General features: G+C 64.3%; 41 protein-coding genes, 1 pseudogene and 1 riboswitch. Of the genes and pseudogenes, 25 read left to right on the top strand and 17 right to left on the bottom strand.

Going from position 1 to position 44,848, the window contains the following annotated elements:
• Positions 1–96: 96 nt before the first annotated feature.
• Positions 97–2,226 (bottom strand): MMPL family transporter, encoded by a 2,130-nt coding sequence (locus tag AB0O58_RS23945; RefSeq protein WP_167327208.1) that lies wholly within the window; start codon positions 2,224–2,226, stop codon positions 97–99.
• Positions 2,227–2,353: 127 nt separating this feature from the next.
• Here AB0O58_RS23945 and AB0O58_RS23940 point away from each other — a divergent pair, with 127 nt between their 5' ends.
• A complete protein-coding gene (locus tag AB0O58_RS23940) occupies positions 2,354–5,629 on the top strand; it encodes an error-prone DNA polymerase (protein ID WP_283542199.1) in 3,276 nt (1,091 codons plus the stop codon).
• A gap of 54 nt (positions 5,630–5,683) precedes the next feature.
• Positions 5,684–6,184, top strand: a complete 501-nt coding sequence (locus AB0O58_RS23935) for a metallophosphoesterase (RefSeq protein ID WP_283542198.1) — start codon at positions 5,684–5,686, stop codon at positions 6,182–6,184.
• A 19-nt stretch (positions 6,185–6,203) separates the two neighbouring features.
• On the opposite strand, the gene AB0O58_RS23930 is transcribed toward AB0O58_RS23935, so the two are convergent.
• The 4 genes from AB0O58_RS23930 to AB0O58_RS23915 all read right to left on the bottom strand — a co-directional run bounded on the left by AB0O58_RS23930 (position 6,204) and on the right by AB0O58_RS23915 (position 10,684).
• Complete coding sequence (locus AB0O58_RS23930) at positions 6,204–6,929, bottom strand: SDR family oxidoreductase (RefSeq protein ID WP_283550074.1); 726 nt, start codon at positions 6,927–6,929, stop codon at positions 6,204–6,206.
• A 55-nt stretch (positions 6,930–6,984) separates the two neighbouring features.
• Positions 6,985–7,938, bottom strand: a complete 954-nt coding sequence (locus tag AB0O58_RS23925) for a HAMP domain-containing protein (protein WP_032400176.1) — start codon at positions 7,936–7,938, stop codon at positions 6,985–6,987.
• Positions 7,939–8,014: 76 nt separating this feature from the next.
• On the bottom strand, positions 8,015–10,246 hold the full coding sequence (locus AB0O58_RS23920; protein ID WP_366238874.1) for a DUF222 domain-containing protein: 2,232 nt from the start codon (positions 10,244–10,246) through the stop codon (positions 8,015–8,017).
• Positions 10,247–10,360: 114 nt separating this feature from the next.
• Complete coding sequence (locus AB0O58_RS23915; protein WP_032400124.1) at positions 10,361–10,684, bottom strand: helix-turn-helix domain-containing protein; 324 nt, start codon at positions 10,682–10,684, stop codon at positions 10,361–10,363.
• Between the two features lie 71 nt (positions 10,685–10,755).
• Between AB0O58_RS23915 and AB0O58_RS23910 the strand changes: the two are divergent.
• Together AB0O58_RS23910 and AB0O58_RS23905 are read left to right on the top strand one after the other, a co-directional pair.
• Positions 10,756–10,980 (top strand): annotated as a pseudogene (locus AB0O58_RS23910) (SDR family NAD(P)-dependent oxidoreductase); the annotation flags it as partial.
• Between the two features lie 142 nt (positions 10,981–11,122).
• The gene (locus AB0O58_RS23905) at positions 11,123–11,509 is read left to right on the top strand and encodes an SDR family oxidoreductase (RefSeq protein WP_329955356.1); all 387 of its coding nucleotides are present in this window, start codon (positions 11,123–11,125) and stop codon (positions 11,507–11,509) included.
• Positions 11,510–11,535: 26 nt separating this feature from the next.
• Here AB0O58_RS23905 and AB0O58_RS23900 read toward each other — a convergent pair whose 3' ends face one another.
• Entirely contained in the window at positions 11,536–12,090 is a 555-nt protein-coding gene (locus AB0O58_RS23900) for a DUF6764 family protein (RefSeq protein WP_176456807.1), read from the bottom strand.
• A gap of 564 nt (positions 12,091–12,654) precedes the next feature.
• The gene (locus AB0O58_RS23895; protein WP_179284834.1) at positions 12,655–13,119 is read right to left on the bottom strand and encodes a tRNA (cytidine(34)-2'-O)-methyltransferase; all 465 of its coding nucleotides are present in this window, start codon (positions 13,117–13,119) and stop codon (positions 12,655–12,657) included.
• Positions 13,120–13,152: 33 nt separating this feature from the next.
• On the opposite strand from AB0O58_RS23895, the gene AB0O58_RS23890 reads away from it, so the two are divergent.
• The 3 genes from AB0O58_RS23890 to AB0O58_RS23880 all read left to right on the top strand — a co-directional run bounded on the left by AB0O58_RS23890 (position 13,153) and on the right by AB0O58_RS23880 (position 15,003).
• Positions 13,153–13,761 carry a pentapeptide repeat-containing protein gene (locus AB0O58_RS23890; RefSeq protein ID WP_032400122.1) on the top strand — a complete coding sequence of 203 codons (609 nt, stop codon included), beginning with the start codon at positions 13,153–13,155 and terminating at the stop codon, positions 13,759–13,761.
• A 56-nt stretch (positions 13,762–13,817) separates the two neighbouring features.
• Positions 13,818–14,675 (top strand): bifunctional methylenetetrahydrofolate dehydrogenase/methenyltetrahydrofolate cyclohydrolase, encoded by an 858-nt coding sequence (locus AB0O58_RS23885; RefSeq protein ID WP_032400121.1) that lies wholly within the window; start codon positions 13,818–13,820, stop codon positions 14,673–14,675.
• An 82-nt stretch (positions 14,676–14,757) separates the two neighbouring features.
• Positions 14,758–15,003 carry a DUF3017 domain-containing protein gene (locus AB0O58_RS23880; protein ID WP_045842095.1) on the top strand — a complete coding sequence of 82 codons (246 nt, stop codon included), beginning with the start codon at positions 14,758–14,760 and terminating at the stop codon, positions 15,001–15,003.
• Between the two features lie 20 nt (positions 15,004–15,023).
• Here the strand turns inward: AB0O58_RS23880 and AB0O58_RS23875 are convergent, their stop codons facing one another.
• Both AB0O58_RS23875 and AB0O58_RS23870 read right to left on the bottom strand, forming a co-directional pair.
• Complete coding sequence (locus AB0O58_RS23875; RefSeq protein WP_230593015.1) at positions 15,024–16,106, bottom strand: homoserine O-acetyltransferase; 1,083 nt, start codon at positions 16,104–16,106, stop codon at positions 15,024–15,026.
• A 59-nt stretch (positions 16,107–16,165) separates the two neighbouring features.
• Positions 16,166–17,515 carry a bifunctional o-acetylhomoserine/o-acetylserine sulfhydrylase gene (locus AB0O58_RS23870; RefSeq protein WP_283314985.1) on the bottom strand — a complete coding sequence of 450 codons (1,350 nt, stop codon included), beginning with the start codon at positions 17,513–17,515 and terminating at the stop codon, positions 16,166–16,168.
• Positions 17,516–17,669: 154 nt separating this feature from the next.
• Positions 17,670–17,792, bottom strand: a riboswitch (SAM riboswitch).
• 371 nt (positions 17,793–18,163) lie between these two features.
• Between AB0O58_RS23870 and AB0O58_RS23865 the strand changes: the two genes are divergently transcribed.
• Positions 18,164–19,303: an MFS transporter gene (locus tag AB0O58_RS23865; RefSeq protein ID WP_032367243.1), complete on the top strand. Its 1,140-nt coding sequence runs from the start codon at positions 18,164–18,166 to the stop codon at positions 19,301–19,303.
• 3 nt (positions 19,304–19,306) lie between these two features.
• On the opposite strand, the gene AB0O58_RS23860 is transcribed toward AB0O58_RS23865, so the two are convergent.
• Complete coding sequence (locus AB0O58_RS23860; protein WP_045841986.1) at positions 19,307–20,356, bottom strand: ABC transporter substrate-binding protein; 1,050 nt, start codon at positions 20,354–20,356, stop codon at positions 19,307–19,309.
• Positions 20,357–20,491: 135 nt separating this feature from the next.
• Between AB0O58_RS23860 and AB0O58_RS23855 the strand changes: the two genes are divergently transcribed.
• The 9 genes from AB0O58_RS23855 (at position 20,492) to yhjD (ending at position 28,617) form a co-directional block, all read left to right on the top strand.
• A complete protein-coding gene (locus tag AB0O58_RS23855; protein ID WP_032371022.1) occupies positions 20,492–21,166 on the top strand; it encodes a response regulator transcription factor in 675 nt (224 codons plus the stop codon).
• Positions 21,163–22,137: an ATP-binding protein gene (locus tag AB0O58_RS23850; RefSeq protein WP_032400119.1), complete on the top strand. Its 975-nt coding sequence runs from the start codon at positions 21,163–21,165 to the stop codon at positions 22,135–22,137. Before AB0O58_RS23855 ends, AB0O58_RS23850 begins: the two co-directional genes overlap by 4 nt.
• Positions 22,138–22,235: 98 nt before the next feature.
• A complete protein-coding gene (locus AB0O58_RS23845) occupies positions 22,236–23,666 on the top strand; it encodes a DUF4173 domain-containing protein (protein ID WP_366238873.1) in 1,431 nt (476 codons plus the stop codon).
• Between the two features lie 41 nt (positions 23,667–23,707).
• Positions 23,708–23,992 carry a DUF6412 domain-containing protein gene (locus AB0O58_RS23840; protein ID WP_032366681.1) on the top strand — a complete coding sequence of 95 codons (285 nt, stop codon included), beginning with the start codon at positions 23,708–23,710 and terminating at the stop codon, positions 23,990–23,992.
• A 61-nt stretch (positions 23,993–24,053) separates the two neighbouring features.
• Positions 24,054–24,443, top strand: a complete 390-nt coding sequence (locus AB0O58_RS23835; protein ID WP_052061440.1) for a DUF6412 domain-containing protein — start codon at positions 24,054–24,056, stop codon at positions 24,441–24,443.
• A 63-nt stretch (positions 24,444–24,506) separates the two neighbouring features.
• Positions 24,507–25,409, top strand: coding sequence for a membrane protein insertase YidC (gene yidC / locus AB0O58_RS23830; RefSeq protein WP_052061439.1), 903 nt, complete (start codon positions 24,507–24,509; stop codon positions 25,407–25,409).
• A gap of 52 nt (positions 25,410–25,461) precedes the next feature.
• Positions 25,462–26,268: an exodeoxyribonuclease III gene (locus tag AB0O58_RS23825; protein ID WP_082079239.1), complete on the top strand. Its 807-nt coding sequence runs from the start codon at positions 25,462–25,464 to the stop codon at positions 26,266–26,268.
• A gap of 202 nt (positions 26,269–26,470) precedes the next feature.
• Positions 26,471–27,511: a tryptophan--tRNA ligase gene (trpS, locus tag AB0O58_RS23820; protein ID WP_032400118.1), complete on the top strand. Its 1,041-nt coding sequence runs from the start codon at positions 26,471–26,473 to the stop codon at positions 27,509–27,511.
• 86 nt (positions 27,512–27,597) lie between these two features.
• Positions 27,598–28,617, top strand: coding sequence for an inner membrane protein YhjD (gene yhjD / locus AB0O58_RS23815; RefSeq protein ID WP_027496411.1), 1,020 nt, complete (start codon positions 27,598–27,600; stop codon positions 28,615–28,617).
• A 43-nt stretch (positions 28,618–28,660) separates the two neighbouring features.
• Here the strand turns inward: yhjD and AB0O58_RS23810 are convergent, their stop codons facing one another.
• Positions 28,661–29,977: a D-alanyl-D-alanine carboxypeptidase family protein gene (locus tag AB0O58_RS23810; RefSeq protein WP_032374652.1), complete on the bottom strand. Its 1,317-nt coding sequence runs from the start codon at positions 29,975–29,977 to the stop codon at positions 28,661–28,663.
• A 260-nt stretch (positions 29,978–30,237) separates the two neighbouring features.
• Between AB0O58_RS23810 and AB0O58_RS23805 the strand changes: the two genes are divergently transcribed.
• From AB0O58_RS23805 to AB0O58_RS23790, 4 genes are all read left to right on the top strand, one after another.
• Positions 30,238–31,188 carry a substrate-binding domain-containing protein gene (locus AB0O58_RS23805; protein WP_032374683.1) on the top strand — a complete coding sequence of 317 codons (951 nt, stop codon included), beginning with the start codon at positions 30,238–30,240 and terminating at the stop codon, positions 31,186–31,188.
• A 27-nt stretch (positions 31,189–31,215) separates the two neighbouring features.
• Positions 31,216–32,274 (top strand): ABC transporter permease, encoded by a 1,059-nt coding sequence (locus AB0O58_RS23800; RefSeq protein ID WP_032366677.1) that lies wholly within the window; start codon positions 31,216–31,218, stop codon positions 32,272–32,274.
• 2 nt (positions 32,275–32,276) lie between these two features.
• On the top strand, positions 32,277–33,080 hold the full coding sequence (locus AB0O58_RS23795; protein ID WP_032371015.1) for an ATP-binding cassette domain-containing protein: 804 nt from the start codon (positions 32,277–32,279) through the stop codon (positions 33,078–33,080).
• An 84-nt stretch (positions 33,081–33,164) separates the two neighbouring features.
• Positions 33,165–34,370: an acyl-CoA dehydrogenase family protein gene (locus AB0O58_RS23790; RefSeq protein ID WP_045841985.1), complete on the top strand. Its 1,206-nt coding sequence runs from the start codon at positions 33,165–33,167 to the stop codon at positions 34,368–34,370.
• 61 nt (positions 34,371–34,431) lie between these two features.
• Here AB0O58_RS23790 and AB0O58_RS23785 read toward each other — a convergent pair whose 3' ends face one another.
• Genes AB0O58_RS23785 through sdhC form a run of 4 tightly spaced genes read right to left on the bottom strand, consistent with a single transcriptional unit; the run spans position 34,432 to position 37,846 of the window.
• Positions 34,432–35,214, bottom strand: a complete 783-nt coding sequence (locus AB0O58_RS23785) for a succinate dehydrogenase iron-sulfur subunit (RefSeq protein ID WP_027496417.1) — start codon at positions 35,212–35,214, stop codon at positions 34,432–34,434.
• Between the two features lies 1 nt (position 35,215).
• Complete coding sequence (gene sdhA / locus AB0O58_RS23780) at positions 35,216–36,967, bottom strand: succinate dehydrogenase flavoprotein subunit (RefSeq protein ID WP_027496418.1); 1,752 nt, start codon at positions 36,965–36,967, stop codon at positions 35,216–35,218.
• A gap of 16 nt (positions 36,968–36,983) precedes the next feature.
• Positions 36,984–37,436 carry a succinate dehydrogenase hydrophobic membrane anchor subunit gene (locus tag AB0O58_RS23775; protein ID WP_027496419.1) on the bottom strand — a complete coding sequence of 151 codons (453 nt, stop codon included), beginning with the start codon at positions 37,434–37,436 and terminating at the stop codon, positions 36,984–36,986.
• Positions 37,436–37,846: a succinate dehydrogenase, cytochrome b556 subunit gene (gene sdhC / locus AB0O58_RS23770; protein ID WP_072692119.1), complete on the bottom strand. Its 411-nt coding sequence runs from the start codon at positions 37,844–37,846 to the stop codon at positions 37,436–37,438. The genes AB0O58_RS23775 and sdhC overlap by 1 nt, the downstream gene beginning before the upstream one ends.
• A gap of 265 nt (positions 37,847–38,111) precedes the next feature.
• Between sdhC and AB0O58_RS23765 the strand changes: the two genes are divergently transcribed.
• Together AB0O58_RS23765 and AB0O58_RS23760 are read left to right on the top strand one after the other, a co-directional pair.
• Positions 38,112–38,525 (top strand): cytidine deaminase, encoded by a 414-nt coding sequence (locus AB0O58_RS23765; protein ID WP_027496421.1) that lies wholly within the window; start codon positions 38,112–38,114, stop codon positions 38,523–38,525.
• Complete coding sequence (locus AB0O58_RS23760) at positions 38,518–39,801, top strand: thymidine phosphorylase (RefSeq protein ID WP_032408072.1); 1,284 nt, start codon at positions 38,518–38,520, stop codon at positions 39,799–39,801. The genes AB0O58_RS23765 and AB0O58_RS23760 overlap by 8 nt, the downstream gene beginning before the upstream one ends.
• Positions 39,802–39,810: 9 nt before the next feature.
• Here AB0O58_RS23760 and AB0O58_RS23755 read toward each other — a convergent pair whose 3' ends face one another.
• Together AB0O58_RS23755 and AB0O58_RS23750 are read right to left on the bottom strand one after the other, a co-directional pair.
• A complete protein-coding gene (locus AB0O58_RS23755; protein ID WP_032374650.1) occupies positions 39,811–41,178 on the bottom strand; it encodes an aspartate aminotransferase family protein in 1,368 nt (455 codons plus the stop codon).
• The gene (locus AB0O58_RS23750; protein WP_032374649.1) at positions 41,175–41,639 is read right to left on the bottom strand and encodes an Lrp/AsnC family transcriptional regulator; all 465 of its coding nucleotides are present in this window, start codon (positions 41,637–41,639) and stop codon (positions 41,175–41,177) included. Before AB0O58_RS23750 ends, AB0O58_RS23755 begins: the two co-directional genes overlap by 4 nt.
• Before the next feature lie 142 nt (positions 41,640–41,781).
• On the opposite strand from AB0O58_RS23750, the gene AB0O58_RS23745 reads away from it, so the two are divergent.
• Both AB0O58_RS23745 and AB0O58_RS23740 read left to right on the top strand, forming a co-directional pair.
• Positions 41,782–43,284 carry a gamma-aminobutyraldehyde dehydrogenase gene (locus tag AB0O58_RS23745; RefSeq protein ID WP_032374648.1) on the top strand — a complete coding sequence of 501 codons (1,503 nt, stop codon included), beginning with the start codon at positions 41,782–41,784 and terminating at the stop codon, positions 43,282–43,284.
• Entirely contained in the window at positions 43,281–44,702 is a 1,422-nt protein-coding gene (locus AB0O58_RS23740) for an FAD-dependent oxidoreductase (protein WP_032374647.1), read from the top strand. The genes AB0O58_RS23745 and AB0O58_RS23740 overlap by 4 nt, the downstream gene beginning before the upstream one ends.
• Positions 44,703–44,848: the final 146 nt, after the last annotated feature.

The raw sequence follows: 44,848 nt of genomic DNA, 5'->3' as shown, positions 1-44,848 counted from the left end.
GATCCATCACTACAATCACCACCGACCCCACACAGGCATCGGCGGCAAGTCACCCATCGAGCGACTGACCGTCCACAACGTCCCCGAGAAGAACAGCTAGTGCCCCATACCGGCCTTTTCGTGCACCTTCTTCATCCACGCCGGGGCCCACCAGTTGGCTTCGCCCATGAGCTTGACCAAGGAGGGCACCAGCAGCATGCGGATGATGGTGGCGTCGATGATCAGCGCCAGAATCACGCCGAAGCCGAGGAACTTCATGATCGACAGGCCCGAGATCGTGAACGCACCGGTGACGACGATCAGAATCAGGGCCGCGGCAGTGACGATGCGCCCGGTGCGTTGAGCTCCGAAAACAACGGCCTCCTCGGTGGAAGCACCTGCCGAGCGAGCTTCGACCATCCGAGACATCAAGAACACTTCGTAGTCGGTCGACAGGCCGAAGATGACTGCGAGGATGAGTACGACGAAGGTCGACTCGAGCGGACCGGGCGTCACTCCCAGCAGGCTTGCACCGTGACCTTCCTGGAACACCCAGGTCAGTGCTCCGAAGGTCGCTGCCAGGCTCAGCCCGGCCATGAGAACTGCTTTGATCGGCAGCACTATCGAGCCGAAGGCCAGGAACAGCAGGACCAACGTCGAGATCACCATGATCGCGATCATCACCGGCAGCCATTTCGCTATCGCGGCATTACCGTCGTCGACGTTCGCGCGTCCGCCGCCGACGAGGATTTCGGTGCCGTCCGGTGGAGTGATCGCTCGGAGGGCAGTCACCGCATTCGATTGGGACCGAGCCTCGGTCGTTCCGTCGCTGGGTTCGCTGTAGGACGCCTGGAATGCCACCAAATCGTCCTTGGATCCGAGGAATTCGGCTCGGGCCACGCCGGGGGTGGTGTTCATCGCTGCGGTCAGTTCCGCAACGGGCGGGCCCTGAGGCTTGACGCCGTCGAGACCCCGCAGCACCACGGTGGCACCGTCGCCGGTGGACTCGAAGTCGGTGGCGAGGGTTTCGAAGGCTGCCCGTGCCGGGTCGTTCTTCGGTAGTGCGGTGTAGTCGACCTCCCCCAGGGAGACCTTCAGAATCGGGGTGGCGACAATCAACAAGCCGGCGACGATGACGGCGGCGACGATTCCTGGATTCTTCATCACTCGGGTGACGACACCACCCCAGAACTTGTGTGCGCGTGCGTCGCTGCGGTCCGAGGCGGTACGCGACCAGGTCCAGGAGTTGATGCGAGTGCCGAGAAGGGCGAGCAGGGCGGGCACCGCGGTCAGGGACAGCAGGGCGGCGCTGGCCACCGCGGCCATGGCACCGAAACCGAGGGATCGGATCACCGCCTGCGGGAAGACCAGCATGCCCGCGAACGCGCAGATCAGGAGCAGTCCGGAGAAGACGACGGTGCGCCCTGCAGTGGACACGGTACGTACGGTCGCCTCCATCGACGACGACCCAGTGCGGAGTTCCTCGCGGAATCGACTGACGATGAACAGTCCGTAATCAATGGCCAAGCCGAGGCCGAGCAGCGACGCGACGTTGATCGAGAACGAGCTCACCTCGGTGAATTCGGTGAGCACCCGCAGGATTGCCAGCGAGCTGAGCACACTGAGAATCCCGACGAATACCGGTACCGCTGCGGCGATCACGCCACCGAAGATGAAGACGAGAAGCAGAAGTGTGATGGGGACGGCGATGATCTCCGAGCGCACGAGGTCTCGCTCGAGGGTTTGGCTGAGCGAGACTCCCACGACCGATGCGCCGGCGAATTGCGACTCGATGCCGGGGACGACGAGTTGTGGAGGTAGCTCACCGAACGTGTTGAACGTAACTCCCGATTTCGCACCGAGGGAGATGGTCACCAGCGCCTTGGTTCGGTCTTTCGAGACCAGGAATTCCTTGGTCACTGGATCCGCGGTCCAGTAGGAGTTCACGTTTCCGAGGGTGTAGCGGCTGCGGAATTCGTCGAGTGTCGACTGCACCTGTGGTCCGATGTCGTCGATCGTGCGTCCATCGGGTGCGGTGTAGATCGCGACGATGTCGGGGGTCGGTTGGCCGATGCCCTGGACCAGCCGCGCGACCTGTGACGATTCGCTGCCTGCGTCAGCGTATCCGCCCTCACTCAGTTTCGAGAAGACGCCCAGTCCCAGCACGCCGCCGACGGCTACGACCGCGACGACGACGGCGAGCACCCATCGCTTGTGCGATACGACGAACGATGCCCAACGCGTCACAACTGTGCTCCGGCTCTGTGGAAGGGGTGAGTAGCGATTCGACTGTAGTTGATCGTGTCGGACCCTCGTGTTCTCATTAGAACAAGTGTTCGACGATGTGTGTGACGGTGTGAAGGAGGTGGTCTCGATGGGATGGAACGACGGGCCGCCCACCTGGTCGGAAATGGAGCGAGTCCTCTCCGGGCGCCCCAAGCCGGTCGTCGAAGGCGATGGGGGCGACAGCCCGGCGTGGTCGCGCAAACGCGACGCCTACCAGGGTCGCCGGCCCGATTCGGTGGGGCCGTCCACACCGTACGCAGAACTGCATGCGCATTCTGCGTTCAGCTTTCTCGACGGAGCATCGCAGCCGGAGGAAATGGTCGAGGAAGCGGTGCGTCTGGGACTCGAATCCATTGCGATCACCGACCACGACGGCTTCTACGGCGTCGTACGTTTCGCCGAGGCAGCACGAGCCCTCGGCATCGGAACAGTGTTCGGTGCGGAGCTGTCGCTCGACACCCACCGGTCCAGGGCCGGAGCGACCGATCCCGACGGTACGCATCTTCTGGTGCTCGCTCGTGGACAGGAAGGGTATCGGCGGCTGTCGCGTCGGATCGCGGCCGCGCATCTAGCCGGCGGAGTCAAGGGTGAGCCGCGGTACGACGTGGACGAACTCACCGAATCGGCGGGAGGGCACTGGCAGATCCTGACCGGTTGTCGCAAAGGGCATGTCCGCCAAGCGCTCTCGCGGGGTGGGCCGGAGGCGGCCGATCTCGCGCTGCGTGATCTGGTCGATCGGTTCGGGGCCGAGCGCGTCACCGTCGAGCTCACCAGGCACGGCACTGCCGACGACGACGAGCGCAACGACGCTCTCGCGGCCCTGGCTCGCCGGTACGGTCTGCCGATGATCGCCACCACGGCGGCGCACTACGCCAGTCCACGTAGCCGCAGATTGGCCATGGCGATGGCTGCGGTACGTGCCCGGAGCAGTCTGGACGAGGCGGCAGGGTGGCTGGCACCGACGGGCGGTGCACATCTGCGGTCGGGGGCGGAGATGGCGGAGCTGTTCGAGCACTATCCCGGTGCAGTGCGCGGTGCCGTCGAACTGGGTCGAGAATGCACGTTCGATCTGAAACTGATTGCGCCTCGTCTCCCACCCTTCGAGGTGCCCGACGGTTACACCGAGATCAATTACCTGCGGCGGCTCACGTTCGAGGGTGCTGCCCGGCGGTACGGCCCGCAGTCGGCGAACCCGGCTGCATATTCGCAGTTGGAGTACGAGCTCGACATCATCGAGCGGCTCGAATTTCCGGGTTACTTCCTGGTGGTGCACGACATCGTTCATTTCTGCAAGACCCACGACATCCTGTGCCAGGGGCGAGGTTCGGCGGCGAACTCGGCCGTCTGCTACGCCATCGGAATCACGAACGTCGATCCGGTTGCCAACAAGTTGCTGTTCGAGCGGTTTCTCGCACCCGAACGCGACGGACCACCCGACATCGACATCGACATCGAGTCGGATCGGCGGGAAGAGGCCATTCAGCATGTGTACGCCAAGTACGGCCGAACCCATGCCGCTCAGGTCGCCAACGTCATCACCTATCGCGGGAAGTCCTCGGTACGAGACATGGCCCGCGCTCTCGGGTTCTCCCAGGGACAACAGGACGCGTGGAGCAAGCAGATCACCCGGTGGTCCGGAATCGGCGATCAGGACGGCGACGGGATCCCCGATTCCGTTCTCGACCTCGCCCGTCAGATCGAGGGCTTTCCGCGTCACCTCGGCATCCATTCGGGAGGAATGGTGATCTGCGACCGACCGATCGCCGACGTGTGCCCGGTGGAATGGGCGACGATGGAGAATCGCAGTGTGCTGCAATGGGACAAAGACGATTGTGCCGCAGTGGGTTTGGTCAAGTTCGACATGCTCGGGCTCGGGATGCTCTCGGCTCTGCATTACATGATCGACCTGGTCGCCGAACACAAGGGCATCGAGATCGACCTCGCCTCGATCGACCTGTCCGAACATGCGGTGTACGAGATGCTGCAACGGGCCGATTCGGTCGGTGTGTTCCAGGTCGAGTCGCGGGCCCAGATGGCCACTCTTCCGCGGCTCAAGCCGCGTAATTTCTACGATCTCGTCGTCGAGGTCGCCTTGATTCGTCCCGGTCCCATCCAAGGTGGCTCGGTGCACCCGTACGTCAAGCGGCGCAACGGACTCGAACCGGTCACCTTCGATCATCCGTCGCTGAAGAAAGCTCTCGATCGAACTCTCGGCGTGCCGCTGTTCCAGGAACAGCTGATGCAGATGGCCATCGACGTCGCGGGCTTCAGCGCCGCCGATGCCGATCAGCTGCGTCGAGCCATGGGATCGAAACGGTCTCCGGAGAAGATGGAATTGCTTCGTGGACGGTTCTACGACGGAATGCGTGATCTGCACGGCATCACCGGTGCAGCCGCGGATCGAATCTACGAAAAGCTCTCGGCATTCGCCAACTTCGGCTTTCCCGAAAGCCATTCGCAGAGCTTCGCCTCGTTGGTTTTCTACTCGTCGTGGTTCAAGCTGCACCATCCGGCGGCATTCTGTGCCGGTTTGCTACGCGCTCAGCCGATGGGCTTCTACTCACCTCAGTCTCTGGTGGCCGATGCCAGACGGCACGGCGTGGTCGTGCACGGTGCCGACGTCAACGCCAGCCTCGGCCATGCAAATCTCGAGGCAGACGGTCTCGAGATCCGCATGGGTTTGGCGGACGTGAAGTTCATCGGGACGACACTTGCCCAGAAGATCGTCGATGCGCGAGACGCACACGGGCCGTACACCTCGTTTCTGGATCTGACGGGACGCGTCGAACTGTCGGTGGCGCAAGCGGAAGCACTGGCCACGGCCGGCGCGCTGGGGTGTTTCGGCATCACTCGTCGAGAGGCGTTGTGGGCTGCCGGAGCGGCCGCGGGGGAGCGGCCCGGTCTGCTCCCCGGCGTCGGCGCATCGACGAAAGCGCCTGCGCTGCCGGGTATGACGGACCTCGATCTGGCGTCGGCCGATGTCTGGGCAACGGGAGTGTCACCCAATTCCTACCCCACTCAGTTCTTCCGGGATCGGCTGGATTCCCTCGGCGTGGTGCCCGCGAATCGGCTGCTGAAGATCCCCGATGGCGACCGGGTCCTCGTCGGCGGTGCAGTGACGCATCGTCAACGTCCGGCGACCGCGGGAGGCGTCACGTTCATCAACCTCGAAGACGAAACCGGCATGGTCAACGTCGTGTGCTCGGTGGGGTTATGGGCGAAGTACCGCAAACTCGCAATCACCGCTCCGGCGTTGCTTATTCGAGGCAAAGTGCAGAATGCCGAGGGGGCGGTGACCGTGGTGGCAGACCATCTGCAATTGATGGATCTGCGAGTTGCGTCCCGATCCAGAGACTTTCGCTGATGAACTCGGCCTGCCCGCGCGTCATCGAGCAGGACGCCGGTGCAGAATCGAGGCGTGAAGCTACTGATCATTGCGGACACTCACTTGCCCACCCGAGCGAAAGTGCTGCCCGATCAGGTGTGGGCCGCCGTCGACGATGCCGATGTGGTGATCCATGCCGGCGATTGGGTGAATCTCGCGACGTTCGAGGCACTCTCGCAGCGATCTCGTTCGCTGGTCGCTTGCTGGGGAAACAACGACGGCGACGAGCTGCGTGCGGTCATGCCCGAACGTGCCGACGTGGTACTCGGCGGCGTGCGCTTCACCGTCGTCCACGAGACCGGAGCCGCCACAGGACGCGAGCGCCGGATGGCGGCCGAATACCCCGATACCGACGTCCTCGTGTTCGGACACAGTCACATTCCGTGGGATACGACGGCCGACAACGGTCTACGGCTGCTCAACCCTGGATCTCCGACGGACCGGCGTCGGCAGCCGTTCTGTACCTACCTCACCGCGGTTGCCGATGGCGGCGGGCTGACAGACGTCGAGCTGCATCGACTTCGGCCTCGCTGATCGGCATGCCGAGTGTCCGTCACATCCCGCCTGCGACTCGGACGACCGTTCCGGTGGCGTAGCGCGCATCCTCGGACAACAGCCACGACACCGCGCCGGCGATCTCGTCGGGTACTCCAGGGCGGCCGAGGGGGATGCTCGACGCCATCTTCCGTGGTCGCTCACGGTCTTTGTGAAACTCGGTCTCGATGACTCCCGGCGCGACGGCGTTGACACGAATGTTCTGCGCGGCAAGCTCTTTGGACAGACCGACCGTCAAGGTGTCGACGGCTGCCTTGGCCGCGGCGTAGTGCACGTACATACCGGGACTTCCGATGGTGGCTGCCGCGGAGGAGATGTTGACGATGGCACCGCCGTGGTCGGCCATCGCGTGTATGGCGTACTTGCAGCAGGTCAGGACGCCGAGCAGGTTGACGTCCAAGTCTGCCCTGATCGTCTCGATGTCGTTGTTCGCCAGGGTCCCTATTGCACGCGCCGATCCGGCGTTGTTCACCAATCCGGTGGCAGTGCCGATCTCGGCAGCAGCAGCGAACAGATCGATCACCGACCGCTCGTCGGTGGTGTCGGCACGTATCGCGACGACCGTTCGGTCGGCGCTCGACAGTTCGTTCACCACTGCGTCGGCGGCCGCAGAATCGGAGCGGTAGGCGATCACGACGTCGTGCCCATCGGCCACGAGACGCCGAGATACTGCGGCTCCGATTCCGCGGCTGCCGCCGGTCACGATCGTCAAAGGGGCATTCATCGTTCGACAATAGCGAGCGGCTCGGCGGCGACAGCTAACCGTCACTGCTGGGTTCTCACTGCTGGGTAGGTGCGGGCTCTCTGGCATGGTCGACCAAGTCGTGCACCAGTCCGATGATGACGTCCATCTGTTCGATGACCTCCACGCGCAGTCGGTCCTGTTGCTCGTCGGGCATGACCGGGGCATTCGGGCCGTCGAGGGACATCAACAGATCGATGTTGGTGCGCAGCGCGGTCAACGGTTCCATCAGTTCGGCACCGGCGTCGACTATCAACTGTCCCTGTCGTGCCCGCGACCGCGAAAGCGCAGCCAGCATCTCGTTGAAACTGTTGGCGAGAGACGCCAGTTCGTCGTCTCCGTTGACGTCGATGGGCTCGAAGTCACCCGTCCTGGCCACTCGTTCCGTTCCGGCGCGCAACCGTCTGACCGGACGAAGGCCGGTGCGAGCGACGGCTGCGCCGGCCACACCAGCGAGGGCGACGAGAAATGCCCCGACGAGGATCAGGGCAAGCGTGAGTTTTCCGAGCAGTGGTGAGGTACCGCTCAGGGCTTCGGCCACCATGATCGTCTCACCGGAATCGGTGCGCTCGGCGGAGATGTAGTAGCCGCGAACCTCCCGCAGTGACCGATCGGTGCGGCCCTCGGTGACCGCCTTCTCCGGATCGTCGAGCCCACCATCGGAGTTGGTGAAGGGGTAGGTGCCGTTGGACGAGGACACCAAGGTGCCATCGGTGGTCATCAACGCAACTTTGACCGCGGTTCCTTCTGTGTCTTCGATCCCGAACCCGAACAGATCGGCCGGCACTCCCGACGCTGCGCTGGCGATCAGCGCATCGCTGTTTCGGCCGACACGGTCGATGATCTGCGAGCGAAGCGACTGCTCTGCGACGAGGTAGATCGCCAGAGCGCTGACCGCAACGGCGAGCGCGGCCAGGCTCATCGTCAACACTCGAATCCGTCCGTGCAACGACAGCGCCCTCGGGCGGGTGTGCGCACGTGAATACCTCATGGATCGAGTATGCCGGTCGGCAGCGACCAGAATTCGCGAGGCCGCCATGAGTAGGCACTGCAGAGCGCACCGATACTCAGAATGGCGGCTCCTCGTCTTCTTCGTTGGTCGGTTCTGGCTCGGGGGTCGGGTTGTCGGGGTAGGCGATGACGCCTGATCGTCTGGGTTGGGTGGGGATGTACGGCCGGAGGTCGTTGCCGATGATGGGTACTGTGGTTCCGTTGGCTGGCAGGGTGATTCGGGTGGTCTTCGAGGTGGAGGTCCATAGGATGGCGCCGCCGGGGAGCATGGCTGCGGTCCAGTAGCCTGCGGTTTTGACGCTGTGGTGGTATTCGCAGAGGCATTGGAGGTTGTTGACGGTGGTCCAGCCGCCGCCGAGGGGGTTGGCGTGGTCGAACGGGTTGACGTGGTCGAGTTGGCAGCGTGCGGCGGGTCGGTGGCAGCCGGGGAAGCGGCAGTGGCGGTCGCGTAGTCGGACGGCGGCGGTGGTGAGGGCGTCGGGTCTGTAGATCAGGGCTCGGTCGGTGAGTGGGTCGCGCCCGAAAGATGTTCCGAGGGTGGGGTCGGCGGCGATGGCGGCTTCGAGTGCTGCGGCGAGGGATGCATTGCCGAGGTAGATGCCGGAGGGGGTGCGGTGTGCGGGTCCGTGGGCTGAGGGTGTGTGCGCTGCTGGGTAGATCGTCTGGTCTACGCGCTGGATTGCGGACGGCAGGTCGAGGGCAGAGCTGTGCCGTGAGCCCCGGCCGACGGGTGTGTGGGTACAGAACAGGGCCGCTGCGGAGGCAAGGGCATTCCGACGCCCTTGCCGGGTGTCGGGATCGGCGGACGGCTCGGGTGGGGCGTCTGTGGTGGTCGAATGAGGTTGTGGTGCAACCGAACCCGAACCTGAACGGAGCTGTGGGCTCGAACATGACCTGGGGTGCGGTTCTGGGTCCGGTGGCGACTGTGGTGGTGGTGCGGCTCGCTGCGCGCGACGTTGTGTGCCGGTGCCTGTGCCCGGAGTATTGGGTCGAGTGGCTGCGTCGATACCGGACTGCGAGCTGTCCGCGGGATCAGCGCCGGCACCGCCTGCGCGCTCGACATCGTCAGCAGCATTGGCATTTGCGTCGTCAGTAGTATTGGCACTGGATTCGTCAATCACGTTGCCCGCGTCTCTCGTTGGCCCAACCGCGCCGGTTCCCGCGGGTGTATCCGACGCTGCAGTACCTGTCGCGGGCGTTCCTGTGGTCGGACCCGTATCCGTCTGTGTTGCTGGCGCATTCGATTCCGCGGCGTTCGTTTCCACTGTATTCGATGCTGCCGAGTTCGGCTGTGCCGGCTCGGGGTCTGCCCTGTTCGGCTCGTCTGTGGTGTCTGTGGATTCAGCGGAGCGTCGTTCCCATTCCCCGGTCTCTGGGTTCTGCACCGCCAGTCCGAGTGTCTCGGCGAGGGTGACTGCTTCGGTGAGCAGGATCTGCCACTGACTGTTGCGCGCCAATTCCCGCGCGAGATCAGGATCGATGGAACCGTGCCCAGCCAGGTACGCAGGGTTCGCGAGCAGTCCGATCAGCGTCGCGATATCGACGGTGACCATCGTCAACGGCACCCGACGATCCGGCAATACGGTCTCGGTCTCGGTCTTCGGGCAGTCCGCGCGTTGGCACAGGCATGTCAGCCTGGGTTCTCCGTGCATTCGCGCCATGAACGCATCGCACAGTCGTTCCTGTTTGCCGCGGGGGTCTTTCGGGCAGAGCGTGTCGGCCATCTCCTCGAGGAGCTGCCATGCGGCTGCCGCTTCGGGGGCGGTCAATTCTGCTCGGATCCGCGCCAACTCCCCAGCCGGGGCGTAGGAAACATTGCGGAACCTCTTTGCGAATTCGCGTAGTGCTGCTGCTTCCTCGGGTGCGACGCGCAGCAGAATGTCCCAGATCTCGTTCTCCAGTGGACCCGGTGACGACCGTCGGGCTGCTTCGACGATGTCGCCCTCGACGGACTTGACGATGTCGTCGGAGAGGTTGTCGAGGATCCGGCACACCGTACGTACGCGGGGGAGGTCGATGTCACCGGCCTCGAATGCGGTTTTCACCAGAGGAAGCCGGGTGTGCAGTGCCACGCCGACGGACACGTACGCTTCGGCGACGGTGGCGGAGCAGCTCAACGCGAGTGCCATCTCGGTGCGTCCGTACCGGCTGTACTGCCGATGCTTCGCATCCTGCGCGATGCAGGTGAGGTGGAAGTCGTAGCAGGCAGCGATCTTTCGGGCCGCATGCCGATTCTCTTCCCGCGCGGCAGCGGTCAACGCATCCAACGACACCACTGGTGCAGCCATTTTTTTCACCCCCCGGTGACCCCCAGTTCAGAACATGCGTTCGAACTGAAGAAAGAGTATCTCGACCCACCGACAAGAATGCAAAGGTGCCCGTTGAGCACTTGCCGAGACTGGTTACGTGCGGTGATCGGTGTGGTCGCTGTCCTCGTTCCATCGCTGTGCCCATTGCCATAGCGGTTCGAGTGCAGGTCCGAGTTCGTCACCGATCTCGGTGAGACGGTAAGAGCCATCAGGGCCCTTCGCCAGCACTCGTGCGTCGACGAGAGTGCGTAGCCGGGTGGCGAGCACGCTCGAGGATATGTCGTCGGTGCGTCGCCTCAGTTCGAGGAAGCCGAGCGGTCCGCTGCGTAGCTCGAACAGGATGCGCATGTTCCAGCGCTGCCCCAGAAGGTCGAGCGCGGCCATCATGGCACGGCGCGGTTCGTTTGCCTTTTCCATCTCGACTCATCATAGTGGTTCGAAAATCGAAGCAGTTCGAAATTCGAAGCACTACGAGGAGTGGAGAACGAATGACCGGGCGGGCGGATGGAAAGACGGTGTTGATCACCGGCGCATCTCGGGGAATCGGAGCAGAAACTGCATTGCAGTTGGGTGCTCTCGGTGCTGCGGTCGCGGTGAACTACCGCGAGAAGAAGCGTCGAGCCGAGGCCGTGGTGCGCGCGATCGAGGAGGGCGGCGGCACAGCACTTCCTGTGGGTGCCGACGTCACCGACGCTGACGCGATCGACGCCATGCTGAACGTTGTCGTTGCCGAGTTCGGCGCAATCGACGTTCTGGTTCTCAATGCCTCGGGTGGCCTGGAGTTCGGTGCAGAACCCGACTACGCGATGAGTATCAATCGCGACGTTGGCTCTGGCTCGCGCGAGTATCGCCCGTATGGAGCCGGGCTCGCGGATCGTCTTCCTCACCAGCCACCAGGCGCATTTTCACGGCAAGAAACCGGTCCCCGTCGAATACGAACCCGTTGCTGCGAGCAAACGGGCGGGGGAGGATGCACTGCGTGGGATGATTCCTGAATTGGATTCTCGGGGAATCGAATTGGTCGTGGTGTCCGGGGACATGATCGAGGGCACGATCGTGGTCACCCTGCTCGAACGCCGTAATCCGGACTCAGTCGCTGCGCGAACCGCGCAGGGTGCGCTCCCGACCATTGCGGAGTTCGCGTCGGCTGTGACGGAGGCTGCAATCGGACCCATCGAGAAGTCCGGCCGGACTGTCTACGTAGGTGGAGCCGACTACCTCGACGGGTCCGTGTCGGGGTAGTCGGCTCCGCTCGATCGGATGAAGAATCAGCTACCGAGAACGCAGAACTGACCGCTCGTGAGGTTCAGTGCCAACGACAGCGGCCCGACGCAGTCGACGCCGCGTGCCTCGGATGTGGCACCGGATCCCCATCCTGCGACCGCGAGGGTCGTCTGGCCGGCATCTGCCCACGAGTGCGCGATTCCGCCGCCGAGTGCGAGCGCGTATGCCGTGCCCGCGTTCTTGCTTGCTCCGAGCGCGACACCGTAGCCGTTGGCGTAGGTGTTGGTTGCGCCCGGCCCGTCGTTGACACTGACGGCAGTTCCGCTGTCAGCGGCACCGGCGGTGGCGGTTCCGGGTCCGTTCGAGGTGGCTCCGCAGCTCGCTGTGTCACTCACCTGGATGTCGTTGGCCGAGGGCGGCGACACGCACGTGACCGGTGCCGCCGACGCGGTGGCGGTGCCGGCGAAGGCGGCCACCGTCAGGCCCGATCCGATGGCGAAAATAGCTGCGGTGCGGGCGATTCGACTACCGAACCGACTGAACGTTCGCGCGGAGGAGGAGTTGGAAGAAACCGTACGGGGCAGGGAAACAGAGAACAACAGAAAGCTCCTTCACGAGCGAAACGGGTCGGTGCGGCACACGGTACCCCGCTCCGGGGGTCCGTGACAGCAAGCAGACACAGATTGTGTAACGGTGCCGATGGCATCGGGAGATGAATCGTCGTAGAAGTCCGATTTCTCGGACCCTGCGGTATCGGTCGAGCCGGTTCGTGCCGCCTTTGTACTGCCCAGGTTCTACGTGCGCAGTCCGGTCGATTCCGTTCCGTCAGTTCATGATTGGGGCTTGTTTGTCGGCTCGGTGCCGGTGTCCGAAGCGGGTGGCGATGCTCCGAGTCGGCATGCCCGGGCGACCGCCGAACGAAAGGAAATTGTTATCGGAGGGCTGGCGAGCCGTCGGACGCGGCTCGATAGTTGGGTCTCACAGCGCAGGTGCCGTTCCGACCAGATCGATTTGTCGACGCTCACAATCGATTTGACGTGCGAGGACGCAGACGTGCCCACCGGGCCGAACGGTCCTTTCGATGCGGGCCCCACGGCGACAGAGTCCGTCGTGCCCCGGGCACCACGGAATCGTTCAGTCGAGCGCACTCGAACGCAAATCGTTCAGACGCTGCCCTGATAGTCGTGTTGGCGCCAGGCCTCGTACATCGTCACTGCTGCGGCGTTCGCCAGGTTGAGTGATCGTCGTCCGGGGATCATCGGGATGCGCAGCTGATCGGTCACATGGGGGTCGTTCAAGACGTCGTCGGGGAGTCCGGTGGGTTCCGGTCCGAACAGTAGGACGTCACCGGGTTGGTAGGCGACGTCGGCGTAGGAGCGTGTTGCGTGCGCGGTGAAGGCGAAGACCCGTTCCGGGGCCAGTGCGGACCACGCCGACGGCAGGTCCTGGTGCACGGTGACCGACGCGAGGTCGTGGTAGTCCAATCCCGCGCGTTTGAGCTTGGGTTCGGACATGTCGAACCCGAGGGGGCCAACGAGATGCAGTTCGCATCCGGTGCCGGCGACGAGGCGAATCGCATTGCCGGTGTTCTGCGGAATCCGGGGCTCGAAGAACATGAGTCGAAACACCCGGATCACTCTGCCACCACGAGCCCGGGGAGGATGGGGCAGGTGGACGACGAACAGACCATCGGCGAAGATTTCTCGGATTCTCGACTCGACGGGCGGGAGTGGTCGGGCAGGCAGTTCGTCCGGTGCACCTTCCGTGACGCGGACATGAGCAATGTGCGGACCGACTCGGTCGTCTTCACCGAATGCGACTTCACCGGTACCGACCTCACGGATTCGGTGCACACCAACTCGGCCTTTCGATCGTGCACGTTCACTCGAACCAATCTGCAGCACAGCGTCTTCCGTCACTCGACGTTGATGGGATCGGTGTTCGTGGACACTCGCATGCGTCCGGCCACCTACGACGAAGTCGATTTCACGTTGGCCTCGCTGGGTAATGCCGACCTGCGCGGCGTCGATCTGACCGGATGTCGGATGCGGGAGGCGAACCTGACCTCGACCGATCTTCGCAAAGCGGTGCTGCGGTCCGTCGATCTCGTGGGCGCACGAACCGTCGGTGCCAAAATGGAGGAGTCGGACCTGCGCGGAGCCGTCGTCGATGCGTCGCTGTGGGTCGGCGCACTGGTGCGCGGGGCCAAGATCGAACTGATGCAAGCAGTGGCCTTCGCGGCTGCGCAGGGCTTGATCGTCGAGAGCTGACCGCGGTGATCGGCCCGGCGCGCCGCCGGACGGGCAGAACCTGAAACAATGGCCCGGTGACTGCAACGATCCTCGATGGCAAAGCGACTCGTGACGAGATTTTCGTCGACCTCACCGCCCGTGTGGCACGTCTGCGGGAGCAGGGCATCACTCCCGGCCTGGCGACGGTGCTCGTCGGAGATGATCCGGGTTCTGCCGCGTACGTGCGGGGCAAGCACAACGACTGCGCGAAGGTGGGCATCACTTCCATTCGACGCGATCTTCCCGCGGATATCACTCAGTCCGAACTCGAAGCGGTCATCGACGAGCTCAACGCCAACCCCGACTGCACGGGGTACATCGTGCAGCTTCCGTTGCCCAAGCATCTGGACGAGAACGCCGCGCTCGAGCGCATCGATCCCGACAAGGATGCCGACGGTCTGCACCCGATCAACCTCGGCCGCTTGGTGCTGGGCAAGGACGCCGCATTGCCGTGCACCCCGCGGGGCATCGTCCACTTGCTGCGGCGCTACGACGTCGCACTCGACGGGGCGCGCGCTGTGGTCATCGGCCGCGGTGTGACGGTGGGCCGACCGATCGGACTGCTGCTGACCCGCCGTTCGGAGAACGCGACGGTCACGTTGTGCCACACCGGAACTCGTGATCTTGCCGCAGAGGTCTCCCGCGCCGACATCGTCATCGCGGCCGCCGGGGTTCCCGGTTTGATCACCGCAGACATGGTCAAGCCCGGGGCGGCTGTGCTCGACGTCGGGGTCACCCGCACCGAGGACGGATTGCGCGGAGACGTCGCGGACGACGTCGCCGAGGTGGCCGGTTTCCTGTCGCCCAACCCCGGTGGAGTCGGGCCGTTGACGCGCGCGTTTCTGCTGTCCAATGTCGTGGAGCGAGCCGAACGCACTGCGGCCCAGAGTTGAGCGAGCCGAGGTGAACGACGTACAGGATGCGCGAGGCGATCACGTGCCGGGTTTCCGAGCGGCGCTCGCTCGGAATCTACCGATGGTCGTGGTGTCGATCATCGTGCTCGCCGCGCTGGTCCTGGTTCTCGCCGACCGTTGGCGGCGCGGCTCGTTCATCTTCGGGTGCGCAGCGGTGGTGGCAGCGTTGCTGCGACTGTGCCTACCCGAGTCACGCGTCGGCACCCTGAAGGTGCGCAGCAGGGGATTCGACGTGTTGGCGCTGGGAGGCGTCGGCGGCGCCATCGTCTTTCTGTCGCTGTCGATCGATCCCCTGGGGACGGACTGACGTAGACCGATCGACTCGGGTCAGCGCCGTCCGAGGCGGGCGAGCTCCATTGTCTCGGCCAGCAACTTCGCCACCGAATCGGCCTCGGTGAGAAATCCGTCGTGGCCGTCTCGCGACTGGATCACTTCGAGCCCCCGGCACTGTGGGAGTTCACGCGCAATTTCTTTCTGCAGTCGAAGCGGGTAGAGGCGATCGGAATCGACGCCCCCGACGATGGTCGGAACCGGCACGGACGCAAGGGCTTCGGCGACTCCGCCGCGTCCTCGGCCCACGTCGTGGCGGTTCATCGCTTCGCTCAGAAGAACGTACGTCGCCGCGTCGAATCGATTGACCAGTTTGGCGGCCTGATGCTCGAGGTAGCTCTGCGCGGAGTACCTGCCGCCGGCCCACGGATCCTCGTCGTTCTGCGGAGAGTTTCCGAACCGAATGTCGAGTTCGCTCTCGGTTCGGTACGTCAGATGCGCGATGCGTCGAGCGATCCCGAGTCCGGCGGTCGGGGCGGTGCCGGTGTCGTGGTAATTGCCGCCGAGCCAACCCGGATCGGCCTTGATCGCAGCGATCTGGGTGGTTTGCGTTCCGATCTGGTCCGCTGTCGCGCGGGCACCGACGGCGAGCACCAGCGCGGCACCCACCCGATCCGGATGTCCCACAATCCATTCGAGGGTGCGCATGCCGCCCATCGACCCGCCCACGACGGCGGCGAACCGATCGATGCCCAGAACATCGGCCACCGCGACCTCTGCCGCCACCTGATCGCGAATCGAAATTTCCGGGAAGCGAGAACCGTACGGGGTGCCGTCGGGGGAGATGCTGCTCGGCCCGGTGGTGCCTCCGCATCCGCCGAGCACGTTGGTGGCCACGACACACCATTCGTCGGTGTCGATGGGGCTGCCCGGTCCGACCATCCCGTTCCACCAACCGGGCAGTACGTGGTCGGCATCCGGCGGTCCCGAAACGTGGGAATCACCGGTCAACGCATGTTCGACGAGCACGACGTTGCTGCGATCGGCCGCCATCTCGCCCCAACGCTGCACCGCCACGGTCACGTGCGGAATATGAGAACCGTTCTCGAGATCGAGACCACCGATGTCGATGGTTCCCAACCGCCCGTCCGGAGACGGAAGGACCGCCTCCGGACGAACGCCTGTGTTCAAACTGTGGCTCAAGACGCCGCCGCGCGGAAGCCGACCTCGAGATCGGCGATGATGTCGTCGATTCCTTCTATACCGACGGCCAGACGCACGAGGCCGGGAGTGACGCCGGAGGCCAACTGCTCTTCCGGGGTCAACTGCGAATGCGTGGTTGATGCCGGATGGATGACGAGAGAACGCACGTCTCCGATGTTAGCCACATGACTGTGCAGAGTGAGAGCGTTGACGAACTTCTTGCCCGCGTCCACTCCTCCCTTCAGTTCGAAGGCGATGATCGCGCCCTGCCCCTTCGGGAGTAGCTGCTGCCCGCGCTCGTACCAGGGCGAGGATTCGAGTCCGGCGTAGTTGATCGAGACGACGTCGTCGCGACCGGCGAGGAACTCGGCTACCTTCTGCGCGTTCGCCACGTGCCGCTCGATTCGAAGACTCAACGTCTCGAGACCTTGGCTGATGAGGAACGCATTGAAGGGTGACACCGCAGCCCCGATGTCGCGCAACAACTGCACCCTTGCCTTCAGGGCGAAGGCCGGAGCGCCGAGATCGGCGAAGACGACACCGTGGTAACTCGGGTCCGGGGTGGTGAAGTTGGGGTGACGGCCCTGCGTCCAGTCGAACGTTCCGCCGTCGACGATGACGCCTGCGATCGCCGTGCCGTGACCGCCGAGGTACTTCGTCGCCGAGTGCACCACGATGTCGGCACCGTGCTTCAGCGGCTGCAGCAGGTACGGCGTCGCGACGGTGTTGTCGACGATCAGCGGAATGCCGTTCTCGTGGGCAACGGCCGAAATGCCGGGGATATCGAGAATGTCGTTCTTCGGATTGGAGATCGTCTCACCGTAGAACGCTTTGGTCGACGGTGTGATGGCCGCGCGCCACTGCTCGAGATCGTCCGGATCATCGACGAACGAGACGGTGATCCCCAGCTTCGGAAGCGTGTAATGAAACAGGTTGTAGGTGCCGCCGTAGAGCCGCGGGCTCGAGACGATGTGATCGCCCGCCTCGGCGAGATTGAGAATGGCGAACGTTTCTGCTGCCTGGCCCGACGCGAGCAGAAGCGCTGCGACGCCCCCTTCGAGAGCGGCGATGCGCTGCTCGACGACATCCTGCGTGGGGTTGATGATGCGGGTGTAGATGTTGCCCGGTTCCGCCAGGCCGAACAGTGCGGCCGCGTGATCGGTGTTGTCGAACGTGTACGAGGTGGTCTGGTAGATGGGCAACGCACGAGCCCTGGTGGTGCCGTCCGGTGTCTGACCCGAATGGATCTGCTTGGTCTCGAAGCTCCAGTCGGCTGCGGGATCGGTGAACGGATCCTCGGTGGGTGCTCCGGTGGCGTCGACGACGTCGGGGGTCGAATCGGTCATGGCTGGTGATACTCCGTTTTCTCAGACGTGTTTTCTGTCGAATGAAGCTCGAGAACTCGAGCGTTACGGGGCGTATCGGTACAGCAACACATGAGAACCTCCTGACATGCCTCGGCCCGTGGGGACCGAAGATCAGTGGGTCCGCTTCGGAGCGGACCCGCGCTTGTCGATACGACACGGATGTGTTGCATCGGCCTGGTCGTTCACCCGGGGCACCCCACCGCGGTTGGAGGGTTGCCGGCCAGCAAGCCGGGGCTCGATGCTGGCACTCATGACCTGGCAGGAATCTTAGCGGGTACGGGTGTCTCGGGGGAACGAGGGCGCTCACGACCCTCGAGCAGATGCTCTGGTGAGGACAATCACCGCCCGACGACTCGAAAACGAGTCGCCTCGGGGAAGACAATGAACACGACGAACGTTGTGCCGTCCGGTCGGGCTGTACTGAATCGATCCACCAGGTCGTCGATTTACCAGGTCGTCGATCCACCAGCCCCTGGCCCGCTCTGTAATCCGATTGCTTACGAAGGTTGTTCTGCTGTGACTGTCACCGATTCCGCTCTCGCCAGAAACGTCAGCGCCGTACGCGGCAAGGTGTCGAGTGGGTTGAGCGTCGGCCATCGACCGCACTCGACCCGCCGCAGGCTCGCCATGCTGGCCCTGTCCATCGGCGGCTTCGGCATCGGCACCACCGAATTCGCCTCGATGGGCCTGCTCCCGGACATCGCGACGACGATGGGAATATCGGAGCCGTCGGCCGGCCACATGATCTCCGCCTACGCGCTCGGCGTCGTCGTCGGTGCGCCGACAATCGCCGCTCTTGCGGCGCGTGTTCCTCGGCGCATGTTGTTGCTGGCGCTGATGGTGGCGTTCACGCTCGGCAATCTCGGGACGGTCTTCGCGCCGAGTTTCAACGAGTTGGTGGCCTCCCGGTTCGTGGCCGGTCTGCCGCACGGCGCGTATTTCGGCGTTGCCGCACTGGTGGCGGCGCACCTCGCTGAGCCGGGCAAACGAGCCAAGGCCGTCGCGATGGTGATGATGGGTCTATCGGTGGCGAACGTCGTCGGTGTACCGGTGGCGACCTGGATCGGCCAGGCCCTCGGGTGGCGAAGCGCATTCGCCCTCGTCGCCGTGATCGGGTTGCTCACCGTCAGTGCGCTGGTCCTGTGGATGCCGCGACTCGACGCCATGCCGACCACCAGTCCGATCACCGAGCTCGGTGCCCTCCGCCGTGGCCAGGTGTGGATGACCCTGTTCGTCGGCATCGTCGGATTCGGCGGCATGTTCGCGGTGTACACCTACATCGCGTCGACCCTGACCGACGTCGCAGGCCTTGCCCGTGCACTGGTTCCGGTGGCCTTGATGATCTACGGCCTCGGCATGGTTGCCGGCAACTACGCAGGCGGTTGGTTGGCCGACAAGTACAAGCTCAAGGGCACCTTCATCGGGCTGGCCGCGACCGCAGTGTCCCTGGCCGTCTTCGTCGTCGCGGCTCACAACCCGGTGACCGCGCTGCTTCTCGTGTTCTTGATCGGCGCGTCCGGCTCGTCCGTCGTCCCCGGACTTCAGACCCGTCTGATGGACGTGGCGGAGGACGCGCAGACTCTCGCCGCTTCACTCAACCACGCGGCGTTCAACCTGGCCAATGCCATCGGAGCCGCGGTGGGCGGCGCGGTGATCGCCGCAGGTCTCGGCTACACGGCACCGGCCGCCGTCGGCTCGGGTCTCGCTGTTGCCGGCCTGGGCGTTCTGTCCGTCGCCATGTGGATGGAGAAGCGCTCGGCGGCATGAAAGTCAGGACGTGATGGTGGTGGCGGTTCCGCCGAGCGCCTCGGACATTGCCGGAGCCACCTTGTCGATCACGTACGGCAGGCTCAGCACACTCGTGAAGTAGATCGCCCCCGCCGTCACCCCATCGGTGAAGACGAGGTTGCCGTCCTTCACCGGCTGCAGAGCGTTGTACACCGGTTCCTTCTCCAACTGGCCGCGATCGCCCGGGTTCTCCGTTCCCCAGATCAGCACATCTGCAGTGTCGAGGACCGACAGGTTCTCCAGCGGGATGCTCGCCTGCGCACTGCCGTCGGCCGGCACGAACGCGTCGATGTCGTCGGGGATCACAAAACCGAGCTTCGTCAGGAAGTCGGTGCTCAAACCGTCCTGGTACGCGATGGCCTTGCCCTCGTAGAACGCGTTCTGCAGGAAGATCGCCTTCTTCCCTGCGAACTCGGGGTGAGCCGCCGCGGCATCGGCGAACTTCTGATTCACACCGTCGATGAGTCCGTCCACTTCGGCTTTCTTACCCAACGCCCGGCCGATCTTCTCCGCCTGTACGTCCCAGGGCTCGAAGTAGGCGGTCGACGCGTCGGACTGGGCGAGCGTGGGTGCGATGTTGCTCAGAGTCCGGTAGCTGTCCGCGGTGAGACCGGCGTTGGTGGCGATGATCAGATCGGGCTCGAGGGCGGCGATCTTCTCGGTCTCGAAACCGTCGCCGTTGTTGGTGAGCACCTCGGGCTGGGCATTTCCCAGCGCGGCCCGAGCCCAGGGCCAGGTCGCGTACGGCTGGTCGCCGTACCACTCCGTCACTCCGACGGGGATCACGCCGAGGGCCAACACCGTGTCCTGTTCGGTGTATCCCGCCACCACGACGCGCGTGGGTTCCTCGGGAACGACGGTCTCGCCGAACGCATGCTTTACCGAGACGGGAAAGACGCCCGAGCTGGCGGTCGTGGGGGAGTCGGGGCCGTCGGACGTGCCGTCGGAGTTCGAGCAGGCGCTCAGTAGTCCCGCCGTGGTCAGCGCGATCGCGCACACCGCCAAAGTTCTCCGAAGTGGTCGGGTACGCATCGAGTGGGCCTTTCGTCAGGTCGGGTATCGAAAGGAAGGGTAGCCCACCCTTAGTTCGACTTTCAGGTCAACCTTCACCGAACCTCCACATTTCCCGACGAAGTCCTCCATGTCCGACCTCTAGGGTCAATTCTCATGAGCCGCACAGTTCTCGTAGTCGACGATGAACCCACGATCTCCGACGCCGTGGCCGCTCGACTGCGAGGCGAGGGGTACGACGTGGTCACTGCCGCCGACGGCCCCTCCGCGGTGGAAGTGTGCGGCCGGATCGACCCCGACGTGGTGGTGCTGGATCTGATGCTTCCCGGTTTCGACGGACTCGAAGTGTGTCGACGCATCCAGGCATCCCGGCCGGTACCGGTACTGATGTTGACGGCCAAGTCCGACGAGACCGACATGCTCGTCGGGCTGGGCGTCGGTGCGGACGATTATCTGGGCAAGCCGTTCAGCATGCGTGAACTGGTCGCGCGTGTGCACGCTCTCATCAGGCGCGCCGAGCGCGTCGTCACTCCCGAGCAGTACACCACTCGAATCGGCGACGTGCACATCGATCACCGGGAGCGACGCGTCTCCACCGACGCGGGCGACATCCACGTCACCAGAACCGAATTCGACATCCTGGCGTATCTGGCCGCTCGACCTCGCACGGCGGTGTCCAGGGAGACCCTGCTGTCGGAACTGTGGGGTTGGGACGATTCGGCCAGCAGTCGTACCGTCGACAGTCATGTGAAAGCGTTGCGGCGCAAGCTCGGTGGCGACCTGATTCGTACCGTCCACGGCGTCGGATACGCCGTGGAGGCACCGCGATGAGGCCGATGCTGCCGCGTCCGCTCGATCCCTTGCGGTCGTTCAAACTCAAGGTCTCGCTCGTGGTGGGCATCGTGCTGGTGCTGGCGAGCGTCGTCTTCTGGATCGGGGCCGGCTGGCAGTTTCGCTACACACTTCTCGCCGCATTGATCGTGTCTTTGGCCGCAACACAATTCGTCGCGCACGGCATGACGTCGCCCCTGCGAGAGATGACCTCGGCAGCCAAAGCGATGGCGCGAGGCGACTATTCGACCCGGGTGCGTGCCACGTCCCGCGACGAGGTGGGCGAGCTCGCCACCGCGTTCAACACCATGGCGAGCGACTTGGAAGCCGCCGAGAAGTACCGCCGCGAGCTGATCGGAAACGTCTCCCACGAGTTGAAGACTCCCATCGCTGCCTTGCGGGCAGTGCTCGAGAACATGGTCGACGGGGTGACCGAACCCGACCCGGCCACGTTGTCTGTCGCCCTGGGCCAGACCGAGAGACTGGGAAACCTGGTGACCGAACTGCTCGATCTGTCGAGGGTCGAGGGCGGAGTGCTGAGCATCGTCCCGACGGAATTCCCGGTGCGCCCCTTCCTCGAGGAGGCGACCGGCGTTCACCGAGAACGAGTATCGATCGTCGTCTCACCCGGTGCCGGGACGGTCGTCGCCGACCGCGCTCGAATGACGCAGGTGATCACCAATCTCGTCGACAACGCCGTACGGCATTCGCCGCAGTCGGGCACGGTGAGTATCCGAGCGCATCGAACCGGGGACCGGTTCGCGTTCGATGTTCGCGACGAGGGTCCCGGCATCGCACCGGCCGACCGTCACACGGTGTTCGACCGGTTCACTCGCGGCGGATCCACCGACGGCGGAACAGGTCTCGGACTCGGAATCGCACGGTGGGCCACCGAACTGCACGGCGGGACCATCGACGTTCTCGACAGTGAGTCGGGCTGCCACATCAGAGTGGCCATCCCCGAGCGCTGACAACCCACCTTCTTTCACACACCCACTCACCTCGACTGCTCGTCCCTGGACCGCAGCCGCGGTTCGGCATGCCTCGAACACAGAAATGGATCCCAGCCATGACCACGATCGGAATACCCATGCACCCCAGAACGCGGCCTCGTCGGTCGCTGTGGAGCCCTCGAACCTGGCCGGTGCTGCGACACTCTCGGGCACCCCGCGCGGCACTTCTAGGAGCGCTTGCTGCCGGGCTCGTCGCGACAGTGATATTGGGCTACAACAACTTCGGCGTAACCATCACCGCCGCAAGCATCATGGCTGTCGTCGTAGCGGTACGGCGTGCGTCGTTGTCGCCGTGGGAGTGGGTGGGTGTGGCGGGGGTCCTCGCCTTGTCCAGCGTCGCGGCGCTACGAGAGGCGGAGTGGATCGTCGCTCTGTCCGTTGCCCTTGCGGTCGTCGTCGGGTCGGTCGTTCTCTCGCGGGCCTGGACTTGGACGGGCATCGCTCTCGGCGCCGTGCTGCCGCTGCTGCTGCCCTTGCGGGTCGTGCGGTGGACGCGACGAGGGGCGGGAACCATCGATCTCGACGGGCCCAAGCCGATCCGAATCGGCGTGGTCGCCGCCGTCACCGTCGCGCTCTGTGTGGTGTTCGCCGCGCTGTTCGGGGCGGCGGATCGACGTTTCGCGGATGCTCTGGGCTCGGTCACTCCGCAGTTCGATCTCGGATCGATCTTCGGGCGAGTGGTCGTATTCGTACTGACGGCTGCAGGTGCGCTCGCCGCCGCATACGTGGCCGTGCATCCGCCGCGCTTCGACCGCCTGGCGGCAACACCGCGTCGCACACTTCGGTTGTGGGAGTGGGCAATACCGCTCGGCGCTGTCGTCGGCCTGTTCGGCGTGTTCGTCGCCTTTCAGATTCCGAGCTTGTTCGGCGGCCAGGGACACGTTCTGAGCACCGAAGGTTTGACCAACGCCGAGTACGCACGGCAGGGCTTCTGGCAGTTGCTGACGGTGACGGTATTGACCTTGCTCGTCATCGCGGTCACCGTGACCAAGGCCGAACGAACGGACCTACGCGACCGACTTGCATTGCGGGTTCTGCTCGGCGCGCTGTGCGCACTGTCGGTGGTGATCGTGGCGTCGGCGTTGCATCGAATGTCGTTGTACGAGGAGCAGTACGGCTACACCACCCTGCGGCTGTTCGTCACCGCGGTCGAATGGTGGTTGGGTTCGGTGTTCGTACTGCTGCTCGTCGCGGGCGTACGGATGTCGGGTCGCTGGCTTCCGCGAGCAGTCGGCGTGGGAGCAGTGCTGACCGTTCTCGCGCTCGCGGCCGTGAACCCGGACGCGTACATCGCGCGGCAGAACGTCGAACGGTTCGAGGAGACGGGGCGGATCGACGTGTTCTACCTTGGCGGGTTGTCGGCAGACGCAGATCCCGAACTCGATCGCCTACCCCAACGTGTTCGTGAGTGTGTTCAGGCCCGAGGCCCGGTCTCGTGGGGAGACAGCTGGTACCAGTGCACAGACCCGACGGTATCTGTACCCTGAGCAACGACTCGACGATCGGTGACGAAGGACGGAGGTGCACGATGGGCTATCAGAACCTCGTCGTCACGTCGGTGCTGTTCTTCACGCTGCTGCTGACTACTCCGGCCGGACCGGCGGATCTCGCGCTGATCATCGTCGCTGCTCTGGCGGCGGCGGTGTTCTACGCGCATCGTGCCGGGGCGCTGAGCCTTCTGTACCGTCCGTCGAACGTCGGACCGAATGCGGAGGAGCGCCACCTTCGTGGCTCGTTCCGACGTCAACATCGCCCCGACGCACCCGGTCGCCCGCAGCCGCGAGCACCCGGTCTCCTGGTGGGAGCGCTGTAGTTCGACAGCTCTCCCACACCTCACGCGCCCCTGGTCCACGAGGTTCATCGGGAGAATCACTATGTTGTCCATCGACAACGCCACCCGCCGTGTCGGTTCGACGGCTGCATTCGACGTAATTTCCAGGCGTGCGGTGTCGCCGTGGCGAGCCGCAGTGGTCACCCTTGTCGGGGTGGCGGCAGTCCTGCTGGTCGTCTTCGCCGTCGTCGATGCCCAGCCCGCGGCCCAGATAGCGATGTTCGGTGCGTTGGTGGCTGCGGCACTGCTGGTGACGGGTGCATCGGCCGACGTCCTCGTCGTGGTGCCGCCCGCGTCCACAACCGCCGGATCCGACGGCGGCAGACTCCGCGGGGCCTACCGCAGACAAGAGCAACCCGACACGCCAGGCCGCCCTATGCCGAGAGCACCCGGATCGGTTCACGGACCGGATCGGTGGCTCCAGTTCCGCTGAGCCACTGCGAGATCCGGTCGAGACGTCATCCGACCGATTTCTCTCTCAGTGAGGCACTCCATCATGCTCGATTTCGTCTATTACCCCGTCTCCGCGGTGCTGTGGTTCTGGCACCGGGTGTTCGGTTTCGTGCTCGGCCCCGACAACGGCGTCGCCTGGGCCTTGGCCGTCGTATTTTTGGTCTTCACGCTACGAACGCTGTTGATCAAACCGTTCGTCGGTCAGATTCGTTCACAGCTCGCCATGAAGAAACTCCAACCCAGGCTCGAGGAGGTACGGAAGAAGTACTCCGGTGACCGGGCTCGACAGGCCACGGAAATCCGCACAGTGCAAAAGGAACACGGGGTGAACCCACTGATGGGTTGCCTCCCGCTGCTCGCGCAAGCACCGGTGTTCATCGGTCTGCTGCACGTGTTGCGCTCGTTCAACCGGACGGGAACCGGGTTCGGGCATCTCGGTATGTCGGCGCAGGAGAATGCGAGTACAGCCAACTACGTGTTCGGTGCGGGCGATGTGCAGTCGTTTCTCGACGCGCGGCTGTTCGGCGCACCGATCTCCGCTGCCGTCAGTAGCTCTCGAGATGTTCTCGAAGCGTTCGGTCCGTTCGGTGGGGTGCCGTCGGTGTGGAGCATCGCGGTCGTCGCGGTGCCGTTGATGATCGTTGCCGCGGTGGCTACCCACCTGAACTCCCGGGCATCGATCGCGCGTCAGGATGCGGCCGCCGCGGCGAACCCGCAGACCGCGATCATGAACAAACTCGCGCTGTGGGTCTTCCCGGCCGGGGTGCTGATCGGTGGCCCGGTGCTGCCCGTTGCGGTGCTGCTCTATTGGGTGAGCAACAACATCTGGACCTACGCCCAGCAGCACATCGTCTACCGACGGATCGACCGGGAGCCGGTCGCGGTGCCGTCGATGACTTCGGCGGTGACGGCTCCGAAGCCAAGAGCCAAACCGAAGAGAAGGTGAGCCTGCGGAGGCCACCTGCCGGTTGTCGGTGGCCTCCGCTACGGTCGTCGGCGTGCCGATCACTATTTCCACTGTCAACGTCAACGGGATCCGCGCGGCTGTTCGCAAGGGCATGCTTCCGTGGCTCGAGGCCACCGATGCCGACGTCATCTGTCTTCAGGAGACACGCGCCAACGACGGCGAGCTGACCACAGCACTGGCCCCGGCCCTCGATGCGGGATGGCATCTGGCGTCGGCGGAACCGTCGGCAAAGGGACGCAACGGTGTAGCCCTGCTGTCGAGGGCCGCGCCGGAGGCGATCAGAACCGGCATCGGCGTCGCTGAATTCGCCGACGCGGGTCGCTACATCGAAGGAGACTACGGTGACGTCACCGTGGCGAGCCTGTACCTGCCGTCGGGCGAGGTGGGGACCGACCGACAGGACGAGAAGGAACGCTTCATGGCTGCGTTCGCGAAGTATCTCGCCAAGACCGCCAAGGCAACGACGTCCGCCGAGCGCGACGTCGTGGTCTGCGGCGACTGGAACATCGCCCATACCGAAGCAGATCTGAAGTCGTGGAAGACCAACCGCAAGAAGTCGGGTTTCCTGCCCGAAGAACGTGAGTGGGTATCGCGATTGCTCGCCGAGAAGTCACCGTGGACCGACGTCGTGCGTGAGCTGCACCCCGGCGTCGAGGGGCCGTACAGCTGGTGGTCCTACCGCGGTAAGGCGTTCGACAACGACGCCGGGTGGCGCATCGACTACCAACTCGCCACCGGTGATCTGGCCGAGCGTGCGAAAGAAGCTGTCACCGAAAGAGCGGAGGCGTACGACCAGCGGTGGTCCGATCACGCGCCGGTGACGGTGCGCTACCGCTAGGAGCGGAGCCTGCGGAGTGACCGGGGTGTTAGGAGTGGAGCCTGCGGAGTGACCGGGGTGTTAGGAGCGGAGTCTGCGGAGTGACCGGGTGGTGGGAGCGGAGCCTGCGGAGTGACCGGTGTGGTGAGGAGCGGAGCCTGCGGAGCGACTGGTGTGGCAAGGCAATCGGTACGGGTCGGGGACGGCGTGAAAAGATTGCCGCATGTCTTCTCCTGACTCGATCGACACGTCGCAGGGTCCGCGTCGTCGGGTGCTCTCGGGCATCCAACCGACGGCGGATTCGTTCCATCTCGGTAACTACCTGGGTGCTGTGCGGAACTGGGTGGAGTTGCAGGAGGAGTTCGATGCGTTCTACTTCGTTCCCGATCTCCATGCGATCACGGTTCCGCAGGACCCGAAGGAATTGCGTCGGCGCACCCGGATAGCGGCCGCACAACTGTTGGCGGTGGGTATCGATCCCGAGAAGTCGACGTTGTTCGTGCAGAGCCAGGTTCCCGAGCATGCGCAGTTGGCGTGGGTTCTCAACTGCATCACCGGGTTCGGCGAAGCCGGCCGGATGACGCAGTTCAAGGACAAGTCCGCCAAGCAGGGTCGCGATCACACCAGCGTCGGGTTGTTCACCTATCCCATTCTGCAGGCCGCGGACATCCTGCTGTACCGGCCGAATCTCGTTCCGGTGGGCGAGGATCAGCGTCAGCATCTGGAGTTGACTCGCGATCTGGCGCAGAGGTTCAACTCGCGGTTCAAGAAGACCTTCGTGGTTCCCGATGCACACATCATCAAGGGCACGGCCAAGATCTTCGACCTGCAGGATCCGACGGCGAAGATGAGCAAGTCGTCGTCGAATCCGGCGGGCATCGTCAACATCCTGGACGATCCGAAGGTGTCCGCGAAGAAGATTCGTTCGGCAGTGACGGACAACGAACGCGATATCGTCTTCGATCCGGAGAACAAGGCAGGCGTCAGCAATCTTCTGGTGATTCAGTCCGCTTTGTCCGGGAAGAGCATCGATGATCTGGTCGCCGGTTACGCAGGCAAGGGCTACGGCGATCTCAAGTCCGACACTGCCGACGTGCTGACCGAGTTCGTGGTTCCGCTGCGCGAACGAATGGACGGATTCATGTCCGACGTAGCCGAATTGGATCGCCTCCTCGCTGCCGGTGCGGATCGAGCCAGGGAGGTCGCGAGCAGAACGCTGGCTCAGGTGTACGACAGGGTGGGGTTCCTTCCTCCCGGCGCATAGACCTGTCAGTACACGATATTCGCGCTACACGACATTTCGAGGACACGGCCCGAACAGCCGCCGACGACAGCGAAAAGGTGAGTGCCATGCCCGATTTCAAGGCCATGCTCGACGATCGGCGTGCTCGGTGGCCGTGGCTGGATCACACTGTTGTTGCCGCGCAGCGGTATCAGGGGCAGAAGGGCGATTACTACGCCGCTGGAATGACGTATTTCAGTGTGCTGGCGTTGTTTCCGCTGCTGATGGTTGCATTCGCCGTTGCCGGGTTCGTACTGGTGAATCAGCCCGAATGGCTTGCCGAGATTCAGTCGCAGATCGCCGAGAACGTCCCCGGTAGCTTCGGTGAGACGATCAGCTCGCTGATCGATACCGCGATCGAGTCCCGTACCGGTGTCGGTGTCATCGGCCTGCTCGGCGCGCTGTACGCGGGGCTCGGTTGGGTGGCCAATCTGCGTGAGGCCCTGACCGCGATGTGGGAGAGCCAGCACGAGTCGGGTGGATTCCTTGCGACCAAGGCCAAGGACCTCGCGGCTCTGCTCGGCCTGGGAGCAGCTCTGGTGCTTTCTCTCGGGCTGTCCGCGTTGGCCGGGGGCGGCGTCATGCGTGGCATTCTGGAATGGTTGAACCTCGATTCCGTTCCCGGCGTCGGAGTGGCGCTGCGGGTCTTCTCGATACTGCTCGCGCTTGCCGGAACGTGGGCGCTGTTCACCTGGGTGATCTCACGTCTGCCCCGCGAACCGGTGTCGTGGCGCAGTGCGGCCAAAGGTGCACTGTTGGCCGCAGTCGGTTTCGAGATCTTCAAGCAACTCGGCGCGATCTACCTCGCGTCCGTCACGAGCGGGCCCGCCGGAGTCGTGTTCGGTCCCATCATCGGTCTGTTGGTGTTCGTGTTCACGACGTCGCGGTTGGTGCTGTTCTCGACTGCGTTCGCAGCCACCACTCGGGAGAGCCTTGCTGACGCCCATGTGCCGGCGCCGGACCCCGCGGTGATCAACACCCGGGTCGAGGTGAGCGACGGCCCGGGTGTCAAGGGTGGTCTGGCCTTGGTGGGCGCGGGCGCTCTGGCCGCTCTGGGTATCGCTGGACTTCGCAATCGGCGACGCTGATCCGAGGCAACCTACCTGCGAATGTGAGAGGCGGCGGGGGAGTTCAGGGGCGGCGAGACAGTGTGCGTGCGCCCCACAGCAAACCGGCCACGACCAGTGCACCGATGACCCCGATCGCGATGCGCACGACCGTGTCGCCCTGCGCCTGCAGATCGGATTGTCGGGTACCCGATTCGGCACTCGACGCCGACGCAGGGGGTTGAGCAAGGGTTGGCACCGCGCTGGTGGCACGTGTACTCGTCACCGGCGACGTGGAATCCGGTTCGACCAGATCGCCGACGCTGCTGCTCGTATCCAGGGCGAACCCGTAGTCGAGCAGCCGAGCCGCCTGTTCCCACGGCCGGATCGGTAGTACGTCACCCTTCATGAGCGTCACGACCAGACGGCGACCGTTGCGTTCGGCACCCGCCACGAAGGTCTGCCGGGCATCGTCGGTGTAGCCGGTCTTGCCGCCGAGAGCGCCCGGATAGTTGTAGAGCAGCTGGTTGTCGTTGGACAGCGTGAAACCGGGGCGGTCTTGGTCGTCGGGGATCGTGGGATCCTTCGGATAGCCGGGAAACTGCACGTTCTCGGTCGAAATCAGTTGCGCGAAGGTCGAATTGCGCATGGCCTCCCGGTAGAACAGTGCCAGGTCGTAGGCCGAGCTCGCCATGCCGGGCCCGTCCAGGCCGGAGGGGGTCGCGGTCCGTGTGTCGAGCGCGCCCAACTCTGCTGCCTTGGCATTCATCTTCTCGACGGTCGCGGCGTCACCTCCCAGCTGAGCCGACAAGGCATGCGCGGCATCGTTTCCCGACGCCATGACCAGGCCCTGCAACAGTTGCAGATTGGTGTAGACACCGTTCTTCCCGATGCCGACGGCGCTGCCTTCTGCGTCGGCGTCCTCGGCCGTCGCGGTGATCTGTTTGCCGAGGTCCAGCTCGTCCAGAGCGACGAGGGCGAGCAGTATTTTGATCGTGCTCGCCGGTCGGTGCCGACCGTGTGGATCCTTGGCGGCTACCACCGATCCGGAATCGAGGTCTGCCACCACGAACCCGGTTGCCGAGATGTCCGCGGGCAGTGGGGGCGCGCCGTCCGGCACGATCGCGCCGCACTCGGCCAGTCGGGATCCGCCCACCGGGTCCGCCGGGATCGGAACCGGTTGTGGCGCAGTGCTACCCGGAGCCGGAACATCCGAGGAATCGATCGCCGGGGGCGGCGAGGCCGCGAACGGGCACGCGTCGGTGTTCGGCGTCGTGAACGGTGGCGTCGTCGATACGACGGGTGGCTCGACTGCCGGCTGCGCCGATGCCGGGCCGCCGCCGACGCCGGCGAGAGCGAGAGCTGTCGCCCACACGGCTACGAACTTTCGAGTCCTTTTCATCGCGAATTACCATAGGCGCTGCAGAGGTCACCGAGGCCGCGACCCACCGGGGAGCGGGCCGGTTCGAAGGCCCTGCCAAACTACGTCCATCGTCTGTGATCGGCATTACGTTGTACAGACAGTGATCCGCCGAGCTGTACTACCGACAGCTCGGTCGCCCGAGAGGAACCCGGATGACATTTCGACAGGCGGCCCGTACCGGCTCGCTCCGCTCGGTTCGACGCCGCGCCGGTGGGGCGGGTGTCGCACTCGGGTTGGTGATGGTGCTGACGCTGACGGCCTGTTCGAGCACCGGTGGGGCTCCACGATCTACCGACAACGGCAGCAATGCGGGAGTGGCGAACACGCCTGCGGCGACGGTAGCGATGATCACGCACGAGGTACCGGGCGACACGTTCTGGGATCTCATCCGAAAGGGAGCCGAGGCCGCAGCCGCCAAGGACAACATCGAGCTCCGCTACTCGGCCGATCCGGAGGCACCCAATCAAGCCAATCTCGTTCAGAGCGCGATCGACTCGAAGGTGGACGGCATCGCTCTGACACTGGCCAAGCCCGAGGCCATGGCTCCGGCTGTCGAGGCGGCAACCGCAGCGGGCATCCCGGTCGTCGCCTTCAATTCCGGCTACGACGCATGGAGCGCAATGGGGGTGCAGCAGTACTTCGGTCAGGACGAAACCATCGCGGGTAGGGCTGCCGGGGCGCGGCTCACCGACGACGGTGCGCGAAAGACCTTGTGCATCATCCAGGAGCAGGGTGCGGTAGCGCTCGAAGCACGCTGCGCAGGAGTTCGACAGGGCTTCACCGGGGGCAGCACCGAAATTCTGAACGTCAACAGCAAGGACATGCCGTCGGTCGAGGCGACGATCACCGCGAAGCTCCAGCAGGACCCGAGCATCGATCACGTGGTAGCGCTCGCGGCCCCAATCGCACTGACCGCGGTGCAATCGAAGACCAATGCCGGTAGCGACGCCACCGTCGTCACGTTCGACACCAACGCGGCTCTCGTCGACGCGATCGAGTCCGGTGACGTCGCCTGGGCCATCGATCAGCAGCCCTATCTGCAGGGTTATCTCGCCATCGACTCCCTGTGGCTCTACCTCAACAACGGCAACACCATCGGCGGCGGCACCCCGGTGCTCACCGGCCCGGCCTTCGTCGACTCGACCAACATCGAGGCCATCGCCGAGTACGCCCGCAACGGAACTCGCTGAGCGTCGTCCGGACGCGGAAGGAACATCATGCCAACACAGGCCGACCCGGCTTCGGGAACGCACGCCGTGATCCTGGACGAGCGGGTGAAGAAGCAGAAACCGTTGCAGCGCTTGCTGATTCGCCCAGAGATGGGTGCCCTGTTCGGTGCGATCGCCATCTTCGTCTTCTTCTGCATCGTCGCGCCGCCGTTTCGGTCTCCCGAAGCGCTGGCGACCGTGCTGTACGCGTCGTCGACGATCGGAATCATGGCGATCGGTGTCGCGCTGCTGATGATCGGCGGCGAGTTCGACCTGTCCACCGGGGTCGCGGTCACGTTCTCCTCGATCATGGCCTCGATGCTCGCCTACAACCTGCATCTCAACGTGTGGACCGGAGCTGTGCTGGCGCTGGGCCTGGCATCGGCGGTCGGCTTCGTCAACGGGTATCTGGTGACGAAGACGAGAATTCCGTCGTTCCTGATCACGCTGGCATCGTTCCTGATGCTCACCGGCATCAATCTGGCCGTCACCAAACTCGTCACCGGACAGGTTGCGACCCCGTCGATCTCGGACATGCAGGGCTTCGACTCGGCGAAGGCCGTGTTCTCTTCGTCGTTCTCGCTGTTCGGGGTCTCCATCCGTATCACCGTCGTGTGGTGGGTCGTGTTCACACTCGTGGCCACGTGGGTGCTCATGAGAACTCGCATCGGTAACTGGATCTTCGCCGTCGGCGGCGATCAGGAATCGGCCAGGGCCGTCGGTGTTCCGGTGACCAAGGTCAAGATCGGCCTGTTCGTGTTCGTAGGGTTCTGCGCGTGGTTCGTCGGGATGCACCTGCTGTTCGCGTTCGACACCGTGCAGTCCGGCCAAGGCGTCGGCAACGAATTCCTCTACATCATCGCGGCAGTCATCGGAGGGTGTCTGCTCACGGGTGGGTACGGCACCGCCGTCGGAGCCTTCATCGGTGCGTTCATCTTCGGAATGACCAACCAGGGCATCGTGTATGCCGGATGGAATCCCGACTGGTTCAAGTTCTTTCTCGGCGCGATGCTCCTCTTCGCCGTGATCGCCAACAACTCCTTCCGTAACTACGCGGCGAAAAGGTGAGCATGACTACCTCCTCGGACCAGCCCGTCCAGTCGCCGTCGGCGCCGCTCATCGAGCTGAAGAACGTCGGTAAGAACTACGGCAACATCGTTGCGCTGCACGGAATCGACCTACGCGTCGGTGCCGGTGAGGTCACCGGAGTTCTCGGTGACAACGGCGCAGGCAAGTCCACGTTGATCAAGATCATGGCGGGCCTGCACAAGCAGTCCGAGGGGGAGCTGTTCGTCGACGGCACACCGAGGACGTTCGACTCGCCGAGGGATGCTCTCGACCTGGGTATCGCGACGGTCTACCAGGATCTTGCCGTGGTCGCGCTGATGCCGGTGTGGCGCAACTTCTTTCTCGGCCAGGAGCTCACGAAGGGCAGATTCTTCAAGACTCTGGACACGAACGCCATGCGCGCGACGACCATCGAAGAGCTGCGCAAGATGGGCATCGATCTGCCCGACGTCGATGCCCCCATCGGGGCGCTGTCCGGCGGTCAGCGGCAATGCGTGGCAATTGCGCGCGCGATCTTCTTCGGAGCCCGTGTGCTGATTCTCGACGAGCCCACCGCGGCGCTGGGAGTCAAGCAATCCGGGATGGTGCTGCGCTACATCTCTGCCGCCAAGGAACAGGGACTGGGCGTCGTGTTCATCACCCACAATCCTCACCACGCGTACCTGGTGGGCGATCATTTCGTCCTGCTCGACCGCGGCCGCCAGAAATTGGATTGCACCTACGACGACATCTCGCTCGACGAGCTCACGACCGAAATGGCCGGGGGTCAAGAGCTCGCAACCCTTACCCACGAACTCGGTCGCTGAGACCCGCGATGGGTGAGACACGGGCACGGCGGGTAGAAGAGCAGTAGTGGTGCCCGAGGGCGGCACCGGACGAAGGAGTCGACCATGAGCAAGCACGAACCCCTCGGGCCACTGTCGCCGGATTTCCTCGAATCGGATTTCTATGGGTATCAGGGCTTGCTCGACGAAGCCGAGACCGACGTGGTCCTGCGTACCCGCCGGTTTCTCCAGGAGCAGGTTGCGCCGCGAGCCAACGAGTTCTGGGAGAAGGCCGTGTCACCGGTACACCTGATGCCGGCCATCGCCGAACTCGAAATCGCGGGTCTGGGATACACCTTTGACGACCGCAAGGCCTCCCGCAAACTACTCACCGGCTGGCTCGAAATGGAGTTCGCGCGGGTCGATCCGTCCACCGGAACGATGTTCAGCGTGCACAGTTCGCTGGCGATGAGCAGTATCTCGATTCTGGGGTCCGAAGAACAACGGCAGCGCTGGTTGCCCAGCATGCGGCGGATGGAGACGATCGGGGCGTTCGGACTCTCCGAACCGCACGGCGGATCGGACGTCGCCGGCGGGCTGGAGACCACGGCTCGCCTCGATGGAGACCATTGGATTCTCAACGGAAGCAAGCGATGGATCGGTAATGCGACCTTCGCGGACCTGACGATCGTCTTCGCCAAGGACGAGGCCGACGGCGAGGTCAAGGGCTTCGTGGTCGAGAAGGAATTCGAGGGGTTCCGGGCCGAGAAGATCGAAGGGAAGTACTCGCTTCGCGCCGTGGAGAACGCCGACGTTCATCTCGAGAACTGCCGCGTCCCGGTCGCCAACAAGCTGGCCGATGCCAACTCGTTCGCCGACACCGCCAAGGTGCTTCGGCTGACCCGCGGAGGAGTGGCGTTCCAAGCCGTCGGCGTCATGATGGGCGCGTACGAGCGAGCCGTCGCCTACGCGCGCGAACGGGAGCAGTTCGGGTCTCCGATCGCCTCGTTCCAGCTCATTGCCGATCTCATCGCGCGGATGACGGCGAACATCACCGCGTCTCTGGGGATGGCCGTTCGCGTCGCACAACTGCAGGGCAACGGAGTTCATCACGACGAGCATGCGGCGCTCGCGAAGACGTTCTGCACGACGCGTCTGCGCGAGGTGGTCGGATGGGCCCGAGAGATCATGGGCGGCAACGGAATTCTCATCGAGCACGAGGTCATCAGGTTCTTCTCCGATGCCGAGGCGTTGTACTCGTACGAGGGCACCGCTCAGATCAACAACCTCATCGTCGGCCGCGGCGTGACGGGTTACAGCGCGTTCGTGTGACGGACAGACGAAAGCGCCCCTTCGCGTGTGCGAAGGGGCGCTTTCGCCGTAGCCGTGGTGACTAGCGAGCGAACAGCAGTGCGCGCTTGACTTCCTGGATGGCCTTGGTCACCTGGATGCCACGAGGGCATGCGTCGGTGCAGTTGAACGTGGTGCGGCAGCGCCACACACCCTCGACGTCGTTGAGGATGTCCAGACGCTCGGTGGCACCCTCGTCACGGCTGTCGAAGATGAACCGGTGCGCGTTGACGATGGCCGCCGGACCGAAGTAGCTTCCGTCGCTCCAGAACACCGGGCACGAGGTGGTGCAGCACGCACACAGGATGCACTTGGTGGTGTCGTCGAAACGGGCGCGGTCCGCAGCCGACTGAATGCGCTCGCGGGTCGGCTCGTTGCCCGTCGTCATGAGGAACGGCTTCACGGCGCGGAACGCGTCGAAGAAGGGCTCCATGTTGACGATGAGATCCTTCTCCACCGGCAAGCCACGGATGGGCTCGATGGTGATGTTGAGGGTCTTCGACGAATCCTTCGGCAGCATGTCGCGCATCAGCACCTTGCAGGCGAGACGGTTGACGCCGTTGATGCGCATCGCGTCACTGCCACAGACGCCGTGGGCGCACGAGCGACGGAACGTCAGAGTTCCGTCGAGGTAGCCCTTGACGTAGTGCAGCAGGTTCAGCAGGCGGTCGGTGGGCAGCGTGGGGACCTGGAAGGTGTCCCAGTACTGGCCGTCGCCGCTCTCGGGGTTGAAACGAGCGATCTTGAGCGTGACCATGACCGCGCCGTCGGGCACGGGAGGCAGATCGTTCTGTTCGGACTTCTTGTCCAGTGTGGGTGCGCTCATGTCAGTACTTCCGCTCCATCGGCTCGTAGCGGGTCTGGATTACCGGCTTGTAGTCCAGGCGGATCTCGGTGAGCAAACCTTCGCCCTCCTTGTAGGCCATGGTGTGCTTCATGTACTCGGCGTCGTTGCGATCGGGGAAGTCCTCGCGAGCGTGTCCGCCGCGTGATTCCTTGCGATTGAGCGCTCCGACGACGGTCACCTCGGCCATCTCGAGCAGGAAGCCGAGTTCGATGGCCTCGAGCAGGTCGCTGTTGTAGCGCTTGCCCTTGTCCGCGACGGTGATGTGGTTGTAGCGCTCCTTGAGGGCGCGCACATCCTTCAGCGCCGTCTCGAGGCGTTCCTGCGTGCGGAAGACCGACGCGTTGTTGTCCATCGACTGCTGCATCTCGGAACGGATGTCGGCCACCCGCTCGTGACCGTGGTCGGACAGGATCAGCTCGAGCCAGTCCTGCACCATCTTCGCCGGCTCCTCGGGGAGCGGGGTGAAGTCCACCGAGTTGGCGTACTCGGCCGCGGCGATGCCCGCACGACGACCGAAGACGTTGATGTCGAGCAGCGAGTTGGTTCCCAGACGGTTCGCGCCGTGCACCGACACACAGGCACACTCACCTGCCGCGTACAGGCCGGGGACGATGTCCTCGTTGTTGCGCAGCACCTCACCACGAATCTTGGTGGGGATACCGCCCATGACGTAGTGACAGGTCGGGTAGACCGGCACCGGCTCCTTGACGGGGTCGACACCGAGGTAGGTGCGCGAGAACTCCATGATGTCGGGGAGCTTCTCGTCGAGAACTTCCTCGGGGATGTGGGTGACGTCGATGTAGACGTAGTCCTTGTTGGGACCACCGCCGCGTCCCTCGAGAACCTCGAGCACCATCGACCGCGCCACGATGTCGCGCGGAGCGAGGTCCTTGATGGTCGGGGCGTACCGCTCCATGAAGCGTTCACCCGACTCGTTGCGCAGAATGCCGCCTTCGCCGCGGACGGCCTCGGAGATGAGGATGCCCAGGCCTGCGAGGCCGGTCGGATGGAACTGGTGGAACTCCATGTCCTCCAAGGGAAGTCCCTTGCGGAACACGATGCTCATGCCGTCGCCGGTCAGAGTGTGCGCGTTGGAGGTCGTCTTGTAGATACGTCCCGAGCCGCCGGTCGCGAAGATGATCGACTTGGCGTGGAAGATGTGCAGTTCGCCGGTGGCGAGTTCGTAGGCGATGATGCCGGTGGCAACCGGCCCGTCGTCCGTCTCGGTCAGGCAGAGATCGAGCGCGTAGAACTCGTTGTAGAACTCGACGTCGTGCTTGACGCAGTTCTGGTAGAGCGTCTGCAGAATCATGTGACCGGTGCGGTCGGCTGCGTAGCACGCGCGACGAACGGGTGCCTTGCCGTGGTCACGGGTGTGGCCGCCGAAGCGTCGCTGGTCGATCTTTCCTTCGGGCGTCCGGTTGAACGGAAGACCCATCTTCTCGAGGTCGAGGACGGCGTCGATGGCCTCCTTGGCCATGATCTCCACCGCGTCCTGGTCGGCGAGGTAGTCGCCGCCCTTGACGGTGTCGAACGTGTGCCACTCCCAGTTGTCTTCCTCCACGTTGGCCAGGGCGGCACACATGCCGCCCTGAGCTGCTCCGGTGTGGGAGCGGGTGGGGTAGAGCTTGGTCAATACGGCTGTCCGAGCACGGGGTCCGGCTTCGATCGCAGCACGCATTCCGGCACCGCCTGCGCCGACGATCAGTACGTCGTAACGATGTTCCTGCATGTAAGCGTCAGTGTCCTTAGCTCGCCGAGATGTTGGGATCGAAGGTGAAGATGACGTAGGTGCCGACGCCCATGATGAGGATCATCGACAGCACCAGCAAGGTCGTCAGCCAGAATCGCGTCGAGTCCTTGCGGGAGTAGTCGGCGATGATGGTGCGCAGACCGTTGCCGCCGTGCAGCTGTGCCAGCCACAGCATCGTCAGATCCCAGAACTGCCAGAACGGGCTGGCCCAACGGCCGGCGACGAAGGCGAAGTTGATGCGGTGTACGCCGTCGTCGAGCATCAGCATGATGAACATGTGGCCCAGGACCAGCACGACGAGTGCCAGGCCGGAGAACCGCATGAACAGCCACGCGTAGAGCTCGAAGTTGCCCTTGCTCTGACGCCGCGGCGAACGCGGGTTGGCCAGGCTGGCCGGACGGTCGTAGTTCGTGCCGAGGACCTTCGCCTCGGGACCCTGCGTCGACATCAGTGACCACCCGCCGTGAACATGTTGTAGAAGATTCGTCCCGCGCCCGGGATCATGACGACGAGCCAGACGACTGCGATGACCCAGAGCATCAGCTTCTGGTACTGCGGTCCCTTGGCCCAGAAGTCGATCAGCATGACTCGGATGCCGTTCAACGCGTGGTACAGCACTGCCGCGACGAGGCCGAGTTCCATGAGTCCGACGAGCGGGGTCTTGTAGGTTTCGATGATGGCGTCGTACGTCTCGGGATTGACCCGAACCATCGCCGTGTCGAGAACGTGGACGAACAAGAAGAAGAACGTCAACACGCCTGTGATGCGGTGCAGAACCCAGGACCACATTCCCGGGTCCCCGCGGTACAGAGACCGCTTGCGCTCCTTGACCGGAGCGGCTTCCGTCGTGCTACTCATCGAGTGCAATGCCTCCAACGTCGTTGGTGGACGCGTCGAGCCCGGTGGCCGGGCTTAACCTGGCTCGATTTGTCGCGATTCGGCCCTAGTGCTGGTTGTACTAGCCGCTTGATAGAAACTGTAAACCCATTCGAAACACGGAACTAATTCGACTCGAGGTTCGTATGGTGCCGAAATCCCGTGTTAGGTTTGCCTTCCCAATTCAATCGGGCGGTTTCGGGTAGATCTCTGCATCAATTCAGACAGCGTGATTGGATGGGTGACCATGAACGAAATCGACTGGAATGCGTTGCGCGACAATGCCCATGGGGCCATGAGGCACGCATACGCCCCGTACTCCAATTTTCCGGTGGGCGCGGCAGCTCTGGTGGACGACAATCGCATTGTCACCGGGTGCAATGTGGAAAATGTCTCATACGGTTTGGGCCTGTGCGCCGAGTGCGGGTTGGTGTCGAACCTGCACTCGACCGGCGGGGGCAGGCTCGTTGCCTTTTCCTGTTGCGATTCCCGACGCGAGATCCTCATGCCGTGCGGGCGGTGCAGGCAGTTGCTGTACGAGTTCGGCGGCGCGGATCTGCTCGTCGATACCGCCACCGGGCCGCGGCGACTGGCAGAGTTGCTCCCGGACGCATTCGGCCCCGACAACCTCGACGAAGGACGCGTGAACAACCATGCCTGACGCCGTATCGATCATCAGCGCCAAACGCGACGGACGCGTTCTCGACGACGAGCAGATCGAGTGGGTGATCGCCGAGTTCACCCGCGGAAGCGTCGCGCCGGAACAGATGTCGGCGTTGGCGATGGCAATTCTGCTGCGCGGATTGTCGCGCCGGGAGTTGAGTACGTGGACGAACGCCATGATCGCGTCGGGCACGCGAATGGACTTCTCCGCGTTGCCGCTCCCTACCGTGGACAAGCACTCGACCGGTGGCGTCGGAGACAAGATCACGCTGCCGCTCGCACCCTTGGTCGCTGCGTGCGGAGCGGCGGTGCCGCAACTGTCGGGCCGCGGGCTGGGGCATACCGGGGGCACCTTGGACAAGCTCGAGTCCATCCCCGGATGGCGAGCTGATCTCAGCGGCGACGAGATGCACCGGATTCTTGCCGACCCCGCCGTGGGCGCGGTGGTCTGCGCGGCAGGCGCAGATCTGGCTCCGGCCGACAAGAAGCTCTACGCCCTGCGCGACGTCACCGGAACCGTCGAGTCGATTCCGTTGATCGCCAGTTCGATCATGAGCAAGAAGATCGCGGAGGGCACGGGCGCGTTGGTGCTCGACGTGAAGGTCGGGGCGGGCGCGTTCATGAAGAACGTCGACGATGCACGCGAACTGGCAACGGCGATGGTCGAACTCGGAACGGATGCGGGCGTACGGACCCTGGCGGTGCTGACAGCGATGGACACACCGCTCGGCCTCACCGCGGGCAACGCGCTCGAAGTGCAGGAGTCGGTGGAGGTTCTGGCCGGCGGCGGGCCGGCGGACATCGTGGAGCTGACGATCACGCTGGCACGCACCATGCTCGCCGCGGCCGGGATCGAGGGCATCGATCCGGCAGACAAGCTTGCCGACGGGTCCGCCATGGACCGGTGGCGCACGATGATCGCGGCGCAGGGCGGCGACCCCGACGCCGCTCTGCCCGTCGCCCGTGAGAGCCAGGAATTCACTGCGACGCAGGACGGTGTCGTCACCGGCTTGGACGCGATGGGCGTCGGCCTCGCGGCGTGGCGGCTCGGCGCGGGCCGGGAGCGGCAGGGCGAGCCGGTACAGAGCGCAGCCGGCGTGCGTCTGCATGCCAAGCCGGGCGATCGGGTTCGCGCCGGGGATCGGTTGGCCACTCTGTACACCGACACCCCGGAGAAGTTCGACTACGCGCAGCAGGCCCTCGAGGGCAGTTGGGAGATCGGCACCACCGCCGCGCAGCCGACCCCCCTCGTCATCGACCGGATCGGGCAGTAACGCCGTCGGTCAGATCAGGTTCCCCGCCTCGGTCAGCACGCTGCGCAGAATCTGTTCCATCTCGTCGAACTCCTTCTGCCCGCAGATCAGTGGCGGGGCCAGCTGCACCACCGGGTCGCCGCGATCGTCGGCCCGGCAGTACAGCCCGGCGTCGAACAGGGCGGTGGACAGGAACCCGCGGAGGATGCGTTCTGCTTCGGCGTCGCTGAACGTTTCCTTCGTGGCCTTGTCCTTCACCAACTCGATGCCGTAGAAGTACCCCTCGCCGCGCACATCGCCGACGATGGGCAGATCGTGCAGTTTTTCGAGCGTCGCGCGGAACGCGGGTGCGTTGTCCGCAACGTGGGTGTTGAGCCCCTCGCGTTCGAAAATGTCGAGATTGGCCATGGCGACGGCTGCGGAGACGGGGTGCCCGCCGAAGGTGTAGCCGTGGGCGAAGCTCGACGTGCCGTCGTCGAACGGCTCGAAGAGCTTGTCGGAGGCGATCATCGCGCCGATGGGGGAGTAGCCCGAGGTCATTCCCTTGGCGCAGGTGATGATGTCGGGCACGTAGCCGAAGTCGTTGCAGGCGAACATCGATCCGATGCGCCCGAACGCGCAGATGACCTCGTCCGAGACCAACAGGACGTCGTAGCGATCGCAGATCTCGCGGACCCGCTCGAAGTATCCGGGTGGAGGAGGGAAGCAGCCACCCGCATTCTGGACCGGTTCGAGGAACACGGCTGCCACCGAGTCGGGGCCCTCGAATTCGATGGCCTCGGCGATGCGGTCGGCCGCCCAGATTCCGAACGCCTTCGGATCGGTGTCCATGGGGGCCGCAGCCCGATAGATATTGGTGTTCGGCACCCGAAATGCGCCCGGGGTCAACGGTTCGAACGGTTCCTTGAGCGCCGGGATACCGGTGATGGCCAGAGCGCCCTGCGGGGTGCCGTGGTAAGCAATGGCACGCGAGATCACCTTGTGCTTACCTGGTTTGCCGACCTTCTTGAAATACTGCTTGGCCAGCTTCCACGCGCTCTCGACTGCCTCGCCACCGCCGGTGGTGAAGAAAACTCGATTGAGGTCCCCAGGGGCGTATCCGGCGAGCCGTTCGGCGAGTTCGATGGCAGGCTCGGTGGCGTACGACCACAGCGGGAAGAACGCCAATTCCTTGGCCTGCTTGGCCGCGGCCTCGGCCAGTTCTTCTCGGCCGTGCCCCACCTGCACCACGAACAGGCCCGACAGTCCGTCGATGTAGCTCTTGCCGTTCGAGTCCCAGATGGTCGAACCCTCACCGCGGGTGATGATAGGGGGAGTGACCCCGCCGCCGTGACGGGTGAAGTGGCCCCACAGATGTTTGGCTGCGGAGGCGTCGAGTTCGGATGTGGATCGCGTCATCGTGTTCCCCAATTGTATTGCTGCTTCACGAGTTTCAGATAGACCAGTGTTTCGGTACTGGTGACTGCGTCCAGGCTGCGGATCTGCTTGTTGAGAATCTGCAGGAGTTGTTCGTCGTCCTCGCAGACGACTTCGACGACGACGTCGAAGGATCCGGCGGTCAGGACGACGTAGTCGATGGCATCGATGGCCGACAACTGCTCGGACAGTGCGTAACTGTCTCCGGTGCACTTGATCCCGATCATGGCCTGCCGCTTGAACCCGACCTGCACCGGATCGGTGACGGCGACGATCTGCATGACGCCGGAGTCCGTCAGGCGTTGAACACGTTGCCGCACGGCAGCTTCCGACAACCCGACGGCTTTGCCGATCGCGGCGTAGGAGCGTCGCCCGTCCTCCTGAAGTTGTTCGATGATCGCCTTGGAGACGTCGTCGAGTGCGATGGGTGACTGATCCGGCATCGGTCGATCTTGTCACCGACACCGCCGCCGACACAAGCGATAGGCGATGAAATTCGCAATAAATATCTGTGTCGACGACAGAATCGGTTGTTGCGGGATCGGAAACCGGGCGAATCCGTGGATCGGTCGGTATCGTGCAGTCATGGCGAACATTCCTGGTTGTTGGATCGACGGACGCGCAGTGGACGGCAGCGGCGACCGCTGCGGCGTCGAGAACCCGGCGACCGGAACCGTAGTGTCCGAGTTCGGTCTCGCCACGGCAGCGGACGTCGAAGCGGCTCTCGTTCGAGCGCGCTCGGCGCTACCGGAGTGGGCCACCGCAACTCCGGCCCAGCGCGGCGCGGTGCTTGCCGACTTGGCGCGATCGGTGGCGGCCGACGCGGAATTCGCAACCGAAGAGGTGGCCCAGACCGGCAAAAGCGTGCGTCTGGCAACGGAGTTCGACGTTCCGGGCAGCGTCGACAACATCGAGTTCTTCGCCGGAGCTGCCCGACATCTGGACGGCAAGGCGGCGGCCGAGTACTCGGGCGAACACACCTCGGCCATCCGACGCGACCCGGTCGGCGTGGTCGGATCGATCACGCCGTGGAACTATCCGCTGCAGATGGCCGTTTGGAAGGCGATCCCAGCGTTGGCGGCCGGGTGTTCCATCGTGCTCAAGCCCAGTGAACTCACGCCTCTGACCACGCTGCGTCTGGCGCGTCTCGCCTCGGAGGCCGGCCTGCCCGACGGGGTGTTCAACGTGGTCACCGGAACCGGAGCGGAGGCCGGAGTCGCGTTGTCCTCGCATGCGGGCCTAGACCTGATGACTTTCACCGGTTCCACTCCCGTCGGGAGACAGGTGATGTCGCAGGCAGCGGTGCACGGCACCCGGGTGCAGCTCGAACTCGGCGGCAAGGCCCCCTTCGTGGTGTTCGACGATGCCGACCTCGAGGCTGCGATTCACGGTGCCGTCGCCGGTTCGTTGATCAACGGCGGACAGGACTGCACGGCAGCCACCCGCGCCATCGTCGCGGACTCGCTCTACGACGATTTCGTCGCCGGAGTAGCCGAAGTGATGGAACGCGTCGTCATGGGAGGTCCGACGGATCCGGCGACCGACATGGGATCGCTGATCTCGATCGCGCATCGGGATCGGGTTGCGGCCATGGTGGATCGGGCTCGCGATACCGGAGCGAGGATCGTCACCGGAGGCCGTGTCCCGGACGGTAGGGGTGCTTTCTACCCTCCGACGTTGATCGCCGATGTGGGTGAGCAGGACGAGATCTACCGCGACGAGGTGTTCGGACCGGTGCTCACGGTGTCGCGGCACTACGGCGACGACGATGCGATTCGGCGGGCCAACGACACCGCGTTCGGACTGGCGGCCTCGGCGTGGACCCGCGACGTGTACCGCGCGGGCCGAGCGTCGCGGGAGATCGCCGCCGGTTGTGTGTGGATCAACGACCACATCCCGATCATCAGCGAGATGCCGCACGGCGGATTCGGAGCCTCGGGGTTCGGCAAGGACATGTCGAGCTACTCGCTCGACGAGTACCTCACCGTCAAACACGTGATGACCGACATCACCGGTGTGGCCCGAAAGTCCTGGCATCGCACCGTTTTCGCTAGCGCAGGACCCGAGGATCAGGAGCTACGACGATGAGCGCATCCTGGGCTACCGAACCCACCGATCGCGGCGTGGCGATGGTTCTCGGAGCAGCGCCGCAGCCCTTCTGGCTCGACCGACCGGAACGACCGACGCCCAGGCCGCGGCACTCCGGTTCGACGTCTGCGGATGTGGTGATCGTCGGCGGCGGGTTCACCGGATTGTGGGCGGCTCTGCACGCAGCAGAGGAGAACCCGCACCGATCGATTGTCTTGCTCGAAGGCGACCGCATTGCCGAGGGTGCCACCGGACGCAACGGCGGCTTCTGCGCGGCCAGCCTGACGCACGGACTGGGCAACGGACTCGACCGGTATGCCGACGAACTACCCGAGTTGCTGCGAATGGGAACCGAGACGCTCGACGCGATCTGCGCGACTGCGAAGAAGTACGGAATCGACGCCGACATCGAACGCACGGGCGAGCTCGACATCGCCAATTTCGACTGGCAGGTCGACGACCTCCGTGAGCTCGGCGACGAGGGGAGACGACTGTCGCAACCGATGGAATACTTCGACGCCGCTGCAGTGAGAGCCAGAATCACCTCACCGATGGCGCGCGGTGCCCTGTTCGACCCCGACGTCGCGATGATCGATCCTGCCAAATTGGCCTGGGGCCTGGCCGACTCGGTGGAGTCGCTCGGCGTACGCATCCACGAGAACACTCGGGCCTTGTCGATCGACAAGTCCGGCAACGGTATTCGGGTGAAGACGGGCTACGGCACCATCGAGGCAGCCAAGGTTCTGCTGGCCACCTCGGCATCGAAATCGTTACGCCGCAAGCTCCGTCACTGGATAGTCCCGGTGTGGGACTACGTGATCATGACCGAACCGCTGACGTCTGCGCAGCTCGCCGCAATCGGCTGGTCCGGCCGCGAAGGATTGGCCGACTCCGGCAATCGATTCCACTATTTCCGGTTGACGGCGGACGATCGCATCCTGTTCGGTGGGTGGGACGCGCACTACTTCTACGGTAGCGACACCGACCCACGCCGAACCCAACATCCAGACGAGTTCGCGTTGCTCGCCGAACATCTGCTGCAGATGTTCCCAACCCTCGAGGGAATCCGTGCGACCCACGCGTGGGGCGGATCGATCGACACGTGCTCGCGGTTCAGTGCCTTCTGGGATCTGGGTATGAACGGGCGAGTGGCGTCGGTGGCCGGGTTCACCGGCCTCGGCGTCGGCGCGTCGCACTTCGGGGCCCGCACCGCGCTCGACCTACTCGACGGCAAGGACACCGAACGGACACGCCTGAAGATGGTGCGTACCAAGCCGTTGCCGTTTCCACCCGAGCCCCTCAAGTCGATCGGGATCAACATCACTCGTGCGCAATTCGCTCGTGCAGACCGCAACGAGGGACGGCGGGGATTGTGGCTGAAGGGAATGGACGCGTTGGGTCTGGGCTTCGACAGCTGACCGAGCGGCTGCGCCGCACGTGAGTGGAAACTCGGGCTCTGCTACGCATTTCCACTCAGTGATACTGGAGTCGTTCGTCGAGGTGGAAGGTATGACTCGTTTCCGCTCTGACGCCGATGGCTGTCTTTCATGTGATGTGTCGGCCT

It is taken from the genome of Rhodococcus sp. NPDC080181 (assembly GCF_040702225.1).
Classification (GTDB): domain Bacteria; phylum Actinomycetota; class Actinomycetes; order Mycobacteriales; family Mycobacteriaceae; genus Rhodococcoides; species Rhodococcoides fascians.
This window is presented reverse-complemented; position numbering and strand designations above follow the sequence as displayed.

Bases quoted from the DNA above. Each gene is read 5' to 3' on its own strand.
- AB0O58_RS23810 (WP_032374652.1), bottom strand. From the start codon at position 29,977: ATGAAAAGGACTCGAAAGTTCGTAGCCGTGTGGGCGACAGCTCTCGCT.
- AB0O58_RS23915 (WP_032400124.1), bottom strand. From the start codon at position 10,684: ATGGAAAAGGCAAACGAACCGCGCCGTGCCATGATGGCCGCGCTCGAC.
- AB0O58_RS23940 (WP_283542199.1), top strand. From the start codon at position 2,354: ATGGGATGGAACGACGGGCCGCCCACCTGGTCGGAAATGGAGCGAGTC.
- AB0O58_RS23925 (WP_032400176.1), bottom strand. From the start codon at position 7,938: ATGAGGTATTCACGTGCGCACACCCGCCCGAGGGCGCTGTCGTTGCAC.
- AB0O58_RS23785 (WP_027496417.1), bottom strand. From the start codon at position 35,214: ATGAGCGCACCCACACTGGACAAGAAGTCCGAACAGAACGATCTGCCT.
- AB0O58_RS23775 (WP_027496419.1), bottom strand. From the start codon at position 37,436: ATGTCGACGCAGGGTCCCGAGGCGAAGGTCCTCGGCACGAACTACGAC.
- sdhC (WP_072692119.1), bottom strand. From the start codon at position 37,846: ATGAGTAGCACGACGGAAGCCGCTCCGGTCAAGGAGCGCAAGCGGTCT.
- AB0O58_RS23905 (WP_329955356.1), top strand. From the start codon at position 11,123: ATGGAGCCGGGCTCGCGGATCGTCTTCCTCACCAGCCACCAGGCGCAT.
- AB0O58_RS23855 (WP_032371022.1), top strand. From the start codon at position 20,492: ATGAGCCGCACAGTTCTCGTAGTCGACGATGAACCCACGATCTCCGAC.
- AB0O58_RS23880 (WP_045842095.1), top strand. From the start codon at position 14,758: ATGGTCGTGGTGTCGATCATCGTGCTCGCCGCGCTGGTCCTGGTTCTC.
- AB0O58_RS23790 (WP_045841985.1), top strand. From the start codon at position 33,165: ATGAGCAAGCACGAACCCCTCGGGCCACTGTCGCCGGATTTCCTCGAA.
- AB0O58_RS23890 (WP_032400122.1), top strand. From the start codon at position 13,153: ATGGGGCAGGTGGACGACGAACAGACCATCGGCGAAGATTTCTCGGAT.
- trpS (WP_032400118.1), top strand. From the start codon at position 26,471: ATGTCTTCTCCTGACTCGATCGACACGTCGCAGGGTCCGCGTCGTCGG.
- AB0O58_RS23740 (WP_032374647.1), top strand. From the start codon at position 43,281: ATGAGCGCATCCTGGGCTACCGAACCCACCGATCGCGGCGTGGCGATG.
- AB0O58_RS23800 (WP_032366677.1), top strand. From the start codon at position 31,216: ATGCCAACACAGGCCGACCCGGCTTCGGGAACGCACGCCGTGATCCTG.
- AB0O58_RS23850 (WP_032400119.1), top strand. From the start codon at position 21,163: ATGAGGCCGATGCTGCCGCGTCCGCTCGATCCCTTGCGGTCGTTCAAA.
- AB0O58_RS23760 (WP_032408072.1), top strand. From the start codon at position 38,518: ATGCCTGACGCCGTATCGATCATCAGCGCCAAACGCGACGGACGCGTT.
- AB0O58_RS23865 (WP_032367243.1), top strand. From the start codon at position 18,164: ATGCTGGCCCTGTCCATCGGCGGCTTCGGCATCGGCACCACCGAATTC.
- yhjD (WP_027496411.1), top strand. From the start codon at position 27,598: ATGCCCGATTTCAAGGCCATGCTCGACGATCGGCGTGCTCGGTGGCCG.
- AB0O58_RS23835 (WP_052061440.1), top strand. From the start codon at position 24,054: ATGTTGTCCATCGACAACGCCACCCGCCGTGTCGGTTCGACGGCTGCA.
- AB0O58_RS23845 (WP_366238873.1), top strand. From the start codon at position 22,236: ATGACCACGATCGGAATACCCATGCACCCCAGAACGCGGCCTCGTCGG.
- AB0O58_RS23920 (WP_366238874.1), bottom strand. From the start codon at position 10,246: ATGGCTGCACCAGTGGTGTCGTTGGATGCGTTGACCGCTGCCGCGCGG.
- AB0O58_RS23840 (WP_032366681.1), top strand. From the start codon at position 23,708: ATGGGCTATCAGAACCTCGTCGTCACGTCGGTGCTGTTCTTCACGCTG.
- yidC (WP_052061439.1), top strand. From the start codon at position 24,507: ATGCTCGATTTCGTCTATTACCCCGTCTCCGCGGTGCTGTGGTTCTGG.
- AB0O58_RS23750 (WP_032374649.1), bottom strand. From the start codon at position 41,639: ATGCCGGATCAGTCACCCATCGCACTCGACGACGTCTCCAAGGCGATC.
- AB0O58_RS23860 (WP_045841986.1), bottom strand. From the start codon at position 20,356: ATGCGTACCCGACCACTTCGGAGAACTTTGGCGGTGTGCGCGATCGCG.
- AB0O58_RS23805 (WP_032374683.1), top strand. From the start codon at position 30,238: ATGGTGCTGACGCTGACGGCCTGTTCGAGCACCGGTGGGGCTCCACGA.
- AB0O58_RS23765 (WP_027496421.1), top strand. From the start codon at position 38,112: ATGAACGAAATCGACTGGAATGCGTTGCGCGACAATGCCCATGGGGCC.
- AB0O58_RS23795 (WP_032371015.1), top strand. From the start codon at position 32,277: ATGACTACCTCCTCGGACCAGCCCGTCCAGTCGCCGTCGGCGCCGCTC.
- AB0O58_RS23870 (WP_283314985.1), bottom strand. From the start codon at position 17,515: ATGACCGATTCGACCCCCGACGTCGTCGACGCCACCGGAGCACCCACC.
- AB0O58_RS23745 (WP_032374648.1), top strand. From the start codon at position 41,782: ATGGCGAACATTCCTGGTTGTTGGATCGACGGACGCGCAGTGGACGGC.
- AB0O58_RS23755 (WP_032374650.1), bottom strand. From the start codon at position 41,178: ATGACGCGATCCACATCCGAACTCGACGCCTCCGCAGCCAAACATCTG.
- AB0O58_RS23930 (WP_283550074.1), bottom strand. From the start codon at position 6,929: ATGAATGCCCCTTTGACGATCGTGACCGGCGGCAGCCGCGGAATCGGA.
- sdhA (WP_027496418.1), bottom strand. From the start codon at position 36,967: ATGCAGGAACATCGTTACGACGTACTGATCGTCGGCGCAGGCGGTGCC.